This is a genomic window from Paenibacillus sp. CF095 (assembly GCF_900101225.1).
In the GTDB taxonomy this organism is placed as follows: Bacteria; Bacillota; Bacilli; order Paenibacillales; family Paenibacillaceae; genus Paenibacillus.
This window is the reverse complement of sequence record NZ_FMZN01000002.1, coordinates 115,343-173,013: the sequence shown is the minus strand read 5'-3', so window position 1 is coordinate 173,013 and position 57,671 is coordinate 115,343. Positions and strand designations below refer to the sequence as shown.

Genomic DNA, 57,671 nt, shown 5'->3' with positions numbered 1-57,671 from the left:
TGAAGTCTCCGATCCTGCGCTGGAAGAGACTTTGCACCCATTCCACGAGTTCGCTCGTGCCGATGCCAATATTGAAGTGGCTGAACTGAAAGGAACGAACCTGGTGCCTGCTGATGAGATTAAGGGTATCCCTGCGGTGCAGATCCAGGAAACACCTTTGTCTGACTTTTTCACCGAAGTGATGTTGCACTACAGCGATGCCGATGTGGTCGCGCACCAGATTGATAACGACAAGGCCAAGCTGGATATAGGCCCGATTAAGAAAAAGGATATTGCTTTCAACTACCAATACACCTTTGGTGAAGTAACCGTGTATGAAGTGACCGGACGTGATCTGAAGGATTACATGGAGTGGTCTGCGGGGTACTTCAACTCCACACGCCCGGGTGATGTGACCATCAGTTTTGATCCGAAACGACGTGCTTCCAAATACAGCACCGATGATTTCTTCGGCGGCGTAACGTATGAGATTGACCTGACCAAACCATACGGCAGTCGGATTACAAATCTCAAGTACAGCAACGGTACGACAGTAAAAGAAGACGATACGTTGAAACTTGGCATGAACGCCTATCGAATGGAAGCGCTGATTGCCAAAGGCGGAGCCATGGAAGGGCGCAAGTTCAAGCAGCTCTGGTCCTCCAAGGATGCTTCGGCATTTGGTGAGATTCAAGGCACAATTCGCAACCTGTCCATCGCCTATCTGAAAGATGTCATGAAAGGTGTCTACGAACCGAAGATTCAACACAACTGGAAAATCACTGGCGTAGACCTGACTGCACCGGAGCGTGCAGATGTGGTGGAGTTAATTAACGATGGCATCATGTCTGTGCCAACAACAGAAGATGGCAAGTACACCAACATTGCCTCCATTAACATTTTGGATACGGTGACTCAGGAAGAGATTGATACGCTATCTGCCAAAGCAGATGTGAGTGCGGCACAATTCGCAGGCGTGAAAACCAAGGGAGCGTTCTATCAACAGCTGAACAAAGCTCGCAAAGCGGCAGGCAATGGCGAGGGAGAAACTACTCCTGAGAAGCCTACGACACCAACAGTACCAAAACCAACACCGACTCCAGGCACGTCGAAACCTGTTAAACCATCAACACCAAGCACTGGTAAACCGGATACCGTCATCAAAGGCAAACAAGCCAAGGTTACTGCGGCTTACCTGAACGTACGCGCTGGCGCTTCATCCAAAGCCAAGGTCGTTGCTGCCGTACCGAAAGGTACCCTGCTTGAGGTAATTAGTACAGACAAGTATGGTTGGGTAAAAGTGAAGTTGGATGGACGTGTAGCATTTGTATACGGGAGATATGTGAGTATCTTGAAATAAGTACAATCGTGACGCACCACGCTTAACGAAAAAGAAAAAAGGGCGATTCTCCCATGAATATCATGGTGAGGATCGCCTTTTGCTAGGTTAACAAACCGTTAGGATTATCGCTGTAACTGCTCTATGGGAAAAAGTCATTTAGCCTTGTGGCAGGTTCTTGATTTTATCTATAAAAGAATCCAGCTGTATTCCATTCGTTTGTTCCGTAAAGTCACGTAATTCCTCCGATTCACCCTCATAGGCAGCAAGTACGTAGTCATCATCGACAATATAGTATGTGCCGTAGCGAGTGAACGAATTATATATACCTTTAAGCTCAACCTCTCTTCACATCCCAGTTTGCCAGCATGCCTCTCGCCATTTCCATCGTCGACTCTTCCCCTGTGGTTAGAGCAAATTTGGCAACCAGTGCCGGGTAAGCAGCCCATTGTTCCCGAATATGTTCAAACATCTGAGGCCATGTCCTTCCCCCTGCCTTCTCGTATCGCTTCAGCAGATCGCGTAGTCCATCATCTTGGAAAAGTCCATAAAGGATTACAAAATCCTTACCCGGATCAGCGATCTCCGCTTCCGTCCAGTCGATGAGTCCGGTTACCCGCTGTGTATCATCGACAATGATATGCGGTGGGTGCAGATCCCCGTGATTAAACGTCGAGTGCTTCGGCCAATAGCTACCCACAGACAGCCACACCGTCCAGCGTTCCGCCAGTTGGTCCGGTACCGTAAAATTCTTTTTAATCTCCTCTATATTTGCCGCAAACTCTTTGCGAGCTTCCATAGGCGTCTTGATCCGAACTCCGCCCCTGGCCGCCTCCTCAGGATCAATGTTGTGCAATGCGGCAAGTGTAGCAGCCAGTGAATCCAGGAACTCGTCAGACAAGGTCTCCTGCGGGAAACGCCACGCATATCCTGCGCCAGCAGGATCTACCACTGCAATCGGGTCGCCATCCAATAGTGGATAAGCGATAAGTTCGGGCGTGCAGATTCGCCAGTCCGGTACCTGTGCCGGAACACTCCCCCGGACAACGTCCAGTACTCTACGTTCATTCTCGGCACGCCCCCATACGTCTTCACGCCGCGGCTGACGCAGAACCCACTTTTGTCCACTTATATCAGTGGCGAAGGCTACACGGAAGTCCATCCCGGACTCATTGATTTCCATTGATTCCTTGCGGATTTGAAGCCCATTTTGTTCAGCCAGCAACCATATATCCTGTGTGAAATCCACTTGTTCATTTGACTTTGTCATATCCAAACCTCCCCTTTTCCTTGGAAAAATAAAAAACACAGACATTCATGCCTGTGCTTTCGATCTCGGAATAGGGCTATACCTATTTTTGCGCATCCCCATAGTGGTACATCAAAGAACCACTCTTATGCAAGAGTGTCCACTACAAATAACGGCATACGTGTAAACAGGCAAACTTCTCCCGATGATCTGCACACAGGCAGTGAAACAGCAAGCGCAAGCAAACGTTCCGCTACTATCTCAATCGAAAAAAATTTACCACACGTATCCCTCCGTTCAGTAAGATAACTATATGCTAACATATTCCAATTTCTAGCACCAGACTGAATCGACTGATTTTCGTTTTTTTATTGATGTACAGGAACTTCATTCTCTCAGGTAACGTCCATAGTTATAGATTGATTAAAAAGGATGCGAGGTGAGCACCCCAATGTCCATTGTACGAAGGTTATCCTTATTACCAGTGATCTTGCTTCTGCTAACGCTCGGATGCGCAGAGCAATCCGAGGAACAAGGGAAAGAGAAGCCACATGTACGAGGAATTATTACGGATTTTGAGGAAGAAAGAGGTCAGGTACTCATCGACAATAAAGAAGATGGCGGTGTTGATTCAGGACCGATTTGGGTCTCGCTCAGCAAGGACGCCGAACTCATCGTTGGAGGAGAGATTGTCGCCGTCTCTTTGGATGAAACAATGGTTGGTCGAAGTGCAGAAGTGTGGGTCAATGGAATTATTGCTCAATCTTACCCTCCCCAAACCAAGGCTGTAAAAATGGTCATTCACTAACACCAAGCAAACTACCGATACATTTCGTTTCACGTGGAACGTTATGATACACATACGAATAGCAACAAACGTTGCTCCCTCAAATCAGAAATCATGAAAACAATTTACACACTTAAAGCATTTACTCCGTTAGCCTGCCTGCATATAGAGTATAATGAAGAGGTATACGATAAATGTACGGTGCAATGCTTGTATGTAGAGTATTCAAAACTAACGCAAAAGAGGTAAACGATGAGCGAGCAACAATTTAAAGATTATGGACTTGGTGAAGAGATCGTAAAAGCACTGGACAGTCTGGGCTATGAGACACCAACCGAGGTTCAAACTAAAGTTATTCCGGTAGCACTTGAGAATCAGGATCTTGTGGTCAAATCACAGACAGGCAGTGGTAAAACAGCCGCCTACGGCATTCCGCTCTGTGAGCTTGTGGATTGGAATGAGAATAAGCCACAGGCTTTGATTCTTACCCCAACCCGGGAACTGGCTTTGCAGGTTAACGAAGATATTACGAATATCGGCCGCTTTAAGCGTATTAAAGCAACCGCACTATACGGACAGTCCCCTTTTCATATCCAAAAAGCAGAGTTAAAACAAAGAACACACGTGGCTGTTGGTACACCAGGTCGGGTACTGGATCATATCGAACGCGGCACGCTGCCACTCGAACGGATCGCCTATCTCGTTATTGACGAGGCTGATGAGATGTTGAATATGGGCTTTATTGAGACGGTACAGTCCATCATTCAGAAACTGCCGCAGGAGCGAGTAACGATGTTGTTCTCCGCTACGTTCCCTGAAGATGTAGCCAAGCTGTCACGCAAATACATGAACAAACCGGTGGAGATTGAGATCAAGGCAAGTGGACTGACAACAGCCACCATCGAACATGCCGTGATTCACGTTCCAGAGGTGAACAAAACCGCGCTGCTTCAGGACTTGTTCATTGTGGAAAATCCGGATAGCTGCATTGTGTTCTGCCGTACGCAGGAAAATGTGGACAAACTGTTCCGTGTCATGGCTGACCTTGACTATCCAGCAGATCGTATCCATGGTGGTATGGAGCAGGATGAGCGGATTGAAGTGATGAACGCATTCCGACGGGGACAATTCCGTTATCTGATCGCGACAGATGTAGCTGCACGTGGTATTGATATCACAAATATTACTCATGTCATCAACTACGATATTCCTTTGGAAAAAGAGGGATATGTTCACCGTACAGGCCGTACGGGGCGCGCAGGCAAAACAGGTAAAGCCATTACGTTGATTACACCGAAAGATGGCAGACGTCTGGCGGAGATTGAATCCTATATTGGATTCGAAATCCCTGTCGTGAAAGCACCTTCCGAGGAAGCTGTAGATCGCCGCAGAGAAGATTTTGAGAAGCGATTGAAGATCGTTCCTGAACGTAAAAAGGACAAGCGTGAACAGCTGAACCAACAGATCATGAAGCTGAACTTCAACGGAGGCAAGAAGAAGAAACTTCGCGCCGTAGACTTTGTAGGTACCATCGCCAAGCTTGAAGGGGTTACTGCAGACGACATCGGGATCATTACGATTCTGGATAATGTGACGGATGTAGAGATTCTGAACGGCAAAGGCCCACTCGTATTAGAGCTCATGCAGAATACAACGATCAAAAAGATGCAGCTCAAGGTTCGCAAAGGTCATAAATAGTTTGGTAAACACGGTCAAATAAATAGAAATTCAAACAGGGATAGTGGACTCTTTTCTAAGTCTGCCATCCCTGTTTTCATTACCTCTTCTTTTTCCGCACTGTACCGCCTTCTACCGTATACCTAAATAGCGCATCTTCGGCGCCCCCTGTATCATCCGTAACTTGAAACGTCGCTGCATCTCCCGACTTATAAACCCCACCCGTCACAAAGCTGAACACTACACGGTCGTCTTTGCCCCAATATGGATTCAGCATGACAAATGTACTTCCATTGACACCCTTTACCGTACGGTTGCCATTGGCATTATATAGACCATTCTGATCCGTGGCCCAACTCTGGGGATCGGCATCGAATAGATGTGTAAAGCTGGCTCGATCGATATGTTTATTCGGTTTACCCCACAGATACACACGATCGGCATCCACCGCCCAACTGCCCGAAGGTGTTATTAACTCAAACGTTGCTGCATCCGCCCCCTTGATCATCTGAAGCACATCGTCTGGATGACCAAAAGGCTGACTTGTCCGAACAACCTCGGCACGATACACATGGTGCTGATCCTTGGAAAGTCCGAGATGCTCTGTCCCGGCAAACACTTCAAACTCCCGAGCATCTGCCTCATCGACACGATATCCGTTGTAATACACATGATTGCGGTCACGTCCAAAAGGGCCACCTAGTGGCTGAAACGTATCCGGGTCTGCTCCTTGTACAGTACGCCACTGAAAATAAACCCGTTCCTGGTCCCGTGCAAAGTGCTCATCCAGTGGTTCAAAGGTAGATCTGTCCGCTCCACGGACAAGGTTGAATACCGTTTTCGCTTCTCGACGATACGTACCGCCCCATTCTGTTTTATAAAAAATAGACGACGCAGTCTCAACCCAATTCCCTGTGATCTGCGTAGCGCCCTCTGCACTGTGTGCATATTGATCATTCCACCAGCCAGGTACGTCGGAATGATGCTCACGCAACCATTCTCTCACCTCATCCTTGTCCCCATTCGCATAGCGAAGAGAGCTGGACAGATGGAACAGGTGGTCTTTGTCGGTACAATAATCGTGATGAGCAATCACAGCATTTGTATCGATATCCTCAAAAAGATGAAAATGCTGGCTACTCTTCACATATAAATAACGTTGGTCCTGCGCAAAGTAGGGCGTATCCGGCAACAGCCGAAAGCTGTTAGGATCGGAGTCAGGCACGGCCTGATCTTCCAGATAGACATACTGAGAGTCGCAGCAGTAATCTTCATCGATCACACGAAAAGCTTCCGTATCCCGACTGAACAAACTCGCCTTATTCTTGCGGGCATTGAACCACCATATTCCCTGACGATCGCGCAGGTAGGCGAAGGTCAACCATCCCTTTTGATGCGTAGAGATGACTTCAAAATCCTGAGCAGTAATGCCTCCCTTAATCGGAGTGTTCTTTCCATCCTCGTCATTATGCAATTTCACCTGAAGGTCCTCATCTACAATAAACTTGTTCATGACGGTCCACCCTCCAACCATGATGTGAATTCAGTCTAGCTTTATTTTAACGTGTGTACCTGATCCGCTCTACATCATCGTACTAGATATTTAGCAACATTTCCTCTGCTCTCACCGCTCAGCCACGATGAAATGAAGGTTTGTTCAGCAATGGATGGATTGTTCACTTGAAAAAGAGTCTAGCCGAACTACAATATAAATGAAAGCGCTACATTTTATCTGATATCTTTCGGGAGGTGTATGTAATGGGTAACAGGAAAGCCGTCTGGTTTCTGGTCTTTGCACTCACGTTCACCCTGTTTGGACTTCATCCTGAACGAACAAGCGCAGCAAGTGTCACGATAACCAATGGTACCGATTGGCTCGACACCGCAGGCAACCCCATCCATGCGAACAGCGGCAACATTCTGCAGGTAGGCTCGACGTATTATCTGTACGGTGAACATGCGGTGGGTGGCAGGTTCGACAGTGTGAACGTGTACACCTCCACCGATCTGAAGAACTGGACTTTCAGCAACGCCATTCTGACGAAAGATTCGGCAACTGAGTTGGCCTCCAGTAAAATCGAACGCCCCAAAGTCATCTATAACGCCTCCACCAATCAGTATGTGCTCTGGGCACACTATGAGAACGGTACAGACTACAACCTCGGGCGTGTAGCAGTCGCAACAAGCAATACCCCGAATGGCAAATTCACCTATGAGGGCAGCTTCCGCCCGCTGAATTATGAATCCCGTGACATGACCGTCTTTGTTGATACAGATGGCACAGGTTATCTGGTTACTGCTTCACGCAAAAATGGCGGTGCCAATGATACGATGGCTATTTTTAAAATGAATGCAAGTTACACCGGAATACAATCCTTCGAAGGCTGGCTGTTCGAGAACGCCTATCGTGAAGCACCTGCCGTTGTGAAAAAAGGAAACCGTTACTACCTCTTCACCTCCCAAGCGGCTGGCTGGTATCCGAATCAGGGTGCTTACGCTACAGCCACTTCCATGACGGGTCCATGGACTGCGCTTACGCCATATGGCAATCCATCTGCCTTTGGTTCGCAGATTCATGATATTGCCACGATTACAGGCAGCAATACCACATCCTACGTCTACATGGGGGATCGCTGGAATCCGATGAACCTCGGAGAGCACAAACATATCTGGCTGCCGCTAACCTTGAATGATTCGAACGGAACAGCATCACTGGAGTGGTATACAACATGGAATATCGATGCAGTAACGGGTGCAGTAACACCACCTGCTCTCGTCAACCATGCACAAGGCAAAACAGCTACCGCCATCTCCACAGCCTCCGGCTCGTCTGCATCCAACGTTAATGATGGTAACTACCAGACTTCATGGGTGGCTTCCTCCAATAGCTGGCCTGCCTGGTGGCAAGTGGACTTCGGCGCACCCAAGACGATCACCGAGATCGACACCTCCTGGTTTATGTATAAAGGTTCTGAAGGGTACTACAAATACAAAATTGAGATTAGCAACGATGGTGTTAATTACTCCACCTTGGATCGCACCAACAATCTGACCTATGGTTTCACCACGGACGCCGTGCACTTCACCGCCCGTTATGTACGGATCAATATGGTGAACGCCGTCTTGTGGAATAATCCGGGGAACTGGTATACCCCAACTCTGCACGAGGTCAAAATGTTGGGCCCTGCAACACCGGAAGCCACAGGTTACAGCCGGTTCAGTTCACACAACTATCCGGATCAATACATCCGCCATGCCAATTACACCGCTCGCATGGATGCCAACGTCTCCCCTGTTCTGGATTCACAGTTCCGCGTCGTACCGGGTCTTGCCAGCTCCACAGGAATTTCACTGGAGTCCATTAACTTCCCAGGCTACTTTCTGAAGCGTAATGCCAGCAACAAAATTGTACTTGAAGCCTACGCCGACACCGCTGCCTATAAAGGAGATGCTACGTTCCTAAGCAGCCCTGGTTGGGCTGACAGCACCAAAGTATCCCTTCAATCGTACAGTCAGCCCGGATATTACATCCGGCATTATGACTACGTGTTACAACTCGATGCCATCAATGCATCCAGCAGCTCAACGGTGAAGAGTGATGCCACGTTTGGGCGAACCAATTTCTAAGCCAATGAATTGGAGATGAGGATTAACCACCCACATCTACAATTAATATCTCGAGGAAGAACCGTTTTTTCAGGAGTCACAAACTGAAGAAGCGGTTCTTTCTGCTTCACCATTTCAGATATAGATCACGTAACCCCATCTCAGACTGAAAATGCAGGTTTCATTAGAGCGTAATCGCCAGCCAGACTGGCTAATGGCTGCCAGCTCTCTATCGCTATTTTATAATGACCGGCATATGCCTCTGCATCCACCCGTACGTGCTCTACTTTTCCAAGAACCAGATGATCTGTACCCACCGCAATAATCCGATCCAGTGTAAGTTCAAAAGCAATCGGAGATTCGAGCACGGAAGGTACATCTACACGTATGCCCGCTTTCGGAGTAACGCCTGCCAGTTCAAATTCATCTTCGTCCGATGCTACATCTGCTGACGAACGCTGCATGGACGCTGCAAGTACAGCGGGAACTACATTGATCACAAACTCTCCCGTCTCCCGAATATTGAGGAGCGTATCCTTCACGGTACCTTGCCTCTCACCTACACCGGGTCCAACAGATATGAGCAGGGTTGGTGGATTGCGCGAAGCAACGGTAAAAAAACTAAAGGGCGCCAGATTAAGAGCACCGTCCTTGCTTCTCGTAGAAACCCAGGCAATAGGCCGTGGCACCACGGAACCAATCATCAATTTATACATTTCATCGATGGTGATATCATCTGCTGCAAACTCAAATACATTGTTTCTTGCCAATTACATTCGCTCCTTTTCCCCATCCCAACAGAAGCTCCTTCGGTTTACAAAGCCCCATGGGAAACATATAGTTGGTATAAGAATATACACTTGTTCACCACAAAAAAAGTACGCACTTTGAAGTGCGTACCTGCCTAAAGGAGCTTATTCGTGATGGATAATCCGAGCACAATCCCAATGGAAACACTAACTCCATTCGACTACACCCTATCCATTATCGGCGGGAAGTGGAAGATGAAGATCATGTATCAACTTGCCTTCCATGGGGTCACACGCTACGGCGAACTCAAACGGCGTGTCCCCGGGATTACGTACAAGGTGTTAACCTCTCAACTGAACGATTTGGAACGTGAAGGTGTGATAAAACGAGTGGAGTATGATCAGACTCCGCCCAAAGTGGAGTATTCCTTAACACCCCGAGGCAAGAGTCTGATGCCCATTCTAGAGGAGATCTGCAAATGGGGTGTGCATAACGTGCCAGATTCACAGACACTTCATGAACTATAGAGAACTATTGATGATGTCTGCGAATGCGTCCCTATTGTACGTATCATCCTGAATGCGCCATTCTCCCTGATCTTGCAAAAAGGTGATATCGCCCGATAGCGGAATAGACTTGAACTCCTTGCCGTTCTCGTCTGTAAACTTCAGATCGAGCGTGTATTCCACAAGAATCCAGTCACTCTTGTTATCTTTGATCTTGGTTTGTATATTTTCAGGATGCAGTTTCGCTTGTTCGATGTGTGCAACCTGAAGAGGCAAGACAATATATCGATTAGCCATGTAAGCCTCATAATTCCTGGAGGTCAGGAACGGCTTCATCGTCTCTCCTTTGGCCAATAACCCATCCATCTCTAATGTATCATCATAGTCCTTGCCATCCACAGTGAGTTCTGTTGTCTTATAATCCAGCGACATTTCGAGCGCTTGTTGCTGCTCCTCCGCCGTCGCCTTCTGGTCCCCCGTATCACTTGGCTGTTCCGTTGCTGGTGGAGTGACGGGTTCCGTGCTTTCCGCTGGTTCAGATGATGTACATCCCATTAACATGGCGGCGGAAAGAAATAGTATCCCCATCACAGATGCCAACTTGCGCATGGTTAATCCCTCCCTTTCTCGTCAGTATTACTCTCAATTATCCCTTCAATAGGATATAATGTCCAGTTATTGGGCGCATCTGAACAGACACCCAGTGAATTACATCCATTCGGTGTCATCTTCATCATAGATTGTGTTATAGTCGTCGGGAAGTGATTTGGAGGAGATAATAATGATGATCAAAATTACAACTGGACCAACTCTCGAAGGATAGCGCCTGCGGGTCCAATAACTGCGTGTTTCCTTCAACATTGAAGGTGTGAAAGCTATGTCAACTTATCAAGTCGTTCCCATGGTCTATAACTCCAAGGAACAGATTGAAGCAATTATTTTACTCGAACAACAATGTAAACAGCTCGATTCCATTCATCTGAAAGCAGACCTTGACCATATCAGTAAAAAAGACGGAGACCATGCACTCCTCTGTTATCGCGACGGTGAATTGGCAGGACTCCTCAGTTGGTATGCTTCTGACGTCGTAACCGGAAATATTAACGCCATCGTACATCCGCATTATCGTCGCCAAGGTGTGTTCAGCAGCCTACTGAAAAGGGCCACCCTGGACATGAAACCACAGGGAATCAACCAACTCAGTTATCGCGTTCCTCAGGGTTTATCTCCGGGTGTTCTTACTGCCCAATCCCTTGGAGCCATTTATGATCGTGCGGAGTACTCGATGCAACTTGTGAATGAGGTCCTTTCGGTTGTGGAGCCGCCTGAACTAACGTTGTCCGTGGCAGAAGCCGAGGATATGGAGTTTGTGGTCACTTGCTCATCCCAAGCCTTTGGAGATTCGGAGGACTGGACACGCGAGTACTTTATGCAAACAAATGAACCCAGCCGAGTCACCTATATTGCATGGCAGAATCAACTGCCTGTTGGGCTGGTACGGGTCAACTCCATTAATGCAACGACTGCATTTATTCATAATTTCTGTATCTTTCCTGCTTATCAGGGACAGAAACTGGGGCGCACTGCGCTTAGCATCCTGGTTGATCTCCTAAGAAAACAAAGTTACACAGATATCCGCTTATCCGTTGTTACCGAGAACAAACGTGCTTTGAATCTGTACTGCAGTGTTGGTTTTGAAGTGAATTCTGAGTATCACTATTTCAACGGTAGTTTATAAAAGGCAGTGGAGAGAGATCGTTTTCCTCAAAGGGAGACGGTCTCTCTTTATATATTGGAGAATTGAAAAATCAATTTATAGCCATCGAACGTTTGCCCGTACATTTCTCGATAGTTACCTTTGGTATAATGATTCACTGTTTTCCGCCAGAAAGATTGGCCAATCTTATTTGTCTCCGATGGATTGGTGAACAACTCCCAGTTTCCTCTAAACATGCCGAAGATCGTCGATGCCACGTGTTCAGCAACGCCTACACCTCGAAACGGCTGCATCAGAAAGAAGTCATGTACAAAGAAATCAGTGCCTTGTGAACAATATGGCGGAGTAGCTATGAACGCAAACCCTGCCGGTATGCCATCCACAATCATGAGGAACGGATAAAGACACTCCGGTTTTTCCCACCAAATGTTCTGTACATCATACTGATCCTGTAACGTTTTATAATCAGGACTTGGTTCGAAAATGCCATGTTTGTTCGGGGTATGCTCTCCACCCAGACCATAATGTCCGGATAGATCATGAAGGTATAACGGGTACATATTTTTAATCATATACGCCTCGTCTTTATTCGTTAATTTCACTTCTATACTCATATTATTCATATTCACCAACCTTACCAGATGATTTAAGGAGTTATTTTCAAGAACTCTCACCCCATAACCTTGTACCGTCAAATGAATTGTACGCGTAGTTAACAACCTCTTATATGTAAAAAACCTTTAATAACCATTTTTTATCCTTACAGGAAAAAGCCACATCCGATTGTTCGAACATGGCTTCTATAGTTTCATGCCTTTTTGCAATACACAATTTTCTTGATGCTATCGATGGATAAACAGTAATGGTCCGCAAGCTGATCGATAGTTGTTCCAGCAGCAAAAAGCTGGCGAATCTCGTCGTTCCGCTCCTGGACAATCCTTCTGCCACCCGAGTTCTCTCCCCACTTTTTATGGGCATCCTTGGGCCTCGGAATATAGATCAATCCACCGGGGATATGACGCTGTATTTCTCTGATCAATTCTTCCGGGAAGATCGTGTCTGCATTAATATATTTCACGTTGCTCCACTCCTTAAAAGTTAAAATCTTTAAGGTAGCAGAGTCGTACGACGAACACATCGGATATGCACTATAGTGATATGGCGGAAATGGATTTCACGCTCTATACAAACAACCGCCGTTGTTCATCACATGGACTCTGCATAGAGCGGATCGTGAAACTTCTTATGAATCGAATCATGGTAGCCCCCCAATCAGTAAATCTTATTCGTGCTAAAAGAACTTTTAACTGTCCATACCATAATAAGGATAACTATTTTTAATGGAAAAATCTAGTCGTCAAATTTGTAATAAACCCCAGTTAATTCTTCTGAAACGCTCCATAGCTTGTTTGAAATGTTAGCATCATATAATTTTTCGATGATCTTAGCGCTCTTGGGATAGCCCTTAGTGCCGCCCATACCACTGGGAGCAATATACTCCCCTCCCGTGATCGTCGGATCTGCTGCAGCATATAAGGTAGGTAATGCCCCCATATGTGCCGGTTGACTAATGATTTTCAAAAGACTGCGCATGAATATATTGGTCTGTTTCCCCGAACCGAAGGAAAATAGATTGGTATGCGAAATCCCTGGATGAGCGGCGATACTCATGGAATCAATATGGGCGGAATTAAATTTATTCTGCAGCTCTCTTGCAAACATCAGATTGGCTAGCTTGCTTTGACTGTAGAACTTCATGGGATTATATCCTTTGGAGCCATCTAAATTATTAAAATCAATTACACCATTATGAGCTGCCATACTACTTACAGTGACTACTCTCGATTTCGGAGTAGAGATCAATCGAGGCAATAGTAGACCCGTAAGCGCAAAATGGCCTAGATGATTACTACCAAACTGTAATTCAAAGCCATCTTTCGTCAACTGGAATGGAGGGTTCATAATTCCTGCATTATTAACGAGAATGGACAAAGAATCGTATTGCTCAAGAAAAGCGGCTGCGAACTCACGGATACTAGCTAAATCGCTAAGGTCGAGCTGCATAACGATTACCTCTCCAGCTACATGCACAGACGACTTTATTTTATTAGCTGCCTTTTCACCTTTTTCCAGATTACGAACTGCAAGGATAACTTTTGCGCCTTTTTCAGCTAACGCTAATGCCGTTTCATACCCTAACCCGCCGTTCGAACCTGTCACAATCACTACTTTATCGGATACAGTCGGGATGATGTCTTTAGTCCAAACTTCGCTCATTTGTCTACACACCTTTCTTATCTCTTCCTTGATACCCTAATATCCAGCGTTTGAAAGCTTTTATCCCCCACCATACTGACTTAAACTCCGTTCCAGCATCCCTCTAACCTGCTGTTGCAGTTCGAGCGGAGACACCACCTTCACTTCCGGCCCATAGGAGAGTAACTTTCGCGCTGTAAAAGAGAACTCCTCCGGCGGAACCAGTCCGCGCCACTCATTGCCTTCAACCGACTTGAACAGCACATCTGAAGCGGCAATCCTTGCTCCAAATTCCGTGAATTGCAGTACCACTTCTACGCTTGCTCTGTCTTCTTTGGTATCAAGCCATGTCTTCAGACTCGGAATAGATTCATCTACGGATTCCATAACAGCCAACTGCTGTATGCGATCCACCCGATACAATAATACGCGGTCCTTATTTCGAGCTGGCATGTACCAATGTCCCTGCTCATAGTAGATGCCATAGGGAAAGACTTGGGCTTTTTTACGACCACTGCGGGCATGATACATAAATTCGATTTCTCTCTTTTCTACCGCTGCACCCAATATCTCGGTTGTTAAAAGCTCGGCATGCCCACCGGGGTGCTGGACAAAGGTGATATGCTCTCTCATTCGCATGATCAGATCCTGTACATCCTCAGGCAAAGTAGAGAAATACTGTTCAGCCAGATGTCCACGCATTGATCCATATGGAAAATCCGGGACTTGCTGTAGATATTCCAGCATCATAAACAGCCCTAATGCCTCCTGTTGTGTGAGTTGGAGAGGTGGCAAAATCCGATTGGGCAACACCCGGTATCCGCCGTTCACGCCAACTTCTGTGTACAAAGGAAAACCAAGCGCCTGCAATGCATCCAGGTCACGCTGGATCGTACGAACCGATACGTCAAACCGTTCTGCCAGTTCCCGGGCTGTAAACTTCTGTCTGGAATCCATCAGGCGCATGATCGCCAGTTTCCGATGATTCATGAATTCAACATCCTAACTACGTCAACTTTTGTCATAGTTAAAGTGTATCATACATTTTGGAAGGGAGCGATGAACATGTCTGATAACAAAACAATTTTGTACATTGCTATGAGTTTGGATGGATATATCGCAAGACTGGACGGTTCGGTCGATTGGTTATTTGATGTGGAGGGTGATGGTGGAGACAACGGGTATGCTGCATTTTATCAAACGATTGGTAGCGTTGTTATGGGACGTTATACGTATGAAGAGGTGCTCACACTTTCCGAAGATTTCCCCTATGCGGATCGGCCAACATATGTGCTTTCTCGCTCGGAACAGCCTCCCGCTCCGCATGTACAGTTTACAACCGAGACGGTAGATACGCTCATTCCCCGATTAAAGCAGACTTCTGATGGAGATGTGTGGATTGTGGGTGGCGGAATACTGGTTGAAGCTGTGTTAGCAAAAAAAATGCTGGATGAGATTGAAGTTGCCATCATTCCCAAAATTCTTGGTGAAGGCATCCCCTTATTCCCGACAGGCACTGTGCCCAGTCAATTCAAAATGGTCCGGACCCAGACGCTGGGACAGATCATTTCGATTCGTTATGAGGTACAGAACAGCGGCACAGCGGACACACCTTCGAATGTCTAGATAAGTAGAAAAGGAAAAAGACCATTCTTATGAAGAAGGGACCTCATAAAGTTAGACACCATCTAACCATTGAGGTACATTTCATGAAGGAGTGGTCTTTCCTTTTCCATATTTCAAGCTATCCTATCATTCCTCGTACATATTCCGCTAACACCTCTGCCGTCCTACGGTGAGATAACTCGCCTGGATGGGTGCGCGCCCCTACCGTCTCTTCGGTTGTATCAGGAAGCTGGATGATTGAGACCTTGTGGTCGCCTGTCCCCTTCGTATACGCATCAACCGCGCGGTAGATGGCGGGCATCATGGGAAAACCAAGCATGCCATAAGCCCATACGAGATGTGCCGCCGGATTGTTTTTCCGAAGTTTGAACAGGTACTGTTCCACCGCTTTCTCAAAAGCGGCCAGATCCTCTTCATGATACGTTCCGTCCTCGTTCATCCGCTGCTTGTACACCTTGCCAGTGTCGGGATCTTTCCACTCAGGTGACTGAAATGCACCCCCATCATTGCTGCCCAGGTTCACAACCACCACATCCGGTTGCCACGAACCAAAATCATGCATTTCTCCTGCTCCGAGCGCTTTGTTACGTTCTCCGGCAAGCAGGCCACAGACCTGCTCGTAATAATCGGAGATGTTCCCCTTCGGGTTGTTATCCCAACTTGTCAGCACACCCCAGCCACTTTGCGAGATGACCCGGTATTCTGCATTCAATGCCTCTGCTGTCATATACGTATAATTATGTATGGCACTAAACCACATCGGAATCCAATCTTCTTCCGCTTTTGCCCCAATCGCACCTTCGCCAGATGTAATGCTGTCACCGATGAACTCGATTTTGTACGGTTTTTCCCGCACAGGCAGGAACGCTCCATCGGATTTCACCGCATGAATCTGCAAGGAACAACCCGGGTCACCACTCATCGCTTGAACATCCTTAACGATCCGAACATTCTTCACCACATCCGCGTTCATACCCCGAAATACACAGACCCAGTATCTTCCCGCCACTAACATCTGTCTACTCACCGGAACACCGTTGATCAGAATGCTGATCCATGACTCATACATGTCATACTGCGACTCCAACTCAACCCATAGTTCGGAGCCCTGTACATTAAGTTCAACTGCACTTCCCGTCCAAAATAACGTCAACGGCGCCAGCTCTCCAGTTGTTCTGCCATGCACTTTGAGATTATGAACATCGGGCAGAGCAGTTACCTTTAAACTCTCATTAGCTATCACCATGCAAACCTCCTACGTTTGACTCAGATTATAAGCAGGCTCTCTACATGCTTCGGATATGCACTTAACTGATATTATGCAACTTTTGAAGCGCTTCCTCTTTGTTTTTCAAAAAGAAAAAATGCTTGCCATTGTTGCACTCATAGATGAAATCTCTCAGGCTCTTGCTGGTATGTCCTTCGAAATCTCCCACAATAGCAAGCTTAACATGATAGTTCACGTATTTCTGCAAAATCTCGCCTGCAAGCTTGGTTTTCAGTTCGAAGAACTCTTCGGTGATGTTCGTTTTGTCGATAATGAGCTTGTCAGCATCATCGGTATACCTTACCGAAGCCATCAAATCCAGTGCATCTTGAGCATTGTTGATGACGATGCCATTACTTTCAATAATGGCGACCTTGGAATTGCCCTGTTGATCAATAGTTATGATCATATCACTTTCTCCTTTGAACATCGTTTCTTTATAATATCTCGCAATTCTATAATAAAAAGCAATAATTATAGACTGTAATTCATATGATATAATGGGGTTATTTCCTAACTAAACTAAATCTCGTGACTTGCGAAGAAAAGAGGAGTCCATGGACACAAAGTGGCTAGAATGGGCAAAACAGATTCAAGCTATCTCACAAACAGGTTTAACCTATGCCAAGGATGTTTATGATATCGAGCGATACGAGGAATTGAGACGCATTAGTATTGATATCTTAAGCAACTATACTTCTGTTAACAAAGAGAAAATATCACTTACATTTGCAAGTGATTCAGGATACGCGACGCCTAAAGTCGATATTCGTGGTGTTGTTTTCAGGAAAAACAAAGTACTTTTGGTTCGAGAGAAGATAGATGGGGCATGGGCATTACCAGGGGGATGGAGTGACATCGGCCTATCACCATCAGAAGTAGCTGTGAAAGAAATCAAAGAAGAATCCGGTTTTGATGTTGTGCCGATGCGGTTGTTAGCAGTATTGGACAAAAAATTCCATGGACACCCACCTGAGCCTTATCACGTATATAAGATGTTTATCCGCTGTGACATTGTGGGAGGGCATGCGGAAACAGGTGTAGAAACCAGCGCAGTTGATTTTTTTGCTATCGACGCTTTACCTGAATTATCATTGGAAAGAAATACGCTGGAACAAATTAAAATCATGTTCGAATTTCTTGAACAACCAGATAAAGAAGTCATTCTGGATTAAAATAATAACCCCTTCAGCTTCCCGACCTAAGTCCATCATACCTGATGTCTTTAGTGCACGGCCTGCCATAAGGGGTTATCTTTTCGAAAGACTATAAAACCTTACCCAGAAACGCCTTGGTCCGCTCATGCTGGGTATTCTGAAAGAGCTCTTCTGGCGTGCCTTCTTCTACAATATATCCGCCATCCATAAAGATCACCCGATCCGCCACCTCACGGGCAAAGCCCATCTCGTGTGTAACAACAATCATCGTAATCCCCTCATGAGCGAGGTCTTTCATGACTTGCAGCACTTCTCCAACCATCTCCGGATCCAGTGCAGATGTAGGTTCATCGAACAGCATCACACTTGGGTTCATGGCAAGTGCACGCGCAATGGCCACACGCTGTTGTTGTCCACCCGACAACTGCTCGGGATAAGCATCCCTCTTCTGAGACAGCCCAACCTTGCCGAGCAGTTCCATTGATTTTTTCTCATTCTCAGCCTTACTCAGTTTCTTGATATGCTTCGGCGCGAGCATAATATTCTCCAGCACGGTCAGATGTGGGAAGAGGTTGAACTGTTGAAACACCATGCCCACATTGGTTCGTAACTGATCGATATCCGTCTTGGGTGAAGTGACCTCAACACCACCAATCGTTACCTTGCCAGACGTCACACCCTCCAGCAGATTGAGACAGCGCAAAAACGTACTTTTACCAGACCCGGAAGGCCCGATGACGCATACAACTTCTTTCTCCTGAATCGTTGTGGAGATGTCCTTCAGCACCTCATTGGCACCAAACTGCTTTTTTAGATTCTGTACGGTAATCATCGGATCGCATACCTCCTTTCAATGAACCGGGAAGCCCGGGACAATAGCACAATAATGATCAGATAGAATATGCCCACCACACCCCAGATTTCGAATGCCCGGAAGTTGGAGGAAATAATAATCTCCCCGCTCTGCGTTAATTCTGCGATACCAATTGCAGACAGCAACGATGTATCCTTAATTGTAATAATGAACTGGTTCACAAAGGTAGGAATCATGCGCCGGGTTGCTTGGGGTAACACGACCAGCCTCATCGTCTGGAAACGCGTTAATCCCAGGGATCGCGCCGCCTCATGCTGCCCGTTGCTAATGGAATTAATCCCTGCCCGGAAGATCTCCGAGATGTAGGCTCCGGCATTCAGACTTATCGCAATAATCCCTGCGGTCATCGCCGGAATGCGCATATCCAGGAACACAGGCAGCCCGAAGTAGATGAAATATACCTGCACCAGAAGGGGTGTACCACGGATGATATCCACGTAAAGTGTAGCTACCAGCCGCAACAATCGATTCAAAGAAGTACTCATCAGACCTGAGATCAATCCGATCACCATCGCAATGATGAGTGAGATCACGACTAGTTTTAACGTAACGACTGTACCCTCGAGCAGAAGAGGCAGTGCGTCTATTATGACTTGCAAGGAGGAGTCCATCCGTACCACATTCCCTTCTATTTAGCCGTTGTTCCCAGATATTTTCCAACAATCTCGTCGTACTTTCCGTTTTCCTGCAATTTCTTCAGTCCATCATTGATCTTCTTCTGCAATTCCGTATCACCTTTGGCAACAGCAATACCATAGAAGTCACCGTTCAATCGGTCTCCAACGATTTTGAGTTTGGCGTTCGGGTCGATGGCAATCTTATAGGAGATGACGGGGAAATCCTCCAGCGTAGCATCTGCGTTTTTGTTCGCGACTTCCTGATACATCGATGGGCTGTCATCAAAATATTTCACGGTTGCCCCATAGGTTTTTGCATATTCATCTGCAAGATTGGCACCTGAGGTTCCTTTTTTAATCGCAATAATTTTTCCTTTTAAATCTTCAGGACTTTGGATGTCCGCGTTATCTTCATGTACGATTAGGGACAGACCGGCCTGATAATACGGGTCCGAGAAATCCACGACTTTTTTACGTTCGTCCGTAATGCTAATGCCTGCAATGGCTCCGTCCAACTGATTCGCCGTAATAGCCGGAATGATGCCTTTGAAGTCCATCGGTTTGATCTCTACCTCAAAGCCCTCTTCTTCCGCAATCGCGTTCATGAGGTCAATATCGATCCCTACATATTTTCCGTCCTTCTGGAACTCAAAAGGGGGATACGTTGCATCGGTACCAAATGTGTATTTCTCAACAGCTGAACCACTTGCCGACTGGGCGCTATTCTCTTCACCCGATTTCGCTGCACCGCAGGCACTGAGTGTTAGAGCAAGAACGGACGCCATTACAATGGATGCTACCTTTTTCATAGAAAAACCCCTTTTCCGAATTAGATTGGGATCGACCGAATCGACCGTTTGTATTTCAGCATTTTGCATAATTCGAATCAAACTCGCTTCCGGGTATAAGATATAGACGAATAGAATCATTTCGATCTATATCTTTCTGATTGAAAGACGCTCACCGGATTTATGCAAAATGCTTATTCATGTACGTATTGTAGTTCGCTCCCTACGCCAACTTACATGATCCTACATAAAATAATCACAATTTATGATAATTAAATTCACATGTGTTGTTTTCAAGTAGATAAAAGCGTGAAAAACGCTATTGAAAGATCTGTTTCCAATATTATATGTAAGGTTATATAACAATAAAAAGCATTAAAAACAAAAAAACCGAACATCCGTGAAGTGTTACTTCCGGGAATTCGGCTTTTGGATAAGAGATACACTATCTCAATTATTCATCTTTTCAATCGTCTCCATATAGAACACATGCAGGAACTTTTTGATATTAACCTTGCCTTTGTCGCCTGCCTGATCTTCTTCCATCGCTCTCATCTTCATTCGAACATCCTGGAAGTCAAAGTAGAGGGGAGCATAATGTTCAAACTTGTGGTTGCTATAATCGGTGAGTCCAATCGAGGCCATGTTTGTCAGTGCGGCAATCACCGTTCTGCGAATACGTTGTTCCATCGCCTTGCACTCTTTCTCCACGTCTTTGGGCGTAGACTTGTACGTCTGGGCCACCGCTTCATACGACTCCTTCAGTGGCGGCCACTCCGCGACCTGCTTCTGGTCAATCGCATACTCCATGAGCGCAATGATGTCCTTGCTACCACTTTCTCCGATGATCCCCAGATCCATCAGAATGCTTCTTGCCGCATCTCGCACCGTCCGACCTTGGGCAGGGGCCGGCGCTTCCACCAGATTCAATCGAGCCATCGACTGCTTGATCTCCAGCACGTAACGTTCATACTTCCACTGTTCATTCACTTTGCTGAGCACATGCTCCACTTCCACCCGATTAATCGGTTTATGAATGAAGAATTCAATGCCGGTCTGGTAGGCCGCCCCTACCATCTCCTTGTTCTCCACCTGAGAGATCATGATGAATTTCCCGGTATAACCGCCCCGCTTCAGCTTCGCTACCGTCTCAATCCCGTCCTGATCCGGCATCAGCAGATCAATCAGCACCACATCGGGACGCAGATCCATGATCATGCGTGCCCCTTCTATACCGCCCTCTGCCATGCCTGCAAGCTCGCCGATTCCACAGGATTCGATGATATCATGCAGCATACTCCGGCTTACCACATCATCATCCACGATCATGATAGAAAGTGTCATCGACATCGCCCCCCTTGATTAGATTCATTTTGGGAATCGCTATAGCAAATGTAGTCCCTCTAGCTCCCGGAGGCGCAGATTCAACCTTAATCTGTCCCGCCAATGACTGAACGATATCACGTACATGAGACAGGCCAATGCCTGTTGCAGCAATGCCAACTTCATTGAATTTCGTTGTATAGCCCGGTTCGAAGATCACATCCCGTTTGGCTTCAGGTATACCTTTCCCAGTATCCATCACGACCAAATGCACGTCATCTTCCTGCTCATACACACGAATTCGGACCGTCCCTTCATGCTCAATCGCCTCTACCGCATTGGCAATCAGGTTGTTCATTACCGTTAGAAGAGGAATGTAGTACGGGGACTCACAATCATACTGTTGCTCGATGTCGATCTCGACCTGCTTATGCAGCATCTCACTATATTTTCGGTTTGCTTTACTGGCAAAGTTCAGCACTTCGGATAAGCTCATGTTAACCGCTTTTTCGTTATCATACAGCTTCAGCAGACCCGCGAGAATGCGTTGTGAATCCTTCTTCACTTCATGAATCTGCTGAGCGATGCCCAGCGTGCGCTGACTGTATTGATTCATGTCGTGCTCTCGGAGATCGCGATATAGATCATAGCTGTCTGCCGTAATGCCTTCGATCGTATTCATCGCTTTCTTGAGGTAAAAAACCTCGCCATACAGACCCGAGTTCACACTCAGCATCTGCTCCATCCGCTTCTCCTGTTCTGCATGTAAAAGCCGCATCTGCCTCACCGCAAAGCTGTTATAGAGCCCAATCACAAAGTAACTTCGCAGACCGCCTACCACAAGCAGATACAACCATTCCTTCATATAAAAGATATTGGTCCCGCTTAACATTCCGCGAAGAAGAAGCTCAACAAGATTAGAGGAGAAATCGATACATGTGATTAACCCGCCGAGCAGAAGAGGCTGCATCTCATGGAATCGATGCTTGAACTTGCTAAGCCCATAGGCAAAGACCACATAATATACGCCTGCCCCCAGGTTGTCCCGCATGCTTTCCAGAATGGACACGGTCTGTACATGATTGATGAGATCTGCCGACTGAAACAGGAAACTTGTGATGCCTGTCAGGATTCCTGTCTTCACATAAGACAAGTGTGGCATGATCATCAGCAGAAATAAAAGGATGCTAACCCCCAGCCCGATTCGGAAGTAATCTTCCCGGAACGGATTTATCTTGAATTGCGCCCCTACCGCAGTGGCAAAGGCAATGGCCGTCATCTGTACATTCTCATTTTTGACCCAATTGCGCATCGATCTTTTCACCCACTATAACAACGTTTAGCGCGCAATGCCGGAACCCGCGCTTCTAATGTTAAATATACTAACATATGATAGATGCATTAGAAATAATTAAAATTAGGGAATGAACATGCAATCAACACAAAAAGGCCGGAAGTCTTCACTTCTGCGGCCTTTTCCTTATATCTCGTCCGGAATATCAAATGATACCATCGTGCCCTCACCCGGCTCACTTACGATTGATAATCCCTGACCATACCGTTGCAACAATCTGCGGTTCGTATTCACAATACCTATTCCGCCTTTTCCACCTGGCGTAGCATGTAACAGCTCTGCAACCTTCTCCGGTTCCATCCCTTTGCCATTATCCTTCACTTCAATACGGGTATAACCCTCATGGCGAGTGATGGACAGACATACTGTCCCACCCACATTTCGGCTTAATAGACCGTGTCTGACGGCATTTTCAATCAAAGGCTGAATTGATAACGGCGGGAGAAGCAACGGAAGGTCTGGCTCTACGTTTAATACCACCGACAATCGATCTTCAAATCGTGTTTTTTCAATAAAAAGATAAGCTTCCACGAGTTCCAGCTCGTATGATAATTTCACCAGTTCCCCTGTATTGAGATAGTTGAAGCTGATCCGTAAATAAGATGAAAAAGCTTCACCAAGCTTCCGCATATGCTCTGTATCAATATCACTTAAAACCATAAGTGAATTCAGGGTATTGAACAGGAAATGAGGCTGAATCTGAGCCTGCAAATAAGCGGCCTCCATGCGCAGGCGCTCTTGGATAGACTGATTTAGCATGGTCAATGCACGTATCCGATATTTCAGTTCCACCGCATCTACAGGCTTCGTGACATAATCATTGGCCCCCGATGCAAACCCCGTGTAGATATCTGGCGGCTGACTTCGTGCCGTCAACAGCAGCACAGGAAGCTCAGACATCGAGAATTGTTCCCTCACCTTCAGGGTTAACTCGTATCCGGACATATTGGGCATCATCACATCTGTAATGAGCAGATCCCACTGACGTGTGCCGAGCAATTCCATCGCTTCCTGACCCGAACCTGCTGTAGTTATATCATATGGTTCAGTAGAAAGGATGCTGACCAGCACATCCAGATTAACCGGATCATCATCCACAGCCAGAATGGTAGCTCTCCCCTCTTTTAACAACGGAGCCATCTCTGCTGTCGCCAAGGCTTCCGCGTCCCCCATACCTGAGCGGGGTAACAGGAATCCGCTAGGTGCATCTTCCATCATCTCCGCGGCCTGTTCCCATATCAGGGGAAGTTGTGACTGAGCCTGATGGGTAGTTTCATTCGCAAGCGGCAGATTGAAGCTGAATACCGAGCCCTTTCCGAGTTCCGAGTGAACCGTAAGTGCCCCGCCGTGCAGTTCTACGAGCTCTTTGCAGATGTTCAGTCCAAGCCCGATGCCTTGTCCATCACTGATTCCATATGACCCTTGTTCATACGGGAGGAAAATACGCATCCGTGTATCCTCATCCATGCCAATGCCCGTATCCGTCACATGAATCAGAGCATGTCCTTCACGAATTTCGGCACTTACGGATATCGTTCCTTCCTCTGTATGTTTAAGCGCGTTATGCAGCAGATTATACAAAATCTGAACAAGCCTTTCTTCATCAGCCATGACCTGAGGGAACGATTCCGGAATCTCCATATGAAGGTGGACTGGTTTTCGTTCTGCCATGAACTGCAGCATGGCGATAACGCCAGGCACAACCGACTGTATGGAAAGAGGCCCCTGACGTAACTCAATGCGGTGCTCCTTCAGCCGAACTACATCCAGTAGATCACCAAGAAGATGTGACATCCGTCGACCGATCGTAATCAGCAACTCCATATCCTCCAGGCTCCGTTCATCCAACCGGTTTTTCTCTCGGGTGATGACGTTATGAGCGATGTTAATGATCCCGTGCAGCGGGGTCCGCAGTTCATGTGATGTATTCGCCAAGAACTGATCTTTAATTTTGTCGCCCTTCTGCAGCTCTGTATTCAGCTTCATATTCTCCCTGACATTCCTGAAGTATTTCTTGAACCAATAGGCGGAGAAGCCCGTAATCGCAAAGATAATATCAATGGGATAGTAGACTGTTGTCACATCTTTAGCTGTCTCGGCCACACTCCATATCAGGTTGGATGTAATGCCTCCTGCAGTAAGTAGCAGAAACACAATGTCCCGGTCCGCCTGTTTCCTGAAGATCATCGTTCCGACGATGTATAGAAACCAGATCATGGATACAAGAAAGAATAGGTTAATGACGTTGTAATGGATCATGGCATATGTAATATGAATGGGCACCACCACAATCACGGCCGTATAGATCAAGGTCATGACAACATGCCACTGTAGCCATGCCTTTCGTACATGAACCATCGTTAATCTCTGGAATAACAGAAGGATACAAGCATTTTGCAGCAACAATGAGATCAATCGAATTTTAATGCCCCAGGTATAATTAATTGGAAGCCATAACATCAATATATTGTCATGACCCATCGTAACCGTGATGCCAACAGCTAAAGTTAATACGGCTCCAACCAGCAAGGAACGTTCCTGTCGATTAAATGCGTAAAGAATACAGGCATACATGCCGTGGAGGAGCATAACCAGAAAGGTGAGCATCTGAAAACCAATGGAATACCAACGCGAAAAATCAACAGCTGCCTGTGAACCAAAGCGAACAGGTTTGCTAATTCCGCCCATATACGGGCTGTCGTAATTGGCTACACGGACCAATAATTCAATGGAGGTTGTTCCTTCCTGATCGTAGGTCGCTGTATATGAAGTGCTTCTGGGTATATATGTACTGCTATCCGTGGAGACCTCACCCATGCCCCCGTCCGCGTCTCCATTCATCTCAACCTCGGATGAACTTCGGATTCCCTTGAACCAGAAGGTTACCGGCGTCTGAAGCGGATCTGTCAAAATGCGCAATCGATATGTTCCGTAACCGTACGAACTCTCTTGTTCCTGATTCTGTGCACTCCCCCAGTCCCCAGGGACCTGAACACTCTTGGCACCGCCATTCCTCTTCACAATATCTTGTTGGGTCAGCAACTCATCCGGATAAAGGTCCCATTCCCCATTCAAGTACATGACTGGAGATTGATCCAGATCCACGCCCCTTAAATCCAGCACCCCGTTAACGGCGCGATGCTCATCTACTGTGTGGAATAGCTCAGACCATACCGAGCGCATGCCAATTAACACTCCAAAAATGATTAGCATAATGAACAAATATTTGTAACGGTCCACACGTTTCGTTTGAAGTAATTTCATTAATTATTTTTTCATGACTTTGGTTAAACCGAGCTTCCAGTCCTGATACCATTCGGTAATGTCCTCACTGATCGGGATCTCCAAATCTTGCTCCATTCTGGTGGTTAAGAGACGATACTGCTCCTCCACACCGAGATCGTTGTGCATTTCATCATATAACTTCATTAGCATAAAATAACTTTCTTCTTCATCCGGAAGCATATGCTGGATACGTTGTGTACTCTCGATCACTTTCTCCGCCAGCCCATGCTGCTGGTAATACAGACTTAGTTGTCTCATATGATACAGCCACAGATAGCGTAATCTTTCCCGCTCAGGTTCAGCCCACATGTATTCATAATTGCCAAGATAGGTACCCTTATATAGATGAAGCACTTGCTCATAGGCATGAACGGTACTTTCGTCTACGGCTTTCCATTGCCTGATTTCCCGTTCCCACTGCTCACTATCCAACTGAGCCTCACCCAATTCGAGTCGATAGCCTGCCTCCAGGTGTCCACTCTGAATCGTGATCATATCCATATTGCAAGTTTTCAGGGTTTGGCGGACATGATAAATCGCAGTGTAGAGTTGGTGTGCCGTCTTCTCCTCTTCCATTCCCGGCCACAGCAGCTCCAGCAGAACACTGCGATGGATGACCTGGTTCCGGTGGTGAAGCAAGTATGCAAACAGTTCCTGCGCCTTGCTTGTACGCCATTTGGCAACCTGGGTATCCTTTCCTGGAAGCTTAAACTGAATCTGATTAAAACAGCAAATTAAAGGTACGTTTGTATCCTTTGACCGCTGCTCCCGTTTTACGCTCAGTTTCTCTCTTACGCGGCTCACCGTCTGCTTCAATCGATCCTTTTGGATGGGCTTCATCACATAGTCCAAAGCCTGTAGTTCGAAAGCATGCACCGCATATTGATCGTAACTGGTCACAAATATAATTTCGATGCCCGGTGTTGCCGCCTGAATCTGTCTTCCCAGATCCATACCATCCATCTCCGGCATATGAATATCCAGAAATACAACATCAGGACGGTGTTCCACAATGCCTGCCACAGCCTCTGTTGGATTCATATATGTAGCGATAATTTCAATGCCGCTTACTTCTTTTTCTAGTGATTTTTGAAGGCCTATCAACGCTAGACGTTCGTCGTCAACCAATATCACTTTCACAGGAGCTTCCTCCTCGACCCTGAGGTCTTGAGATTTATTTTCACTATTATATCATAGGCATTTTAAGTATTTAGGTTCTTGTTTCCTATTTTCAATTTGTAGCAATTTAATTGTATAATACTTAATAGAAGACAGGTTATCAGATCCGGTCTTGGAAGAGAGGAAGGTACCATATGTCAGATGTTAATCAAAGCTTTGGGCAAGCCCTTGTCAAATCATTAGTCGGGGAACGCGGTCATATCCGCATCGCCCGTGCCCTGCCCGATATCGATGTCACACTTGCTGCTCGTACGCACGATGCCATGCCATATACAATTTATCAGTTGGTGAAGCACATGCATTATTGGCAGCAATTCATGCTCGATCACTTGGAAGGACGCAAACCACAGCTCCCTGCTAACGTGAGTGAGAGCTGGCCTGAGGAGAAGGGTCCACAGGACGAAGCCACGTGGAAGGCAGATATTCAGGCATTCTTGGATGGGGTTGATCAAGCCGTAGCCATTGCCGAAAATGCACAATTAGATGATCCACTGCTCTATTTCCCGGGTGAAACTAAAGCAGGACTTTTGCGCAATATCGCATCCCATAACTCGTACCATCTGGGTGAGATTGTTCTGCTGCGTCGCTTCTACGGCGCATGGCCGCCTCCAGGTGGCGGATATCCGGCGTAAACCATATTTACAACAGATCTATTGAACGAATATACAGACACATCTAAGCTGTGAAAGGACCCATTGTTCCTTTTGCAGCTTCTTGTGGTTATAGGCAAGTAACATCCATTGAAGTGCCAATTATAACGCTCATATCCTGCTCCAGGCTCATATATTACTTCAAAGTACGTATATGACTTTGAGGTGCGTACTTCTCATCCTTCTTTTTCTGACCCACAATATGAACAGAAGAAGAGAGGAGCATGTCCATTGAAACCCGAACAATCCGTTCCCCGTTACACCGCACTTGTCATTGGTGCTGGAGGCGTCATTGGAAGAAACCTTATTGATTATCTGGTGACACTTCCGCAATGGAATGTCATTGGTGTATCTCGCCGCGGAGGAGAAGATGCCCCTGGGTTACGTTATATATCAGCTGATTTACTGAACGAAGCAGACACACAAGACAAACTGAGTCTTTTAACGACCGTTACGCATATTTTCTACGCCGCGTATCAGGATCGCCCAACCTGGGCCGAATTGGTACAGCCCAACTTGGCCATGCTCGTCAATGTGGTGAATACCATCGAACCGATCGCTCCAAATCTCCAACATATTAGCCTAATGCAAGGTTATAAAGTGTACGGCGCACATCTGGGGCCATTCAAAACACCTGCCAAAGAAACAGACGCATATCATATGCCCCCTGAATTCAATGTCGATCAGCAACAGTTTCTCGAGGATCGGCAACCTGGAAGCAGCTGGACCTGGTCAGCCCTGCGCCCTTCTGTTGTATGTGGATTCGCTCTGGGTAATCCAATGAACCTTGCCATGGTTATTGGCGTGTATGCGTCTATCTCCAAGGAACTTGGCTTGCCACTTCGATTCCCTGGGAAACCAGGAGCGTATCATTCGCTTCTTGAAATGACTGATGCGACATTGCTGGCTCATGCAACCGTATGGGCAGCAACCGAACCTCGCTGTGCCAATCAGGCATTTAATATCACCAATGGCGATCTGTTTCGCTGGAATGAACTATGGCCCAGAATCGCTGCATTTTTCGAATTGGAAACCGCACCTCCACTCCCCCTCTCACTTGCAACAGTGATGGCAGATAAAGAAGATCTTTGGAAGTCCATGATTGAAAAGTATGGTTTGGTAAACATCCCTTATGATGATGTCTCTTCCTGGGCATTTGGTGACTTTGTCTTCTCGTGGGATTACGATTTCTTCGCGGATGGTTCCAAAGCTCGCCGCTTCGGATTTCATGATTTCATTGATACTGAGGCTATGTTTATGGATATTTTCAGAAATCTACGTAATCGCAAGATCCTTCCGTAAAGTAAATAAAATGCATAATAAGCCGATTCCTGAATTTCAGAGTCGGCTTATATAAGTCACTCAACGTCAGTAGTAGTTGGCGGCTTAAACAGAATTTTTCCTCGATCACCATAAACATTCTCCACGTGTATATCGCCCCACCTACACATCAGATGAAGAATCTCTTTAAGACTCCCCCCGTACTCTGTTAACTCATACTCCACTTTAGGCGGGACCTGGTGATGGGAAATTCGGACAATGATCCCCGCCTCCGTTAGTTCACCAAGTTGCTGAGTCAATACTTTCTGGGTGATCGCAGGGATCAGTTTCATCAGCTCACCATTACGTTTCTTCCCAAAGGTAAGATGGAATAGAATAACGGGCTTCCACTTTCCCCCGATTACTTCAAGAAAAGCTTCAACTGCGGTGTTATATACTTTGAGCGGTTCCTCCATATCACCTTCTGTCTCCCTTCCAGACTATTGCTCAATCTTCCCGATTCATCTTCTCAAAAATATGGACTAATTGCGCTCGATCCTCTTCGTTTAATTTCTGGAATAAATTCTTGCGCAGCTTCTGGCCCTCCAATATTGCTCTTCCGAGGACTTCGGCCCCTTTATCCGTAATGTTCAAATAAACAATGCGACGGTCCGCTTCATCTACCATTCTGACGACTAATTCCTTGGCTACCATCTTGTCAGATAAATAACTGAGTGTAGGCGGAGTGAACCCTAAAATTTTTGCAATATCCGAAGGTCGGCTTTTTCCATTTTGATGGAGATGGCTGAGTACAAGCACATGAGAAACACCGAGGTCCTCATTGAATGATTTGTTCCATTGTATGATCAATTTATTGGTGAAATTATCCATGTTGTGTATAAGCTCAAAAATGTTCTGTTCTTCCATTAGATCCTCCTCGAAAAAATAAACAACAGCCCTCATTTAACTTAAGGGCTGTCATCATTTTACACGCTATTGGGCTGAGTAGCCACCATCGATCACCAGTTCAGATCCTGTAATGTACGAAGAATCATCCGATGCCAGGAACAACGCCGCTTTGGCAATATCGCTTGCTTGGCCCAGACGCTGCAAAGGCGTTGCCTGAATTAATCGTTCTAGCAGTTCCTTGGATGTGTTCAAGGATTGGGTCATTGGTGTTTCGATGATCCCAGGAAAAAGAGCATTCACCCGAATACCTTGACGTCCGAAGGTGGTCGCAGCGGCTTTGGATAATGCACGTACCGCGCCTTTGGATGCCGAGTAATGGTTAAAGCCTTGTCCAATCAAAGCGGTGTATGATGAAATGTTAACGATGGAACCTTTCTTCTGGGCTGCCATATAAGGAGTGACATGTTTCATGCCAGCGAATGGGCCGAAGCCATTAATGGAGAGCATTTTCTCCCAATCCTGTGCATTGATTTCCTCAAACGGCTTTTCCGAAGAAATGCCTGCATTGTTGACCAGAATGTCAATTTTCCCAAAACGTTCATTCACTACTTTCGCCAGTGCCTGCCAACCTTCATCCGAAGATACATTCAACTTCATTCCGTACACATTCTCTTTTTGGCTGGCTTTCTCCAGTGCTTCCTCATTAATGTCTGCTGCAATGACGATGGCGCCTTCCTGTGCAAAAAGATCAACCATACCCTCCCCGATTCCCGAGGCTCCGCCAGTAATAATGGCTACTTTATTATCTAATTTTCCCATGCGAATTGCTCCTAACGTATTTTATTTATTTGGAAGTAACAAGGGCTACTTTGTCTTTCATTCTTAACATGATGCTTAAGCCCCTTTCTTGAAGAAACCAAAGTATTTAGACATATAATATTTAGATGACTAATTATTATATGTCTAAATACTAGCAAAGTAACTGCCTTAATGCAACGAGTACAGCTCTATATACTTATTTTGGATATCTTAGCGAAGCTAACGCAGTTGAAAAAAGCCCCTTATTGGCGACCATTTCCGCCTTATCACGCATAACTAGGCAACAAAAAAACTGCATCCGTCATTACGGATGCAGCCTTTTCAACGTTTCCTATAAAGAGAAGCTCATACCCTTACTTACAGTGAACCTTCAAGGTTTGCAGGTTGATTTTCCTCATTCACCAGACCTTGAATAAAGGTTTCAAAATTGGGCGCAAGCCAAGTGATCTTGTAACTTTCTTTTTTATCCACATGAACAACTTCGGGCTCACCAGCATTGCCGGATTCACGATAATCCAACATCACCACCTCCGATTCGGAAGGGCACTCACAGATAACAACACCGATTTCAGGATAACCCCCCTGCTCGATAATAAACCGGCTGCCAGCTTCACCACCTAACGAATGTGCTTTCTCCCGCCCAATACCCAATATACCCGCGACCTCAACGCGGACCTTCTTGGCAGCCTCTGCTTGGCTAACAGGAAAATACCGATAGTGGGGAACACCCCCATTATGTAATTTCATCATGTTAATATAGGATGTTGGCAGCTTGAAGACCAACTGCTCCTCCACTGACTCGACCTGTTCATCGGTAGGCGGAGCCAACACATATTGATCCACGGCTTCAGCATTGTCATTCCAAAAACCCATTGGTTCCAGATGGCCAACACTAACAGGTGCGGTTGAGATTTCAGAGACAGATGGGACGGTATTCACGAGCTTCTCTACGGATTCCTCTGCTGTTTTGCTTCGAATCCATTCCAGAAACTCCAGCGTATCTTCATCCCCAGGGTCCAATTCATCCGCTCTTTCAAACGCCTGTAGCGCATGCGCATATTGCTCCAGATAATAATAAGCCAGTCCAATCCGATAATGCCAGAGTGGGTCACCTGTGCCCTCTTTAGCAACCGTCAGGAATTGTTCAACCGCTTCTTCATACTGTTCCAGGTTATTTAGCGCTCGTCCCAAATGGTTAACCAGCTCATAATCTCTTTCTTCCACAGGAATTGCTTGAATTGCATCTACAATTTCCTGAAATTCATCTTCTTCATGCCACTCTTGCAATTGAACCAACAGATCGTCTCTCATTCTCTTTTCCTCCCCGTTCATTCACTCATGATTACGTATTGAAAATTATACCACTATCCGGATCACCATCTCCAGCAAACCAAGATCCTTAGGGATATCATGAATCGATATCTTTTCATTTCTGATGACAATACTAAAAGAGGTAACCTGAGCCCGGTTAAGAAAACCAGGCAGGCTACCTTCTTTATTCCTTCCAATACATTGAATTCTTAATTCAATTCAGCAACTCAACACAATCGTAGACCCAACCTGCACTTAACCAGTTACCCAAGTCACTGGAACCGCTGATCGGCGTAATTGTGATGGTATTGGAACCATTGACGAAGTAGGATGCTGGAACATTCCAGCTAAAGGTTGTGTTGTTACCACGATAGGTACCAATGGTGAAGCTACGAGAATTGGGCTGTGAAGATGCAGCAGGATTGGTTAAAGCATGTCCATTAACCGTTATACTAGGTCTTCCATTATTGTAGGCTGCGGTAATACCGATGTTGAATGTATGAGAAGATGCAGCTTGAGCTGCATTCAAGTTAAACGTTATTGTGGTTGGAGAATTCTGACCACGGAACTGGATTGCCGGAAATCGATTGGTCGCGCTACCGGTAGCATAGGTGACAGGTCCCCAGCTTGGGTTGCGACTATCGGATGGGTGACGAATCGGAATCGTCTGTCCATTCAGGAGCTCCCGTGGCGTACCATCCCAGTTACCGATTCGCCAGATGTTAGAGGCTTTACTTGGATCATTGTTGATCGTACGTGTATTCAGAGTCGTCGTTTGTCCTGCCGTGACATTAACCGTTTCCGTATATACGGCCAGTTCTCCCTTATATGCTGTCATGGTGTACGTCCCAGGAATCATGCTGTATTTGGCGGCCGCCCCACTTGAAGACGTCCCCACCCAATACTGGGCATTACTATTAGCGAACCCAATTGTGTATGCATACCCTGTATCCATCCCGGAGAGACCATTAAGCACCACGTTCCCCCGACTGGATACCCAACCTTGCAGATTCAGACCAGACATCCAGCTGAAATCGGGTACACTTGGTGTACCTCCGGTTGTAAAGATCAAAGCGTACGGCCCATGCAGACCCAGGCGCCAATTCTCCGTCTGTGCATGTCCCGAGTTCATATAGTTATATACTTCCGTCTCTGTTCCACTTTGGAACTGGATGTCGCGAAAGAATGGACCACCAGAGCTTTTTTCCCGATTGCCGTAGGCCATAAATACACCGACACCATTCCCCGTAACTCCACGAACGGATAAATCTTTGGCCTGATCATTACCATAATATTTGGAGGCCGACTGTCCATTTGCAAACCCGAACACATCCTGACTCTCGATTGCTCCTGTGTTACCTCGATTATTGGAATTCGCCGGAACACCCGTCAACACACTACCATTACCGCGGAAAATGTACCGCAGCTCCCCGATCGAAGGTTGAGCCGTGATATGCGTTGCCATGTATATGATGTTCTCCCCACCACGCGAAGCATAATAGTGAGTCAGTGTGCTTGTGGATACCGTGATTAACACGGTTGATCCTGAAGGTGAGGTATTCCACGTCACATTGGCCGAGGAGCCCAAACCTGAGCCGATATGTGACCCTCTGTTGCTGTTCAGCTCCGTACCGTTCATTTTGGCTGAGATAATATCCCCATTGGTTTTGTTCACCACATAGACTAATCCTGAACCGGTGTTTACTTCAATTCTGGAGCCGTTATCCGTAACATTAATGGTTGCCGCGTGTCCGGTAGATGCAGGGTATACAACAGCTGTTGCGATCATAACGACAATTAAAAACAAACCAAGCGCCTTTCTCACTATACTTTTGGTCATGAGTAAATCCCTCCTTGGAACTCTTTTAATAAAGCGCTTACATTATGATGTATAACAACTGACACTTCCGTCTCATATCGATATGTCTGCTATGCGGGCATGTCCATAATCACTGAAATGTTATGTCTGCGTGCGTATAGAGTAGAGTCGCTACTTCATGTAAATCTGATCTGGCCACCCCCTTCTTAAATCACTCTTCTACATACAAGAATTCTTACAATTCCAATAAAACAATACCATTATATTACATATACTTGCAATGAAAATGAACCGTTCATCCAATAGTAAGTTCTGAAAAAAATTTACTTCAACATGCAGAAGTCTGATTTTCATTCTCATTCCCGCACTCTCCAATGTTCGTTTAGATGCGTCGTTATAGTACCAGCATACGAGTACATTGAAAAGTTTTTGTGCCAATTCTCCATTGTGGAGATATGCCGTTCCTCTTATTTTCCGTTTACATATTTTATAGAGAACTAGTTTTGATCTTAACGGACAAGGGGTGCAATTGAAATGGGAGCTAAGCCACATGGCGCTATCCAAAAGCAGGGGGTTTCTATTATTGCCTGCACGAAACGTCAAAACTATATAAGAAACTTGTTCAATAACTACAGTCGACAGATCCACGCCAGGAAGGAACTTATCATTATTGTCAATAACAATAACATTCCCCTTACCCCATATCTAAGTCTAGCCAAAAAACTTTCAAACGTACACGTCTATCGTCTTCCAGAACGCACTTCCCTCGGCGCCTGTCTAAATTATGCTATCAAGAAGACGAAATACAACTATATTGCCAAGTTTGACGATGATGATTATTACGCCCCCTACTATTTGAAGGAAAGTATGCAGACCTTTCAAAGAACCAATGCTGATGTCATTGGCAAGAAGGCTCATTACATGTATTTACGCGGATCTAAGACGTTTATCCTTCGTTCTCCTCATGATGAACATCGACCGGTGACCCTAATCCCTGGCGCAACGCTTGTTTTTAAACGCAAGGTAGTAAACCATGTACCGTTCCCGAATCAAAGCGTCGGTGAGGACGACCTATTTTGCATTAGAAGCAAACGAAAGGGTTATCGCGTATATTCTGCTGGAAAAAATAATTTTGTTGCGATCCGCAGGCGAAACTCATCCAACCATACTTGGATCATTAGCGATAAAGAACTCATATCTCAAAGCCAAAAAATACCTTCTGTTACCAATTACAAAAAATATGTACAGAAAAAGCCCAGGGGCTAACCCTGTTAACCACAAATTGAGTCTCAAAAAAGAGCAGCATTCCGCTGCTCTTCTCTGTTCTCGACCCTTTATTCACATGCATTTGGACTCAAACCAGATACTCCGCCATAATCTGCTCGATATCATACGGCGTAACGCCTTGATCCACCGAATAGATCGTATCCGCCTGATCTATTGTATCCACCAGTTCTCCTCTAGCTTTGGCATGGAGCATGAACAAGTCATGCAGATCGGGTTTGCGTAAAGTCGTTAGTGCTTTGCCCATCAGGACCATGCCTTTTTGATTGCCTTCCACATTATTGTAGTAATCCGGGTGGCTTGTCAGCGCCAGGTCTGTCCAGATGACGGTACGTTCAACCAGGTCCATAATGACAGGGATCGCAATCTGCGTATCTGCGGTAATATCGATTTTGTTAGCTACGGTGGACGGCTCGAAGATCTCGCCAGAACCCGGCTTCTTCCGCATCATCCACCCCACAAAACATTCCGGCAGATCACAGTACGGATGACTGGTAAACGAAAGCAGTGTTGCCACCACATATCGTCCACCATAAGCCACGATGGATGGAATATGCAGATCAATGAACTCACTTGCTCCGTTAGGTGCAGTCACGATATCTCCGCTATGGACAGCCTTATAGTTAGAGGATCGCAGATTCGTATAGGAAATATGCTCCACATAGTTCCAGTCCTTATCATACATCACCGCAGACAAGTCAATGTCCACGCGCCCTGTAGACTTGCCATCCACGTCCCCCTCTTTCCACCAGTTGAAGAAACGAATCGTATCACCCTCTGCCATTGGCACACGGCTTCCTCGAACGATGGTATGCAGAGCCTTGCTCGCCGATCTCTGGGAAAAGGGTACCAGATAATCATGGAGCTGTGGATCAACATAGGTCTTTCCAAGCGGGGCAAGGGCAGCGAATCGCTCTACCAGCGCCTGCTCGCACAATTGCACGACATCCTGACACGTGGCTTCATTGATGTCTGGCAGCTCATTCGGAACAGCAAAAGCTTTGGCTACATTGCCTTTTGGGAAGAAGACACGCAGATCCTGCGGTTCATTACGCCGAGCAAAATGCTGTCTCACCTGCAATAACACCGGGGTGGATACTTGCTCCAGTACCTCACCAAATGCCAGCAGTACATACGCTTCATCCTCGGTCATCCGCAACAAGTGATCCAGTCTTCTCGCGAATTCACCTGGACGCTGTGACAACAGATCGATCAGACTCCAGACATTCCGATATTGGAAGGCAAGTTCCACACTTCCGTTGAAGGTCGAATACGGCTTATTATTACGCAAAATATCAAAGGCTTCTTCGCATCGCGGATACCGAAGCTTATATTCCGATGGATGCAGAATTTCGCCAAGGCGAATCCAGCGATCCTTATATCGCAACATATCCTCCGTGATGGAGCCACATTGCTCCAGCAATCCGAGCAAAAGGCGTCTCTCACGCCGTTTGAATTTTCGGAAGGGAGAAGCCACAGCGAGGCTAACATCACCATTGGACCAGGCAACAGCCAGACGGAGGACATCACTTGCCGTTTTGAAATACGGACTAATTCGGTCGAGGTTCGCTTTTTCATGCTTCAACAGCGAGGCGACCACAAAGCCCACATTTTCTTTGAACGGAATCTCAGCAGGTAGAATCGCATCCACTTCACTTGGGTCTGCATGCTCCAATACCATGTCGATATCCGCCTTGTCCGTTTCCGAGATGGAACCTTTTGCTTCAATGATCTGACGGATGAGCGTCTGGAATGCTTGCTGGTTTCCCAAACCAATGACTTTCAAGTCCGTCTTCTCCAGCAAAGGCATTCTTTCCACAGATTGTTGATCCGGATAGACCACAGTCAGGTTGGTCAGATAATGAATAATCGCATTGAGATATAACTCGGCCTCATCCGCTTGCATCACCTGCATTGGGAATCCAGCATACATCGGTGTGTACTTCACATGTGCGCCGACCATGACTCTTAGATCAGCCACGAGTTGAATATATACTGTTTCAAACTGTTCCTTGGACAGCTGCCGCATCGCTTGAATCAACTCATCCGAGAAGGTGTATCCGAGTGCTTCAATATTTTTGAGGGCAGTCGCCAGGTGTGTCTTCGGCAACTGTTGCTTCCCTTCGTTTGATTCAATAATGAGTTTGTTCGCTCTGCGCAAATAGATTGTATTGTTCATGATAAAAGAGTCCAGGAAAGCCATATTCCTATTAACATTTGGTAGATGGCTTTAGAAGGAAGGAATATGATAGCCTGGACGCCTCCTCTCTGAAATGAAATCTTCAGGAGAGCTGCGACCCTATGATCTCCAATGATTGTAGAAGGAAGGATCGCAATAGCCTGAAGGCCAGCGGTTCAAAGTTTGTCACCCGAACCTCTGGTGAACCCATCATCTCAGATTCCATGATCTGCCAACAGGGCGAAAGTATTACGACATGAATTTAAGAATTTAATGAAAATAGAAAAAAGCCTTTGCCGACCCCCAATGTCAGCAAAGGCTTTTCCGTATAGATGTGTTACTTATCAATCAGGTTTGTTACTTTCAACATTCTTGCAATCAATGCAGTGACCTCAGCACGGGTCATCGTGGTCTTTGGACTCAGAACCTCTGGCCCATTACCTTGGATGATCCCCGCTGCAATCAACTGGGCTACATCTTCTTTTGCCCAATTCGATACATCGGCTGCATCACTGTAACGCTCCAGTTCAGAGTTCATCTGTTCCGGGCTGATTGCCGCTTTTGGTTCAATCAGACGGTAGGCACGAGCGACCATGGCAAATCCTTGCTCACGTGTGATCTCCTGATTACCGTAGAAGTTGCCATTATCGTAACCGCGAACGATACCGAATTCATTCGCAAGGGCTACCGCGGAGCGGAACCATGCGGATTCGTTAACGTCAGGGAATAGATTCTGTGGTGCATCCTGACGCATTAGGCCCAGTCCAAGTACAACAATCTCGGCAAACTCAGAACGAGTAACCTGACGGTTCGGTGAGAACGTGTTATCTCCGTTACCTTTCAGATCTAATCTCGCAGCGATGTTGTTCACATCGGTTTTACCCCAATGGGACTTGGCATCTTCAAAATCCTGCGGATTCCAGATGACTGAGTAACTTCCGCTGCTGCGCAGGTCATTAATGAGTGCATAGTATCGGCTATCGACTTTGGTAACAACCGTTGGTACATGGAAGATGCTACCGTCCGGGTTGATGATCACTCCTGTTGTAATCCGGTTCGGGTCGATGCCTTCTGGAAGTGCAATATACTTCGGTGCATAGCCATTCAGCTGGCTAGATCGCACAGTCTGTCCATCTTTCGTAAACGTCAGATCCAGATCAACTGGTGTGACAAGTAGCTCGTATCCTTGGGATGCGGCTCTTGTCTCGGCGCTGTCAATCAATGCATCCGAGGAACGTGCAATATCAATATGGACATCAATATCATTCAACGCTGCATTACCAAGCTGTTTGGACACACCATTCAAGTCCATTTTGCCACCAGGTACCGGATAGATCGCTAACGGATTGCTAATGTTCAATTTGGAACCTTGATCTACTAATTGTTTCAGTGTTTCGAGGGTTAAACCGTCCACCTTCATATTCCCATCATTCGGTGAATGAATGGCGAACTGCTGTCCTGTGCCTTGTGACATGGCAACATTCAGCTTGGCTGGATCAACTTGAACCAACGTTTCTTTGTTGTTAGATGGTTTGGATGTAGCAAATGGTTGATGGCTACCATCCCGAGTTGTCTCCAAATTATCCTTCACGGGTGCCGGCGTTGGCGTTGGTACTGGCGCAGGTGTAGGTGCTGGTGTGCTTCCACTGTTACCTCCCGTATTTCCGCCGCCATTGTTGCCTCCACCATTGTTACCATTGTCATTGGATGCTCTAGTCACGTTAATTTTATACTCCGTAACGTGGCCAAGTGAATCCGTTACTCTAACAACGATCTTATTTCCGCCAACTTGGAGTGGTAGATTCTCACTTACAGCACCACTTGAAATCTCGTTCCATTCTCCATCTCCAACAGCTATTTCAATCTTCGCAAGTGGATCAAGTGCCGTTGGCGTTAGCTGGAATTGATATACGCTATTCGGCACTGAAATGGTGTATGTGTCTTTAGCCGGATCAAAGGCCGGAGACAAGCTTCCTGTAGACGGGATCAGCGTTTGCAGCGTTGATGTATCTGTACCAATTACTTTGGTAAGTCCCGTTCTTGCATCTGTCAGATCCAAAAGTGCCTTGTCTACCTGCGCTTGGGTCGCTGTCGGATCATTCAACACTCGTTCTGCTTCATTCATCGCATTATCCAGTGCTGTCCAGCTCGCTGGTGTGTATGCTGACTCTTCCAGGCTTTCACCTGTAATTTCAGTTACTTTCGCTTGCAAAGCTGATTTATCTACATCTGGTACAGATGTTGTAGGGATTAGACCCGTTCTTGCATCAGTCAGTTCTTGAAGTGCTTTGTCTACCTGCGCTTGAGTCGCTGTCAGATCATTCAACACTCGCTCTGCTTCGTTCATCGCATTATCCAGTGCTGTCCAGCTCGCTGGTGTGTATGCTGACTCTTCCAGGCTTTCACCTGTAATTTCAGTTACTTTCGCTTGCAAAGCTGATTTATCTACATCTGGTACAGATGTTGTAGGGATTAGGCCCGTTCTTGCATTAGTCAGATCCAAAAGTGCCTTGTCTACCTGCGCTTGGGTTGCTGTCGGATCATTCAGCACTCGCTCTGCTTCATTCATCGCATCATCGAGTGCTGTCCAGCTCACTGGCGTGTACGCTGACTCTTTCAGGCTTTCACCTGTAATTTCAGTTACTTTCGCTTGCAAAACTGATTTATCTACAACTGGTACAGATGTTGTAGGGATTAGGCCCGTTCTTGCATCTGTCAGATCCAAAAGTCCCTTGTCTACCTGCGCTTGGGTCGCTGTCGGATCATTCAACACTCGCTCTGCTTCGTTCATCGCATTATTCAGTGCTGTCCAGCTCACTGGTGTGTACTCAGATTCCTCTAGACCCTCGCCTGTAACTTCAGTTACTTTGGCTTGCAACAAGGACTTGTCTACCTTTGTCACAGCATTTTCGCTAAAACTTTGAGCTGGGGCACCGTTAGTCCCTTTTAGATTACCATCTTCAATATCGTAAGAAACGATCACTGATGCATTGGAAGGGATAATCTGACTCGTTTTTAACTTCAATGTCTTGCTGTTCGCTCCTCGTTCGAAACTGTCGATCGTGATTGGTTGGCCGTTGATCTCCAGTTTGAAGCCAGTTAAACTTGCTATATTCGAAAAATCGAGCTCCTCATCGAACGTTACAATAACCTCATCTTCTGTCACAGACACATTACTTACATTTGCGCTTGTGAATTTTGGTGCCCACGCACTGAACGTGAAATACTCTCCGTCTTTTAATGCCGCCTTGGCTGTATAATGTGGAATTCCATTTACATCTTTGAGGCTCAATTCATAGCCAGATGCATCTGTAAAATCTTCACTGTCACTTACCAGTAATTGATAACCTGCTGGAACTGACACTTCCGGGATACCAATCTCCACTTCACCCACGTTATTCGTATTCTGCACTTTCCAAACTCTTTGCGCATGATATTGTCCCGGTTTATTTATAGACTGATCATAGGTCAATGGCAGACCGTTATCCGCCCATACGAAATATTGCTGATCCGTCAAAATGCTGGAATTATCTGCATTTGTAGCAGCCAGCGTGTTAACACCTACGGCGACTTGTGGTACTCCAGCATTGATGCTTAAGCTTTGTTTTTGATTCAAGCCCTGTGCTTCATCTTTGCCGATTCCTGCAATATTGTGCTTATACTTGGAATCGACAGTCCACACTTCACTTCCGTTAGTTGAAAGATAAGGACTTGCTCCGTTGTTGAGCGTAATGCCATATTTAATGGCTAGATAAGACTCAATTTTTGAAGCATCCATAGCTGTCTGATTGTCATACAAAATAATCTCAGCAACATCAGCTACAAGACCACCCCAGTTATAAGTGGCACTTCCGCCGTTGGTAGCACCTATAACAGGAGTAAAGTTAATCTCTCCAAAGACCCCTTTCCGACTGAAGCTAGCTTCAACACCATCTACTCGTGCTGTATGATTATTATTACTTACGATATCAAAGTTCACGATCTGAGCTCTACTTCTATCCACCAGATTGAAATAGTCATAAACACCATCGACGCCATTACCTGAGGCAAAATTGTTTCCATATCCACCCATTATAATGACGCCATTGGTTCCTGTAGGAGTAGTCGCTCCGACAAGAGCTCCCCCGTTGTTATTTTTATAAACGGCATAGCCAGATTGGAATTTAATTGGTTTGTCACCTACCAGCTTTACGGAGCTACTATAGTGGCCCCCACCTGTCGGATTGTTGAATTTTACACTGGGGTTAAAGTTAATTCCTCCCGGATTATAACTCGGTGCTGTCTTCCCAGAAGGAATAACCAGGTCAAATTCTACCTCGTTAGCTGATTGGTCCTTCCAATCGGTCAGTAAACCTTCCACCGTATCAGCATCCGAGTCTGCTTTCAGCCATAACACAGGTTCAAGACCCGTTCCCCCTGGAACAGGGCTGCTAGCTGCGCTTACTCTCTCTGAACCAATTGAAGAGATGAATGTGCTTAATAACAACATGCTAACTACGGACACTTTAAATCCTTTTTTCCACTTCTTACTGTACAAAAACGACATACTTATCCTCCCTCTTTTACATTTCGCATAATATCGACCCTCATCTTGCTTATTCTACACATAGCCTCTTACCAAACTCTTACCAAACCTTTCGCTCGTAAATACAACAAAAAAACAGCCTTGCAAATGAAGCTGCGAGGCTGAATATTTTCAATTACATATTTGATTGTTTCCATTGTTGGTACCATAACTCAACTTCCAGGCCGGGACGTATACCTGCCTCTTGCTCTAAAGCGATAACCAACTGGTTATATTGAGCGACCACAGGATCTTTATTGCCTAATCGATCGTAGGTCTTCATTAAGGCCAGTCCGACTTCCTCCAATGATGGCTCGAATTGCTGTACCCGGTGATATACCGTGAGTGCTTCCGTATTCTGTCCCAGTTCGATGTAATATTGTGCGAGTTGCATGGCGTGGTTACGCCAGAGTGCATGCAATCGTTCGCGCTCCAACTCAGCCCATACATAATCGTCTTCACTATAATATTTGCCCTCATATTGATCTGAGGTCTGCCGATGTTCAGCTATTGTAGACGATGATAATAGAGGCAATCGGTTAAGACGACTCTCCCATTCTTCAGCATCAATCCTGAATTCACCCGTTTCCAATAGATAACCAAACTGTTGATAACGAATGACCATATTGTCCTCGCCCATGAATTCGTTCATCATGCTGCGTAAGCGATGGATGCCACTGTGCAGATTGGATATACCTCTCCGCTCATCCAACTCTGGCCACAACAGCTCGAGTAACGTATCCCGTTTAATCGGTTTGTTCCGATGGTGAAGCAAATAGGCGAATAACTCTCTAATCTTGGTTGTTCTGAACTTCATATGTTTTGGCGGCTCATTCGGGTGCAGTTGGACCTGAAGCATTCCCAGACAGCGGATTAACATGGATGGCTCTTCTGCTATATTCAGACTTGCTGGCACCGTTCGGCGTTGATACATCTTCATCGTTTTTTCCAAACGGTCACGCGTTACAGGCTTCATAATATAGTCCAGCACTTCAAGCCCATAAGCTGTCAGTGCATGTTCGTTATATGCGGTTGTGAAAATAACTTCTGTTCCAGGAGAAACCTCATGGATACGTTCGGTCGCCTCGATTCCGTTCATCCCCGGCATTTGAACGTCCATGAAGACGATTTCCGGCAGATGAAGTTTGATCTGATCTATGGCTTCCTGTGCCGTCAGAAAAGAGCCGATAACTTCGCAATCCTCTCTCTCTTGCAACAGTTTGTTCAACCTGCTCAGAGCGAGATATTCATCATCTACCAAAATCACTCTCATATGCACAACTCCTCTGGCTCACTGATCACCCTTTAATCTATAATTTTACCATAAATCCTGACGTGGGACCGCTATCATTTAAATATAGAATCTATGTTCCGGAATTCAAAAAAATGTTCATTTTTGGCAGAGGGCATGCAGGAATTTGAAGTAAACTGTCGAAAACTAAAGTCTGCCATGAAACCAATAACCTATAAAAAGATACCCCGATATGTAGTGCTGTCGATTCTATTCCTGACTATTTTGCTTGGCTTTCGCTGGATATGGTCCGAGACTTTCACTATACCCGCACATCCTGAACCCATTGAAGGCGTGTTGGACCTTCGAGGCTGGAACCTCGCCAACACTTCACCCATATCCCTAGATGGAGAATGGGAGTTTTATCCCCAAGCGTTAATCTCTAATTCTGATGCGAAAATAACGGATAACCTATCCTCATGGATTCAAGTTCCCGGTGACTGGCGTAATGCATTACCAAAATCCTCATCGTCGTTCGGATACGGAACGTACCGTCTTCGTATACTTTTAGATCCATCTGTGGAGGAAGTCTCTCTCTGGGCTCAGAAAATCCAGACATCATCGATCATCGAGATGAACGGGACCATTGTTGCCGAATTCGGCCAACCTGCCACTCATGCCGAAGCCTATCGACCAGAAAGGACTGCATTTACGACTTCCTATGTGCTTGAGGGTTCTACCGAACTCAATCTTTTGGTGCAGACAGCCAATTTTGACGATCCTTATAGCGGAGGGATCACACGCTCTCTCTATTTTGGTTCTCCAGAAGCCATTGGCAGTGAGCGAGGACTATCCATTGACTTGCAAAAGATTACATTCGCTATACTGCTTTTGCACAGCCTATACGCTTTTGTGATGTTTCTGTTTATCCGAAAGGAACGAGCTCTGCTGACGTTCTCGATGCTGACACTGGTAGCTGGCCTAACGGTCGTCTCCGACCATGACAGTCTGTTATTGGGTTGGATTCCACTCAACTTCACTTGGATCGTTAAGGCCAAAGCGTTCTCCTATCCGTTGTTCGCATTCTTTCTTTTACAGATGGCTAGAAGCTTCTCCCATAATCTACAAGGGCGTAAACTGTTCCGTATCTATGCCAGCGTGCTTGGCGTTTACTGTTTATTTCTGCTCGTCGCACCAGTGACCCTGATCTATCATGTACTTGAGATTGGGCTTTCTGATTTCCTTTATCTGTTTGCCATCGGCTGGTCTGTCTACCTATTCTTCCGAATGGCAGCCGAGAAACGAAGCGACGCAAGCTTTTTGCTCTTTGCGGCTACTAGCAGCCTATCAAGCGTGTTATGGGGAATTGTGAACTCACATAGCGAAATTACCAACGTGTATTATCCGATCGATGTGATCGCGGCCATGTTTGGCTTCTCCGCCTATTGGTTCAGAAAATACTTTCGCAATTCAAGTGAGATCGAGAAGTTGTACGAACAACTCAAAGAGGAGGATCGCCAGAAGGATCAGTTTCTTGTGAATACGGCTCATGAGTTGCGTACACCGCTGCACGGGATCATCAATATCGCCGAGAGCATCGCGGTCCGTGAACGGCGTAAATCAGGTGGGCAGCAGGCAGAAGACATGAAGCTCTTAGTTACCATCGGCCGACGCATGTCCCAACTGGTTGATGACCTCTTGGATGTTATTCGTTTGAAGGAAAAACGCATTACGCTTCAGAAGAAATCTTTATCTCTTGCATCTGTCATTCCTGGCGTGATCGGTATGTTCCGATTCATGGCAGAGGGCAAGCCCATCCATATGCAGGTGGATATTCCAGAATCACTGCCGTTGATTCAGGCCGATGAGAGAAGACTTGTTCAGGTGCTCTACAACCTGTTGCATAATGCGCTCAAATTTACCGATGAGGGTAAGATTACCGTATCTGTCCGGGAACATGGAGAGAGCATTTTAATTCAAGTCTCAGATACAGGTGTTGGTATGAGTGAGGAGATACAACAGCGAATATTCGAGGCGTATGAACAAGGGACCCCAGAAGCTCGTTTAAGCGGAGGAATCGGCCTCGGTCTCAATATTAGCAGGCAACTCACCGAACTCCATGGCGGTCAGCTCACCGTGCAATCCGTACCTGGGCAAGGATCGACCTTCCAGATCTCGCTTCCACGGTCAGATACCACATCGCTATCGGATCAGACTGAGCAGCAATGGGACGCTCACAGTTTCGATGAAATTGTGATTGCAGAGCCACAGCAGCAGACCATATCTCAGGATAAGACTGCCGCCCGTATTCTTGCCGTCGATGATGATCCTGTAAACCTGCGAGTACTGATCTCCATGCTTGCGAATGAACCTTACCATATTCAACCTGCAGCCTCGGCGCTTGAAGCACTTGAATTGCTGGATAAGGAGCCTTGGGACTTACTAATTGCCGATGTCATGATGCCTCATATGTCCGGTTATGAACTGACCGAGAACGTACGCAAGCGTTATTCGGTATCGGAGCTTCCCATCCTGTTGTTGACGGCTCGTAACGAACCAGCTGATGTGTACGCCGGATTCATGGCCGGTGCAACGGACTATGTCACCAAGCCCGTGGATGCCGTTGAATTAAGGCATCGCATCGGGTCATTAATTGTGCTGAAACAATCCATTGATGAGCGACTGCGCATGGAGGCTGCTTACTTACAAGCACAGATTCAGCCCCATTTTCTTTTTAACACGCTCAATTCAATCATGGTTCTTAGTGAGATGGACACGGAGCGAATGCAGAAACTGGGCGATGCTTTTATCGAGTATCTTCAGACCAGCTTTCATTTTGTTAACTCGGAGAAAATGGTTGAGGTCACTCATGAGTTGGATCTCTCCCGTGCCTATCTCTACATTGAGAAAGAACGATTCATGCATCGGTTGAACGTCATCTGGGATATTCCCGATGATCTTGATCTATCCCTGCCGCCACTCACCATTCAACCGCTCATTGAGAATGCTGTTCGACATGGTATTCTCAGCAAAGTTGAGGGTGGAACCGTGCATATCCGAATCATCAACCAAACCAACGGTACCTTGATTGAGATCGAGGATGACGGTGTTGGGATGCAGCCCGAGCAGATCGAACGGGCACTGGCGTGGCCCAAGAAAGGTCCCGGCGGAACGGGAGGTATTGGATTAACCAATACACATCGCCGGTTAACCCAGATGTACGGACAAGGTTTGACCATCGTCAGCTCGCCGGGTCAAGGCACAAAAGTTTCCTTTGTCATCCCTTTGGACCGCAGCACAAGATTCTGAGCGATAAGATCGTTCTATGACTCTACAGTGGCATATTGTACGATCCGTATCCGTTTGCTTTGTGTAAGGTCTACGGGGAAAGCGATGATAGCGGACATGTTCAAGTTCAATTCCAAGCCAGGCTCGAGTTCAAGTTCAGGTTCTGATATACCAAATAAACCAAAAGAGAGCTAAGCACAGGGTTCGTCCCGGCTTAGCTCTCTTTTCTATGACTTCATTATGATCTAACACGATAAACTAAACGTTATACGTGCAGGACATGTTTTTCATCCGATAACCCCAGCGCCTTGGCTGTTGAAGAATGAACCTCTTTGAGAAGATCCAGGTTCTCCACAAGTGATATGCCATAGGATGGAATCATTTCCTTGATCTTAGGCTCCCATGCCTCCATATGCTGCGGGAAGCAACGCTGAAGAATCTCAAGCATGACTTGAACCGCCGTGGATGCACCCGGTGATGCACCTAGCAAAGCCGCAATTGTTCCATCTGCAGACGTGACCACTTCCGTACCAAATTGGAGCGTTCCTTTGCCACCCTGAACGGTATCCTTGATCACCTGCACACGCTGGCCCGCCAGAACCATATCCCAATCCTCGCTCTTCGCACCCGGAACAAAGTCACGCAATTCAGCCATGCGTTGTTCTTTAGATAACATCAGTTGTTGGATCAGATATTTGGTCAAAGAGATTTCTTTGACACCTGCTGCGAGCATCGTAAGCAGATTATGCATCTTAACCGACGTAATTAAGTCGGCATTGGAACCCGTCTTCAGGAACTTCGGTGAGAACCCGGCAAACGGTCCAAATAACAGCGACTTCTTATTGTCGATAAAACGGGTATCCAGATGCGGAACCGACATCGGCGGAGCCCCTACCGAAGCCTTGCCGTATACTTTGGCATGATGCTGTTCCACGACTTTTGGATTTTTGCACACCATAAAGATGCCACTGACCGGGAATCCGCCGATATGTTTACCTTCCGGAATGCCCGTCTTCTGGAGCAAATGCAGACTTCCACCGCCCGCGCCGATGAAGACAAATTTTGCCTTATGGCGTTCGACTGTACCGCTCTTCAGGTTTTTCACGGTTAATTCCCATTGTCCATCGCTGGTACGTTTCATATTCTTCACGCTATGTTCGTAGTGGATACCCACGTGTTGTTCCTTCAAATGTCTGATCAGCATACGCGTTAAAGCACCAAAGTTAACGTCCGTACCGGAGTCAATTTTGGTCGCTGCAACAGGTTCATTACTGGTACGATCTTTCATCATCAGCGGCATCCATTTCGCCAGTTCTTTCTTGTCATCCGAGAATTCCATGCCTGCGAACAGCGGGTGATTCGACAAGGAGTCATAACGTCTTTTCAGAAACTGGACATTGCTCTCTCCGTGTACATAACTCAAATGAGGAATCGGCATAATGAAGTCCCGCGGATTACGAATCAGACGGCTATTGACGAGATAGGACCAAAATTGCTTTGAGATCTGAAATTGTTCATTCACTTTAATCGCTTTGCTAATATCTACGGTTCCGTCTGGTCGTTCAACGGTATAGTTAAGTTCGCACAATGCAGCATGCCCGGTTCCGGCATTATTCCATTCGTTGGAGCTTTCCTCTCCTGCAGTGGCTAGCTTTTCGAAAACCTTAATATTCCAGTCTGGTGCCAATTCTTTTAGCAAAGTTCCCAAAGTTGCACTCATAATTCCGGCACCAATCAAGATAACATCTGTACTCGTTTGTCCCTGGCTCATGTCTACCGTCCTTATATCCTATATTTGCCAAAAGGATGTAAGCGTTATCGATTTGGCATTTGCAGCAAGCCCATTCTTGAACGGGGTCGCACCTTCTCTGAATGATTATAACCTTGATCTAGTGTATCAATAATATAGAGCAATTTAAATATGCAATTTCAAGATATTTGCTATTCCATCAGTATACGCTAGTTTACATCGGAACGTTAGCCCGGTTATAGGCCTGAAAGATATATTTGTTCAAAACAAAGAAAGGAACCCGGTTTTAGGGGGACTTTGGGTTATTACATGGATGCACTAAAAGCCGCTCTCGAATCTCTTCGTAAGGCGGCTTCATATATAAATAAACTATAAATAAACGATTACCACCCCCGGCGTCTCCGGGAGTACTCAGAAAATTGAAATCAGTTCCTTTGTATACGGATGGCGTTCTTCGGCGAACAACGCATCTGCACCAAAGCGGTCAACGATCTGACCTTCCCGCATAACGATGATGCGCTGGCTCATGCGATGTACCGCGGCCAAGTCATGCGAGATGAACACGTATGAAAGACCAAGTGATGTCCGCAGATCGGTAAGCAATTGCAGAACTGCACCTTGCGAGATCACGTCCAGGCTGGCCGTAGGTTCATCCAGAACGACAACGTCCGGTTCAATGCCAATAGCACGTGCAATCGTGACGCGCTGACGCTGTCCACCACTTAGCTCATGGGGGTAACGTCCAGCCAAATCGCTTGGAAGCTCGACCGCTTCAAGCAGCTTTTGGACGTATGCCTCCTTCGATGTGTAGGTAAAGTGGGACAGCTCAGCGTTCCCTCCAAGTTGTTCGTACGGATCGATTAGTGAATCGGCAATCTTGAGCTTCGGGTTTAGTGCTGCCATTGGATTCTGGAAAACAATCTGAATCTTCCGGCGATGAGGTCGCAACCGTCGGCCGCTCAGCCGCGCGATATCCTGTCCGCCCAGTGTAATTGAGCCCGTATCTGCATCTTCGATCCTCAACAGACAGCGTGCGAGTGTACTCTTGCCACAGCCGCTCTCGCCAACCAGGCCAAGGCATTCGCCGTGGTTCAGAGTGAAGGAAATATCATTCACAGCCGGTCGGTCTGCACCTGCATACGTTCGGCTGAGATGTTCCACGTGAAGCACAGGATTGCCAGGGATGCTGAGCGATGAAGCATTGCCTGTAACCGTGGTATCTATATCCGCATCTTTAACTGCATGATCTGTTTCTGTAGTATTTATGACTGCATTGTCTGTGTCTGCATGGTTTACGTCTTTTGCAAAATCGTGGCTTCGCACACCAGATTCTTCTTCGGACTGCACGAGTCCACGGCGTTCATCATTTGTGGTTGTCTTCATTCCGTTCCTGCCTCCTTCAATCCCGACTTCAGCGAGCGACTCAGGACGGGAGCCGCATCAATCAGCTGACGCGTATATTCATGCTGGGGATGGTCAAGAATGCGATGTTTCCCACCAGATTCGACGATCTGCCCTTCCTTCATCACAGCCAAGCGGTTGGCATAGCGACGTACATGGCGCCAGTCGTGTGTGATAAACAAAATGGCACATCCCGTCTCCGCTTGTTTGCGTGCCAGCAGTTCCAGTACGCGATGACCGGATACACTGTCGAGCGCCGTCGTTGCCTCGTCTGCGATTAACAAACGAGGAGACAGCATCAGCGATGTGGCAATCGAGGCCCGCTGAAGCTGCCCACCGCTCAACTGGAACGGGTAGCGGCGCAGCAATTCAGCGCCAAGGCCAACGGATTCCAATGCTTCCTCAGCCCGTTTCTTGCGGATGGAAGAAGACTTTTCCCCATGTACCTTCTGGTATTCATCAAAGTGTCCGCCAATGCTACGGAATGGCGTAAACGCTCCCTGATAGTCTTGAAAAATATATGAGATGCGGCTTCCCCGCAGGGCGCGCATCTCCTTCGGATTCCGTTCGAGCAGGTTGCTGCCTTCGAACATGACTCGACCCGACGCATGCAGGTTGGGCGGCAACAGACGACCAATGGCTTGCGAGAGCAAGCTTTTGCCGCTACCGCTCTGTCCAACCAATGCCATAAATTCACCTTCGCGAACAGCCAGAGAGACTTGATCTACAATAGTGCGATCCTGGCTGGAGATGCTCAGTTCCTCAATGGAGAGAATCATGGCTGCACCTCCTTCTTCACGTCAAACCGGTCTCGCAGATAGTCGCCCAGCATGTTCGCGAGCAGTACTACCGAGACAATGGCAAGACCAGGATAGATCATCAGCTCTGGCCGAGACTGGAAGTAAGGCCGCGAGTCATTCAGCATCGCACCCCATTCAGGTGTTGGCGGCTGTGCGCCAAGGCCAATGTAGGACAATGATGAGATGAGCAGAATAATTTTGCCCAGATCAAGACTGGCCAGCACGAGCACATGGCCTGCGATATGCGGAAGCAGATGTTTTCTCATGATACGACCGTCCGAAAGTCCGTTGGTCCGGGCGATGCGAATGTAATCCTTTTGTGACTCAGATAAGACCGTACTTCGAACGAGACGGGCGTAGCTAACCCACTTCACAATCACGATTGCCAATACCAGATTACCGATTCCCGCGCCAAGCAGGCCACTGAGCACAATCGCCACGATAGTATCAGGGAAAGCTAGAAAAGCATCAGCAATTCGCATGAACAGCTTATCGACCCATCCACGTTTGTATCCTGCGATAAGTCCAAACGGAATACCGATCAGCAGTGCAGCACCGAGTGCCAGCAAGCTATAACCCAGTGTTTGGCCGCCGCCAAGCAGCAGACGTGTCAGTACATCGCGGCCCAGATGGTCGGTACCGAACGGATGGAGAGCACTTGCGCCCTGCAATCGTCCGCGCAGATCCGTTAAGGTGTGATCATGCTTCAAGTATAAAAAGGCATATAAGGAGGCCGCGATGACCAGCAGTGCAAACAGCAGACCAATGATCGCCTGCCAGTTATGTTTTTTAGATTTTGTCGTTGGAATGAGCAGGGGTATGGTTTTCATCGGTGGGCCTCCTTTTCCTTCAGTTTCATTTCGGGATTCAAATAACGATAAGACAGATCAACTGCCGTATTCACGAGGAATACCACGATAGCCATGATCAGAATGTAACCCTGAATCAGTGGATAATCACGCTGGCGGATGGCGTCAACGACAAGCTTGCCGATACCCGGATAAGCGAACAACACTTCAATCACGACAACTCCGCCAATCAGGCTGCCGAGACTTACGCCAAATACCGTAATGACAGGCGGCAGACTGTGCCGAAACGCGTGAAGCATGAAGATCCGGCCTTCGGATAACCCTCTTGCCCGGGCGGACCGAACGAACTCCTGACTTAGTGAATCCAGCAGGCTGGAACGCAAAAGACGCACATAAACGCTGGAGATGGCAAGTCCCAGCGTCAGAGATGGCAGAATAAGCGAGGCGAATCCATCCCTGCCCATGGTCGGCAGATTGCCGAAGCGTACGCCGAACATGTCGATCAGGATTAGACCCAGCCAAAAGCTTGGCACCGCCGCACCCACAATGGAGAGCATCCGGCTGCCGCGGTCAATCCAACTGCCACGATGGAGTGCTGATAGCGAGCCGAGCGGGATAGCTATAACAAGCATGACCAGCAGTGCGCCAATCGTCAGTTCAGCCGTAGCAGGCAGCGCACGCATCAGGGTCTGCATGACGGGCTGACCTGTCGAGTACGATACGCCGAAGTCGAGTCGAACGAAATCGAGCAACCAGTTGCCGAACTGGACAGGAAGCGAATCGTTGAAACCCATTTCCTCGCGTACAGCTTCGACCTGCTCCTGACTAACAGACAGTTCGTCCACATTCAGGATCGTCAGCACCGGATCACCGGGAGCCAGACGAATGAACAGAAAGCTCACAAACATAATGAACAACAGAAAGATAAATACTTCAAGGAACTTCCGAAGCAAAATGCGAAACATTACATCACATCCAGCTTATTGGTGATCATGTAATATTCACTGCGAGTGGTAACCCAGTTCTTGATCTTCTTGCCGTTGTAGGCAACGATCGTACCTGGATGCAGCACGAATGAATTCAGCACGTTGTCATGCACATAGTTGGCTGCCTTCTCGGCTAGCTCTGCGCGCTTCTCTGGTGCAACTGTGAGATTCAATTCGTCGATGATCTTGGTCAGCTCCGGATCTTCCGATCCGCTGAAGTTAAGAGCACCTTTCGGATGGTACGTCGCATTCAGGTAATATCCTGCATCCCCACGCGGAGCTGTCAAATTACTGTAGGTCGCAATATCCCAGTCGCGGTTGGATGCCATATAATCTTCTGGCGTGTCAATCTGACGGATCTGCACGTCGATGCCGATCTTCTTCGCATCAGATTGGAACACTTGAGCAATCAGTGGCAGATCGGCACGGGCTGAATATGTCAGCAGCGTCAACTGCAACGGTTTGCCGTCCTTGGTCATCACGCCGTTTTGCTGCGTGTACCCTGCTTCGCCAAGATATTTTACAGCGACATCAGCTCCGGATTCCGTTGCTGTATCCGTATAGGTTGGTGCGAATGGCAGCGATGGCAGGAACGGTCCGATAGCAGCTTCACCGTAGCCGAGCAGGATCGTGTCCACGATACCCTGACGGTCAATCAGAGCATCCAGCGCACGACGAACATTGAGGTCCTTCATACTCTCCCGCTGCATGTTCATCGTTAGCTGATGCACGCGGAATGTCGATGTGGACTCAACCTTCATGCCGTCCATCGCTTTGAGCGATTCGAGGCTTTCGACTTCCGGACGGTATACGATATCTACCTGACCAGATTTGAGCGCTAGTGTACGGGCATTGGCATCTTCATTGAATGAGAACGTGATGGAATCCAGAGGCGATGCTCCGTCCCAGTATTCATCATAACGATTCAGTTCCAGCTTGCTGCCTGGGGTAAAAGAAGTCAGTTTAAACGGACCCGTACCAATGGGCTTGTTCACAATGTCCGGCTCACTCACGTCGATAATCGCCGTGTTCGGATTCACCAGCTCGGAAGCGAACTCCGGGAACGGCTGAGTTGTGGTGATCTCCAGCTTGTCGCCCTCGGCTTCAATCGTATCGATTTTCAGCGCGTTCTGGATGGCTACATTCTCTTCCAGTGCCCGCTCAAGGGATGCCTTAACGGATTCACCTGTCATTGGCTTGCCGTTCTGGAAGGTCACATCATCTCGCAGGTCGATCGTCCAATGTTGCCCATCTTCGCTCTTCCAGCTCTCGGCGAGCCATGGAGCAACCGTCAGGTTCTCTTCATCGAGACGAACCAGCGTTTCCGTAATGCCCGCGCGCAGCGGCACATAGCTGGAATCCACATGTGGATCTAGCGAACTCGTGGAGAAGTTATATAGGAAGTGAACATTTTTATTATCGGTGGATGGTTGCGCAGCGGGACTAGACTCAGATGATCCGCAGGCGCTCAACAGTCCAGCGCTCAAGGCCAAGGAGAACAGCGCTAGCAGTGGCGTCTTTTTATTCAAGGTAATGCCCCTCTCTCTTAATCGTAATCATTATGATCTAAACAATGAGTATTATCATATCGTAATGATTACGTTTTGACAAGAGTTATATTGGTGTTAGAACGAGAAAAAATCCGACTCTCGGATGAGAGCGGATTCTTCATGTTTTTTGTTACATATGAGGGCTTTAATATGGTTTATTTCCTTTGCGATCCGGGATTGTTTAGATGTAGAACCATGCAAGATTTTTCGAGTACTTACAACCCAGTTTTATAGTCTTCCAGCAAATGTGAACAGTAACCTTGATGTACTTTAAGGATTAAACAAAATAGAGTTTATGCGGAACATTTCAAATGCAAAATTCGTTTAGGGACTAAGAGGGGGAGTACGATGAGAAGATATTCACTTATCGCCTTAATGTTTGCTACTGTTATGGCCCTGATTCTTAGCGGCTGCCAAAGTTCTAATCAGCCCGATCAAGTCGGAGTAAGTAAAGTACCGAAGGAATTACACACCTTCTATCCTGGCGATATTACACAGGTTGATTCTATTGAAATGATGAGTGGTGGTGATGGTACTAAAAGAACAACTAGAGATCAAGTGCTGATTCAGGAATGGATTGAAAAGTTACGCGATTTAGAAATCGTACTCGATCCTGACCTAAAAGATGCAACAGGGGTTTTGTTCCATGTCACGATGTTTGAGCAGGGAAAAGAAGTGCTGTACATGACACCTACCGATATGAATCATCAGCGAATGCAGCCACAGTTGGAATTGGCTGACCGAATGTCGGAACTTTATGATGCCATAGAATAAGAGTGTCATATAGCCTGTATTCAGAATGATTACATGCTGAAAAGTTTGATATAAATTTATCCTTCGTAATCAACATTTTTAGCAAAGTAGGTTCTCTATGAGGTCAGTCGCTTTACATCGGTTAACTTTTCCTGAAGTAGTTGAATACTCGTACTCTGCAGTATGTCAGGATTCAATTCAGTAACAAAGTCCAGAAACTGATGCGCATTTTTCATAATTTCTTCTGTAAAGGAAGTCGAACTTACATTAACATCCTTCCAAGTTGAGTATCTAAATTCCTCAAGTGGTTCAGTAATAAATAGGTCCAGAATAACTTCCCGATCAATATCTTCTACTAAACTAACTTGTAGTTCCACTCCCTGCTGTTTAAACTCCAGCCACAAATTAGCGCTATCAGGAATTCGATAAGCAACATATTGATGTATTCTAATCTTCTGGACTATAGTCAGTAAGTCCTCAAACCATCTAATAAGTCTTTCATTACCAAATGGACAATCGTCAAAGAACATACCGTACTTACTTCCGTTAAAGTCCAATTCAATAATTCCCTCGATATCTTGTTTCGTTAGATCAAACTGCTTTGCAGACATTTGTTTAATTTCATCAAAGTTATCAATTGCTTTAAATGAAATAGTGAACATATTTGAACACCCCTAATCTATTAAATCACTAATTTTATATATATGTGTACCATAAACGGAATCAACATTATCATTTCTAATGAAAACTTTAATCTGTTCATCAAATACAGTAACAGTATGCAATCCATCCTTTATTCCCTGTTGTTTCAACTGATTAACGGCCTCTGTAGACGCATCAGTTATTTTATTATCAGACCACTCTTTATTAAAGAAAGACTTTCTACTTAGCATTTCATTGATTTGTTCATCGGACATTTTCTTTTGGAGATATGGAAGTTGTTGCTTCGTACTATTAACAGAATGTCTATTAATAACATGGTCAATCAGATTTTGGCTCAACTGAGCTCTCTGCTCCGTGGCTTTTGGAGTTGCCTCTAGTGCATTTTTTTCTATACTCCCTTTCTCCGCCTTAGCAGCCTCAATATGCTGCTTAATCTTCGCCACAGCAAGATTAGAAGCTGGCAATCGATGAGGCCCTTTACCACCCGGCATACTCCCACGAACCATCTGAATCGCCATGAATATCTGACTAAACTTCAGAGAGGTCACCATCATCTGAGCATACTTATCGGATACAGGCTCTCCCGTCGTAGGATGAATCCCCATCTCAAAAGCCTTGATCTGTAACGCAAAAATATCTTCCCCAGGCGGTTCAACGTTCACAGCTTGCATGCGATTAAAGTCCAGATTTCCCTGATCTCTCTGATACGCCTGAAGAGCAGCCTGATCCGCAACACCATTCTCGTTGACAGGAATCCATACCAATTTACCGAACATATTGATTTGCGCCATCCGATAGCCCTTGTCACCCGAACCTGAATCACCTGTTGATTTGGTCATCATAGCTGCGGCACCGACTGCTCCAAACGCACCACCCAGACTTACCTTCTGAGCATCTGCATCTTGGAAACGCGTGGCGATATCCTTCAATTCCTTGGATGTATTCACCATACTCTCCAGCGCTTTATCCAGTATAGGTCGTGACTGCTCGAACTCATAGTAAAATCGCTCCTGCTTCGCGCCCATCCACATCATCTGAACGAACATGATCTGTCTCGTCAGATCACTTCGTATACTCTCCAACTGTTGTCTGGCTTGATCCACCTGATTCGATACGTGATGTAGTTGTTCAGGGGTAACTTTGATTGTACTCATACGTTTCTCCGCTCATTCGAAATAGGATTATCCTATGTTAGCAGAAGTGTACTATGTAAACTATCCGGCTAACATCCTGATTTCACCATGGTAAATACACAAGCTGTGCTCCTCATCGGTGCTATGGTCCTATATGCATATACCCACTTCAAGGCATATCCTACCAGTTTCAGTAAACACCTCTTCTACTTCATCTCCTCCAAAAACACCCGATACCGTACAATCTGTTCCGCTGTTGCCTCTTCCCGCAATGATTCCAACAATGCCGTGCACCTTATAAAATACCGATCCACCTCAAGCTTATCTGCTAACTGAATTGCCTGCAAAATGAACTCCACGGCCTTCTGTGCTCTTCCCATCCACTGTTCATACAAAGCCCGCTGATAACTGTAATGGTACATATCATCGTTGTTTGAAGAATTCATTTCTGTGCCATCGCCCAGCATCTGATCCTCAAACACCTGTAAAACACGATCAATCTGCCATCTATGGTGCACTGCTGCCTCCATAATCACCTTTAGACCTGCCAACCATTCCTCCGGATGCTCTTGCAAAAAGTTCACAAACTCCTCCAGCAGTTCCACCTGCCCGGCTTCAATCTCAAGAGCATAACGATTCACCTGTGCCTTATGCTTAAACTCCTGCACCACCTGAATACCTACCTCATCCAGATCCTCCATCCAACCCAGTTCTGCATATTGATCGATAAATGCCCGCGCCTGATCTACCTGTCCCATCTTCTGGTGAGCCATACCCCGCATTAGGTGACTGAACCCGTAATAGTAGACCAAAGGCCGCTCGGTATGTATATGTGGTGCAGGCACTCCCTTTGACTGATACTCCTGCCGCTCTTCATGGATAGACTCAACACATTGATATAACATGTCCGCCCTCTCCATCACCTTGTTCCAATTTTCAAAAGCCACAGCCATATCCAACATTTCAACAATGATGTCCGGTTTGAGTGATTTTAGGATAGATTTCCGCAAAGATAATCCTCCTTAATTATCGATTTTCTTATAATTGTATAGATAAACCAAAAGAAGATCAATATAAATTGTACTTATAAGTACTGTTTAATAATTATTTCCTTTGCACATATTAGTCTGTAAGGATTCTATAACCTCTTCTAACCTTAAGTGGAGGTGATCAAAT

Annotated in this window: 48 protein-coding genes (2 of these 48 running past the window's edge); 14 read left to right on the top strand and 34 right to left on the bottom strand. The window is 46.4% G+C overall.

What is annotated here, in order from left to right:
• On the top strand, nt 1–1,339 hold the 3' portion of the coding sequence (locus tag BLS69_RS20085) for a 5'-nucleotidase C-terminal domain-containing protein (RefSeq protein WP_091035467.1). Its footprint begins 950 nt before the window's first position; the window shows 1,339 of its 2,289 coding nt (coding positions 951–2,289); the start codon falls outside the window, past its left edge; it ends in the stop codon at nt 1,337–1,339.
• A 316-nt stretch (nt 1,340–1,655) separates the two neighbouring features.
• Here BLS69_RS20085 and BLS69_RS20080 read toward each other — a convergent pair whose 3' ends face one another.
• Nucleotides 1,656–2,588 carry a macrolide 2'-phosphotransferase gene (locus BLS69_RS20080; RefSeq protein WP_091035466.1) on the bottom strand — a complete coding sequence of 311 codons (933 nt, stop codon included), beginning with the start codon at nt 2,586–2,588 and terminating at the stop codon, nt 1,656–1,658.
• 430 nt (nt 2,589–3,018) lie between these two features.
• Here BLS69_RS20080 and BLS69_RS20075 point away from each other — a divergent pair, with 430 nt between their 5' ends.
• Together BLS69_RS20075 and BLS69_RS20070 are read left to right on the top strand one after the other, a co-directional pair.
• A complete protein-coding gene (locus tag BLS69_RS20075; RefSeq protein ID WP_091035462.1) occupies nt 3,019–3,375 on the top strand; it encodes a hypothetical protein in 357 nt (118 codons plus the stop codon).
• A 231-nt stretch (nt 3,376–3,606) separates the two neighbouring features.
• Nucleotides 3,607–5,052, top strand: coding sequence for a DEAD/DEAH box helicase (locus BLS69_RS20070; protein WP_091035459.1), 1,446 nt, complete (start codon nt 3,607–3,609; stop codon nt 5,050–5,052).
• Between the two features lie 79 nt (nt 5,053–5,131).
• Here BLS69_RS20070 and BLS69_RS20065 read toward each other — a convergent pair whose 3' ends face one another.
• Entirely contained in the window at nt 5,132–6,544 is a 1,413-nt protein-coding gene (locus tag BLS69_RS20065; RefSeq protein ID WP_176872888.1) for a DKNYY domain-containing protein, read from the bottom strand.
• Between the two features lie 245 nt (nt 6,545–6,789).
• Here BLS69_RS20065 and BLS69_RS20060 point away from each other — a divergent pair, with 245 nt between their 5' ends.
• On the top strand, nt 6,790–8,658 hold the full coding sequence (locus tag BLS69_RS20060) for an AbfB domain-containing protein (RefSeq protein WP_091035453.1): 1,869 nt from the start codon (nt 6,790–6,792) through the stop codon (nt 8,656–8,658).
• A 140-nt stretch (nt 8,659–8,798) separates the two neighbouring features.
• Here BLS69_RS20060 and BLS69_RS20055 read toward each other — a convergent pair whose 3' ends face one another.
• On the bottom strand, nt 8,799–9,407 hold the full coding sequence (locus tag BLS69_RS20055; RefSeq protein ID WP_256332366.1) for a flavin reductase family protein: 609 nt from the start codon (nt 9,405–9,407) through the stop codon (nt 8,799–8,801).
• Between the two features lie 153 nt (nt 9,408–9,560).
• Here BLS69_RS20055 and BLS69_RS20050 point away from each other — a divergent pair, with 153 nt between their 5' ends.
• Nucleotides 9,561–9,914: a winged helix-turn-helix transcriptional regulator gene (locus BLS69_RS20050; protein WP_256332365.1), complete on the top strand. Its 354-nt coding sequence runs from the start codon at nt 9,561–9,563 to the stop codon at nt 9,912–9,914.
• On the opposite strand, the gene BLS69_RS20045 is transcribed toward BLS69_RS20050, so the two are convergent.
• Entirely contained in the window at nt 9,909–10,502 is a 594-nt protein-coding gene (locus tag BLS69_RS20045) for a hypothetical protein (RefSeq protein ID WP_091035450.1), read from the bottom strand. The two genes, BLS69_RS20050 and BLS69_RS20045, sit on opposite strands and share 6 nt — an antisense overlap.
• A gap of 268 nt (nt 10,503–10,770) precedes the next feature.
• Between BLS69_RS20045 and BLS69_RS20040 the strand changes: the two genes are divergently transcribed.
• Nucleotides 10,771–11,631 carry a GNAT family N-acetyltransferase gene (locus BLS69_RS20040; RefSeq protein ID WP_091035448.1) on the top strand — a complete coding sequence of 287 codons (861 nt, stop codon included), beginning with the start codon at nt 10,771–10,773 and terminating at the stop codon, nt 11,629–11,631.
• Nucleotides 11,632–11,678: 47 nt separating this feature from the next.
• Here BLS69_RS20040 and BLS69_RS20035 read toward each other — a convergent pair whose 3' ends face one another.
• The 4 genes from BLS69_RS20035 to BLS69_RS20020 form a co-directional block, all read right to left on the bottom strand.
• The gene (locus tag BLS69_RS20035; protein ID WP_256332364.1) at nt 11,679–12,233 is read right to left on the bottom strand and encodes a hypothetical protein; all 555 of its coding nucleotides are present in this window, start codon (nt 12,231–12,233) and stop codon (nt 11,679–11,681) included.
• A 185-nt stretch (nt 12,234–12,418) separates the two neighbouring features.
• Nucleotides 12,419–12,688: a CD3324 family protein gene (locus BLS69_RS20030; protein ID WP_091035445.1), complete on the bottom strand. Its 270-nt coding sequence runs from the start codon at nt 12,686–12,688 to the stop codon at nt 12,419–12,421.
• 272 nt (nt 12,689–12,960) lie between these two features.
• Nucleotides 12,961–13,887 carry an oxidoreductase gene (locus BLS69_RS20025; protein WP_091035442.1) on the bottom strand — a complete coding sequence of 309 codons (927 nt, stop codon included), beginning with the start codon at nt 13,885–13,887 and terminating at the stop codon, nt 12,961–12,963.
• 60 nt (nt 13,888–13,947) lie between these two features.
• Entirely contained in the window at nt 13,948–14,856 is a 909-nt protein-coding gene (locus BLS69_RS20020) for a helix-turn-helix transcriptional regulator (protein ID WP_091035439.1), read from the bottom strand.
• Nucleotides 14,857–14,925: 69 nt separating this feature from the next.
• Here BLS69_RS20020 and BLS69_RS20015 point away from each other — a divergent pair, with 69 nt between their 5' ends.
• Nucleotides 14,926–15,492, top strand: a complete 567-nt coding sequence (locus tag BLS69_RS20015; protein WP_091035437.1) for a dihydrofolate reductase family protein — start codon at nt 14,926–14,928, stop codon at nt 15,490–15,492.
• Nucleotides 15,493–15,610: 118 nt separating this feature from the next.
• On the opposite strand, the gene BLS69_RS20010 is transcribed toward BLS69_RS20015, so the two are convergent.
• Together BLS69_RS20010 and BLS69_RS20005 are read right to left on the bottom strand one after the other, a co-directional pair.
• A complete protein-coding gene (locus tag BLS69_RS20010) occupies nt 15,611–16,738 on the bottom strand; it encodes an SGNH/GDSL hydrolase family protein (protein WP_176872886.1) in 1,128 nt (375 codons plus the stop codon).
• A 61-nt stretch (nt 16,739–16,799) separates the two neighbouring features.
• Nucleotides 16,800–17,168, bottom strand: a complete 369-nt coding sequence (locus BLS69_RS20005) for a DUF4180 domain-containing protein (RefSeq protein WP_091035434.1) — start codon at nt 17,166–17,168, stop codon at nt 16,800–16,802.
• A gap of 148 nt (nt 17,169–17,316) precedes the next feature.
• Between BLS69_RS20005 and BLS69_RS20000 the strand changes: the two genes are divergently transcribed.
• Entirely contained in the window at nt 17,317–17,934 is a 618-nt protein-coding gene (locus BLS69_RS20000; RefSeq protein ID WP_091035430.1) for an NUDIX hydrolase, read from the top strand.
• Between the two features lie 91 nt (nt 17,935–18,025).
• Here BLS69_RS20000 and BLS69_RS19995 read toward each other — a convergent pair whose 3' ends face one another.
• The 7 genes from BLS69_RS19995 to BLS69_RS19965 form a co-directional block, all read right to left on the bottom strand.
• Nucleotides 18,026–18,748: an amino acid ABC transporter ATP-binding protein gene (locus tag BLS69_RS19995; RefSeq protein WP_091035428.1), complete on the bottom strand. Its 723-nt coding sequence runs from the start codon at nt 18,746–18,748 to the stop codon at nt 18,026–18,028.
• Nucleotides 18,745–19,401 (bottom strand): amino acid ABC transporter permease, encoded by a 657-nt coding sequence (locus tag BLS69_RS19990; RefSeq protein ID WP_074092820.1) that lies wholly within the window; start codon nt 19,399–19,401, stop codon nt 18,745–18,747. Before BLS69_RS19990 ends, BLS69_RS19995 begins: the two co-directional genes overlap by 4 nt.
• 17 nt (nt 19,402–19,418) lie before the next feature.
• Entirely contained in the window at nt 19,419–20,216 is a 798-nt protein-coding gene (locus tag BLS69_RS19985; RefSeq protein WP_091035425.1) for a transporter substrate-binding domain-containing protein, read from the bottom strand.
• Nucleotides 20,217–20,645: 429 nt separating this feature from the next.
• Complete coding sequence (locus tag BLS69_RS19980; protein ID WP_091035421.1) at nt 20,646–21,539, bottom strand: response regulator; 894 nt, start codon at nt 21,537–21,539, stop codon at nt 20,646–20,648.
• Nucleotides 21,511–22,830 (bottom strand): sensor histidine kinase, encoded by a 1,320-nt coding sequence (locus BLS69_RS19975; RefSeq protein ID WP_091035418.1) that lies wholly within the window; start codon nt 22,828–22,830, stop codon nt 21,511–21,513. Before BLS69_RS19975 ends, BLS69_RS19980 begins: the two co-directional genes overlap by 29 nt.
• A gap of 168 nt (nt 22,831–22,998) precedes the next feature.
• The gene (locus BLS69_RS19970; RefSeq protein WP_091035415.1) at nt 22,999–26,136 is read right to left on the bottom strand and encodes a hybrid sensor histidine kinase/response regulator; all 3,138 of its coding nucleotides are present in this window, start codon (nt 26,134–26,136) and stop codon (nt 22,999–23,001) included.
• Nucleotides 26,137–26,139: 3 nt separating this feature from the next.
• Complete coding sequence (locus BLS69_RS19965) at nt 26,140–27,297, bottom strand: response regulator (protein WP_091035412.1); 1,158 nt, start codon at nt 27,295–27,297, stop codon at nt 26,140–26,142.
• A gap of 173 nt (nt 27,298–27,470) precedes the next feature.
• Here BLS69_RS19965 and BLS69_RS19960 point away from each other — a divergent pair, with 173 nt between their 5' ends.
• Both BLS69_RS19960 and BLS69_RS19955 read left to right on the top strand, forming a co-directional pair.
• The gene (locus tag BLS69_RS19960; RefSeq protein WP_091035410.1) at nt 27,471–27,968 is read left to right on the top strand and encodes a DinB family protein; all 498 of its coding nucleotides are present in this window, start codon (nt 27,471–27,473) and stop codon (nt 27,966–27,968) included.
• Nucleotides 27,969–28,217: 249 nt separating this feature from the next.
• Nucleotides 28,218–29,288 carry an SDR family oxidoreductase gene (locus BLS69_RS19955; protein ID WP_091035407.1) on the top strand — a complete coding sequence of 357 codons (1,071 nt, stop codon included), beginning with the start codon at nt 28,218–28,220 and terminating at the stop codon, nt 29,286–29,288.
• A gap of 56 nt (nt 29,289–29,344) precedes the next feature.
• On the opposite strand, the gene BLS69_RS19950 is transcribed toward BLS69_RS19955, so the two are convergent.
• The 5 genes from BLS69_RS19950 to BLS69_RS19930 all read right to left on the bottom strand — a co-directional run bounded on the left by BLS69_RS19950 (nt 29,345) and on the right by BLS69_RS19930 (nt 34,125).
• Nucleotides 29,345–29,722, bottom strand: coding sequence for a winged helix-turn-helix transcriptional regulator (locus BLS69_RS19950; protein WP_091035404.1), 378 nt, complete (start codon nt 29,720–29,722; stop codon nt 29,345–29,347).
• Between the two features lie 31 nt (nt 29,723–29,753).
• Nucleotides 29,754–30,173: a MarR family winged helix-turn-helix transcriptional regulator gene (locus BLS69_RS19945; RefSeq protein WP_091035402.1), complete on the bottom strand. Its 420-nt coding sequence runs from the start codon at nt 30,171–30,173 to the stop codon at nt 29,754–29,756.
• Nucleotides 30,174–30,239: 66 nt separating this feature from the next.
• Complete coding sequence (locus BLS69_RS19940) at nt 30,240–30,974, bottom strand: SDR family NAD(P)-dependent oxidoreductase (RefSeq protein WP_091035400.1); 735 nt, start codon at nt 30,972–30,974, stop codon at nt 30,240–30,242.
• 357 nt (nt 30,975–31,331) lie between these two features.
• The gene (locus BLS69_RS19935) at nt 31,332–32,285 is read right to left on the bottom strand and encodes an SMI1/KNR4 family protein (RefSeq protein WP_091035397.1); all 954 of its coding nucleotides are present in this window, start codon (nt 32,283–32,285) and stop codon (nt 31,332–31,334) included.
• Nucleotides 32,286–32,499: 214 nt separating this feature from the next.
• Nucleotides 32,500–34,125 (bottom strand): rhamnogalacturonan lyase B N-terminal domain-containing protein, encoded by a 1,626-nt coding sequence (locus tag BLS69_RS19930; protein ID WP_091035394.1) that lies wholly within the window; start codon nt 34,123–34,125, stop codon nt 32,500–32,502.
• A 513-nt stretch (nt 34,126–34,638) separates the two neighbouring features.
• Between BLS69_RS19930 and BLS69_RS19925 the strand changes: the two genes are divergently transcribed.
• Nucleotides 34,639–35,370, top strand: coding sequence for a glycosyltransferase family 2 protein (locus BLS69_RS19925; RefSeq protein WP_091035391.1), 732 nt, complete (start codon nt 34,639–34,641; stop codon nt 35,368–35,370).
• A gap of 88 nt (nt 35,371–35,458) precedes the next feature.
• Here BLS69_RS19925 and BLS69_RS19920 read toward each other — a convergent pair whose 3' ends face one another.
• The 3 genes from BLS69_RS19920 to BLS69_RS19910 all read right to left on the bottom strand — a co-directional run bounded on the left by BLS69_RS19920 (nt 35,459) and on the right by BLS69_RS19910 (nt 43,404).
• Nucleotides 35,459–37,567 (bottom strand): TerD family protein, encoded by a 2,109-nt coding sequence (locus tag BLS69_RS19920; RefSeq protein ID WP_091036492.1) that lies wholly within the window; start codon nt 37,565–37,567, stop codon nt 35,459–35,461.
• 337 nt (nt 37,568–37,904) lie between these two features.
• The gene (locus tag BLS69_RS19915) at nt 37,905–42,113 is read right to left on the bottom strand and encodes a DUF8202 domain-containing protein (RefSeq protein WP_091035388.1); all 4,209 of its coding nucleotides are present in this window, start codon (nt 42,111–42,113) and stop codon (nt 37,905–37,907) included.
• Nucleotides 42,114–42,267: 154 nt separating this feature from the next.
• Nucleotides 42,268–43,404 carry a response regulator gene (locus tag BLS69_RS19910; protein WP_091035386.1) on the bottom strand — a complete coding sequence of 379 codons (1,137 nt, stop codon included), beginning with the start codon at nt 43,402–43,404 and terminating at the stop codon, nt 42,268–42,270.
• Nucleotides 43,405–43,539: 135 nt separating this feature from the next.
• On the opposite strand from BLS69_RS19910, the gene BLS69_RS19905 reads away from it, so the two are divergent.
• On the top strand, nt 43,540–46,671 hold the full coding sequence (locus BLS69_RS19905) for a hybrid sensor histidine kinase/response regulator (RefSeq protein ID WP_091035384.1): 3,132 nt from the start codon (nt 43,540–43,542) through the stop codon (nt 46,669–46,671).
• Between the two features lie 244 nt (nt 46,672–46,915).
• Here the strand turns inward: BLS69_RS19905 and BLS69_RS19900 are convergent, their stop codons facing one another.
• From BLS69_RS19900 to nikA, 6 genes are all read right to left on the bottom strand, one after another.
• Nucleotides 46,916–48,421, bottom strand: coding sequence for a malate:quinone oxidoreductase (locus BLS69_RS19900; RefSeq protein ID WP_091035380.1), 1,506 nt, complete (start codon nt 48,419–48,421; stop codon nt 46,916–46,918).
• A 390-nt stretch (nt 48,422–48,811) separates the two neighbouring features.
• The gene (locus BLS69_RS19895; protein WP_091035376.1) at nt 48,812–49,783 is read right to left on the bottom strand and encodes an ABC transporter ATP-binding protein; all 972 of its coding nucleotides are present in this window, start codon (nt 49,781–49,783) and stop codon (nt 48,812–48,814) included.
• Nucleotides 49,780–50,580 (bottom strand): ABC transporter ATP-binding protein, encoded by an 801-nt coding sequence (locus BLS69_RS19890; RefSeq protein ID WP_091035373.1) that lies wholly within the window; start codon nt 50,578–50,580, stop codon nt 49,780–49,782. The genes BLS69_RS19895 and BLS69_RS19890 overlap by 4 nt, the downstream gene beginning before the upstream one ends.
• On the bottom strand, nt 50,577–51,431 hold the full coding sequence (gene nikC, locus BLS69_RS19885) for a nickel transporter permease (RefSeq protein WP_091035370.1): 855 nt from the start codon (nt 51,429–51,431) through the stop codon (nt 50,577–50,579). Before nikC ends, BLS69_RS19890 begins: the two co-directional genes overlap by 4 nt.
• Nucleotides 51,428–52,375 (bottom strand): nickel ABC transporter permease, encoded by a 948-nt coding sequence (gene nikB / locus BLS69_RS19880; protein WP_091035368.1) that lies wholly within the window; start codon nt 52,373–52,375, stop codon nt 51,428–51,430. Before nikB ends, nikC begins: the two co-directional genes overlap by 4 nt.
• Entirely contained in the window at nt 52,375–53,925 is a 1,551-nt protein-coding gene (gene nikA / locus BLS69_RS19875) for a nickel ABC transporter substrate-binding protein (RefSeq protein ID WP_091035365.1), read from the bottom strand. The genes nikB and nikA overlap by 1 nt, the downstream gene beginning before the upstream one ends.
• 369 nt (nt 53,926–54,294) lie before the next feature.
• Here nikA and BLS69_RS19870 point away from each other — a divergent pair, with 369 nt between their 5' ends.
• Entirely contained in the window at nt 54,295–54,720 is a 426-nt protein-coding gene (locus tag BLS69_RS19870; RefSeq protein WP_091035363.1) for a hypothetical protein, read from the top strand.
• Nucleotides 54,721–54,815: 95 nt separating this feature from the next.
• Here the strand turns inward: BLS69_RS19870 and BLS69_RS19865 are convergent, their stop codons facing one another.
• The 3 genes from BLS69_RS19865 to BLS69_RS19855 form a co-directional block, all read right to left on the bottom strand.
• A complete protein-coding gene (locus BLS69_RS19865) occupies nt 54,816–55,361 on the bottom strand; it encodes a hypothetical protein (RefSeq protein ID WP_091035360.1) in 546 nt (181 codons plus the stop codon).
• Nucleotides 55,362–55,373: 12 nt separating this feature from the next.
• A complete protein-coding gene (locus BLS69_RS19860) occupies nt 55,374–56,516 on the bottom strand; it encodes a WXG100 family type VII secretion target (RefSeq protein WP_091035357.1) in 1,143 nt (380 codons plus the stop codon).
• Nucleotides 56,517–56,701: 185 nt separating this feature from the next.
• The gene (locus tag BLS69_RS19855) at nt 56,702–57,505 is read right to left on the bottom strand and encodes a DNA-binding protein (protein WP_091035354.1); all 804 of its coding nucleotides are present in this window, start codon (nt 57,503–57,505) and stop codon (nt 56,702–56,704) included.
• A gap of 164 nt (nt 57,506–57,669) precedes the next feature.
• On the opposite strand from BLS69_RS19855, the gene BLS69_RS19850 reads away from it, so the two are divergent.
• Nucleotides 57,670–57,671: a 2-nt sliver of a helix-turn-helix domain-containing protein gene (locus BLS69_RS19850; RefSeq protein WP_091035351.1), read on the top strand. It continues 346 nt past the right edge of the window; just 2 of its 348 coding nucleotides fall inside the window; the start codon is cut by the window's right edge — 2 of its three bases fall inside, at nt 57,670–57,671; the stop codon falls past the right edge of the window.

Excerpts from the sequence above, each read along its gene's own strand:
- BLS69_RS20080 (WP_091035466.1), bottom strand. The coding sequence starts at position 2,588 with ATGACAAAGTCAAATGAACAAGTGGATTTCACACAGGATATATGGTTG.
- BLS69_RS20075 (WP_091035462.1), top strand. The coding sequence starts at position 3,019 with ATGTCCATTGTACGAAGGTTATCCTTATTACCAGTGATCTTGCTTCTG.
- BLS69_RS20070 (WP_091035459.1), top strand. The coding sequence starts at position 3,607 with ATGAGCGAGCAACAATTTAAAGATTATGGACTTGGTGAAGAGATCGTA.
- BLS69_RS20065 (WP_176872888.1), bottom strand. The coding sequence starts at position 6,544 with ATGAACAAGTTTATTGTAGATGAGGACCTTCAGGTGAAATTGCATAAT.
- BLS69_RS20060 (WP_091035453.1), top strand. The coding sequence starts at position 6,790 with ATGGGTAACAGGAAAGCCGTCTGGTTTCTGGTCTTTGCACTCACGTTC.
- BLS69_RS20050 (WP_256332365.1), top strand. The coding sequence starts at position 9,561 with ATGGATAATCCGAGCACAATCCCAATGGAAACACTAACTCCATTCGAC.
- BLS69_RS20045 (WP_091035450.1), bottom strand. The coding sequence starts at position 10,502 with ATGCGCAAGTTGGCATCTGTGATGGGGATACTATTTCTTTCCGCCGCC.
- BLS69_RS20040 (WP_091035448.1), top strand. The coding sequence starts at position 10,771 with ATGTCAACTTATCAAGTCGTTCCCATGGTCTATAACTCCAAGGAACAG.
- BLS69_RS20035 (WP_256332364.1), bottom strand. The coding sequence starts at position 12,233 with ATGAATAATATGAGTATAGAAGTGAAATTAACGAATAAAGACGAGGCG.
- BLS69_RS20025 (WP_091035442.1), bottom strand. The coding sequence starts at position 13,887 with ATGAGCGAAGTTTGGACTAAAGACATCATCCCGACTGTATCCGATAAA.
- BLS69_RS20020 (WP_091035439.1), bottom strand. The coding sequence starts at position 14,856 with ATGAATCATCGGAAACTGGCGATCATGCGCCTGATGGATTCCAGACAG.
- BLS69_RS20015 (WP_091035437.1), top strand. The coding sequence starts at position 14,926 with ATGAACATGTCTGATAACAAAACAATTTTGTACATTGCTATGAGTTTG.
- BLS69_RS20010 (WP_176872886.1), bottom strand. The coding sequence starts at position 16,738 with ATGGTGATAGCTAATGAGAGTTTAAAGGTAACTGCTCTGCCCGATGTT.
- BLS69_RS20005 (WP_091035434.1), bottom strand. The coding sequence starts at position 17,168 with ATGATCATAACTATTGATCAACAGGGCAATTCCAAGGTCGCCATTATT.
- BLS69_RS20000 (WP_091035430.1), top strand. The coding sequence starts at position 17,317 with ATGGACACAAAGTGGCTAGAATGGGCAAAACAGATTCAAGCTATCTCA.
- BLS69_RS19995 (WP_091035428.1), bottom strand. The coding sequence starts at position 18,748 with ATGATTACCGTACAGAATCTAAAAAAGCAGTTTGGTGCCAATGAGGTG.
- BLS69_RS19990 (WP_074092820.1), bottom strand. The coding sequence starts at position 19,401 with ATGGACTCCTCCTTGCAAGTCATAATAGACGCACTGCCTCTTCTGCTC.
- BLS69_RS19985 (WP_091035425.1), bottom strand. The coding sequence starts at position 20,216 with ATGAAAAAGGTAGCATCCATTGTAATGGCGTCCGTTCTTGCTCTAACA.
- BLS69_RS19980 (WP_091035421.1), bottom strand. The coding sequence starts at position 21,539 with ATGACACTTTCTATCATGATCGTGGATGATGATGTGGTAAGCCGGAGT.
- BLS69_RS19975 (WP_091035418.1), bottom strand. The coding sequence starts at position 22,830 with ATGCGCAATTGGGTCAAAAATGAGAATGTACAGATGACGGCCATTGCC.
- BLS69_RS19970 (WP_091035415.1), bottom strand. The coding sequence starts at position 26,136 with ATGAAATTACTTCAAACGAAACGTGTGGACCGTTACAAATATTTGTTC.
- BLS69_RS19960 (WP_091035410.1), top strand. The coding sequence starts at position 27,471 with ATGTCAGATGTTAATCAAAGCTTTGGGCAAGCCCTTGTCAAATCATTA.
- BLS69_RS19950 (WP_091035404.1), bottom strand. The coding sequence starts at position 29,722 with ATGGAGGAACCGCTCAAAGTATATAACACCGCAGTTGAAGCTTTTCTT.
- BLS69_RS19945 (WP_091035402.1), bottom strand. The coding sequence starts at position 30,173 with ATGGAAGAACAGAACATTTTTGAGCTTATACACAACATGGATAATTTC.
- BLS69_RS19940 (WP_091035400.1), bottom strand. The coding sequence starts at position 30,974 with ATGGGAAAATTAGATAATAAAGTAGCCATTATTACTGGCGGAGCCTCG.
- BLS69_RS19935 (WP_091035397.1), bottom strand. The coding sequence starts at position 32,285 with ATGAGAGACGATCTGTTGGTTCAATTGCAAGAGTGGCATGAAGAAGAT.
- BLS69_RS19930 (WP_091035394.1), bottom strand. The coding sequence starts at position 34,125 with ATGACCAAAAGTATAGTGAGAAAGGCGCTTGGTTTGTTTTTAATTGTC.
- BLS69_RS19925 (WP_091035391.1), top strand. The coding sequence starts at position 34,639 with ATGGGAGCTAAGCCACATGGCGCTATCCAAAAGCAGGGGGTTTCTATT.
- BLS69_RS19920 (WP_091036492.1), bottom strand. The coding sequence starts at position 37,567 with ATGAACAATACAATCTATTTGCGCAGAGCGAACAAACTCATTATTGAA.
- BLS69_RS19915 (WP_091035388.1), bottom strand. The coding sequence starts at position 42,113 with ATGTCGTTTTTGTACAGTAAGAAGTGGAAAAAAGGATTTAAAGTGTCC.
- BLS69_RS19910 (WP_091035386.1), bottom strand. The coding sequence starts at position 43,404 with ATGAGAGTGATTTTGGTAGATGATGAATATCTCGCTCTGAGCAGGTTG.
- BLS69_RS19905 (WP_091035384.1), top strand. The coding sequence starts at position 43,540 with ATGCAGGAATTTGAAGTAAACTGTCGAAAACTAAAGTCTGCCATGAAA.
- BLS69_RS19900 (WP_091035380.1), bottom strand. The coding sequence starts at position 48,421 with ATGAGCCAGGGACAAACGAGTACAGATGTTATCTTGATTGGTGCCGGA.
- BLS69_RS19895 (WP_091035376.1), bottom strand. The coding sequence starts at position 49,783 with ATGAAGACAACCACAAATGATGAACGCCGTGGACTCGTGCAGTCCGAA.
- BLS69_RS19890 (WP_091035373.1), bottom strand. The coding sequence starts at position 50,580 with ATGATTCTCTCCATTGAGGAACTGAGCATCTCCAGCCAGGATCGCACT.
- nikC (WP_091035370.1), bottom strand. The coding sequence starts at position 51,431 with ATGAAAACCATACCCCTGCTCATTCCAACGACAAAATCTAAAAAACAT.
- nikB (WP_091035368.1), bottom strand. The coding sequence starts at position 52,375 with ATGTTTCGCATTTTGCTTCGGAAGTTCCTTGAAGTATTTATCTTTCTG.
- BLS69_RS19870 (WP_091035363.1), top strand. The coding sequence starts at position 54,295 with ATGAGAAGATATTCACTTATCGCCTTAATGTTTGCTACTGTTATGGCC.
- BLS69_RS19865 (WP_091035360.1), bottom strand. The coding sequence starts at position 55,361 with ATGTTCACTATTTCATTTAAAGCAATTGATAACTTTGATGAAATTAAA.
- BLS69_RS19860 (WP_091035357.1), bottom strand. The coding sequence starts at position 56,516 with ATGAGTACAATCAAAGTTACCCCTGAACAACTACATCACGTATCGAAT.